Here is a 55,091-nt window from a genome sequence, read left to right as displayed (position 1 = left end):
CCTGCCGATCTGCAGGAGAGTTTTCTTGCCGCCCTGAAAGCCATGGGCGGGACGATCCTGACGCCCGATGCGACCGATCCCATGGCGCCTGTGCGCAAGATGATGGTCCATCCCGGACCGGTCCTGTCCTGCGTTCCGGATATCGACGGTGATTTCGTCCTTACGCCAGACACGAAGCCTGCCGATCTCGGAGACGTCCAGTACGGCATCGTGCGCGCCGCCTTCGCGGTGGCTGAAACCGGCTCGCTCTGCTTTACCGAAGCCGAACTGCGCATCAATACCAGCGGGTTCCTGCCCCAGCACCTCGTCGTCCTGCTGGATCCGGCCGACATCGTCTACAATCTGCACAATGCGTATCGCCGGGCGGAATGGCGCAATGCGCGCTATGCGGTGTTCCAGAGCGGCCCGTCGGCCACGGCCGATATCGAGGGCGTCCTGGTTCATGGCGCACAAGGCGTCCGCTCTCTCAACATGCTGATGCACAAGAAATAAGACGACGCAAAGTCTCCTTTTCTTCCATATCCGGATGATATGGAAGGCACCCAAAACATATATTGGACGCAAGACCCGACCCGGTCCACGGTGCCTGCCATCGGGAACGAGAAAAGGACCGGGTACATGGCAACGACGGTAGGCGGTTATCTGGCGGCACGGCTGACCCAGATCGGGCTGAAACATCATTTCGCGGTCGCGGGAGACTACAATCTCGTTCTGCTCGATCAGCTTCTGGAGCAGGACGGGCTCGAGCAGATCTACTGCTGCAACGAGCTGAACTGCGGTTTTTCCGCCGAAGGTTATGCCCGGGCAAACGGCGCGGCCGCGGCCGTCGTGACGTTCAGCGTCGGCGCGTTGTCCGCGCTGAACGCGATCGGCGGTGCCTATGCCGAGAACCTGCCCGTCATCCTGGTGTCGGGTGCGCCGAACACCAACGATCATGGCACGGGCCATGTGCTGCATCACACGATCGGCACGTCGGATTACGGCTATCAGTGCGAAATGGCGCGCCATGTGACGGTCGCTGCCGAGCGCATCCTGTCGGCCGAGGAAGCACCCGAGAAGATCGACCGCGTGATTGCCGCAGCCCTTGCGGCCAGCAAGCCGGTTTATCTCGAAATTCCTTGCAATGTCGCAAGCCTGCCCTGCCCGCGCCCCGGCCCGGTCGAAGCGCTGCGCGCACCGCATCCGGGGGCTCCGGAAACACTGAACGCTGCCATGACGGCAACGCTCGACTTCCTGAAGTCGCGTGAGCGCGTCGTGCTTCTGGTCGGCAGCAAGCTGCGTGCATCCGATGCGCTGTCGCAGACGGTGGCGCTCGCCGACCGGATGGGCTGCGCCGTGACGGTCATGGCGGCGGCGAAGGGCTTCTTCCCCGAAGATCATCCCGGCTTCCGCGGCATCTACTGGGGCAATGTCAGCTCGCCGGGCGCGGAAGCGCTCGTCAATCAGGCAGACGGCGTGATCTGCCTCGGACCGGTCTTCAACGATTATTCGACCGTCGGCTGGAGCGCATGGCCCAAGGGCGAAAACGTCGTTCTCGCCGAGGCCGAGCGCGTGACGGTCGCAGGGCAGGCCTTCGGCGGCGTGCGCCTGGGCGACTACATCTCAGCCCTCGCCGAGCGCGCCCCGCGCAGGGAGGCGAGTGCCGCGGCGCCGCGCCCACCTGCGCTGGCGATCGAGGCGGCGAAGCCGGATGCGAATCTGACGAACGACGAGATGACGCGCCAGATCAACGCGCTGCTCACCTCCGACACGACACTGACCGCGGAAACGGGCGATAGCTGGTTCAATGCCGCACGGATGACGCTGCCCGGCCAGGCGCGGGTCGAACTCGAGATGCAGTGGGGTCATATCGGCTGGTCCGTGCCCTCGGCATTCGGCAACGCGCTGGGTTCGCCGGAGCGGCGCCATGTGCTGATGGTGGGCGACGGGTCGTTCCAGCTCACGGCGCAGGAAGTGGCGCAGATGATCCGCTATGAGCTGCCGGTCATCATCTTCCTCGTGAACAACCGCGGCTATGTCATCGAGATCAAGATTCACGACGGTCCGTACAACTACATCAAGAACTGGGATTACGCGGGTCTGATCGAGGTGTTCAACGCAGGCGAAGGCCACGGTCTGGGGCTCAAGGCCACCACGGGCGCCGAACTGCGTGAGGCGATCGAAAAGGCGAAAGCCAACACACGTGGCCCGACCCTGATCGAATGTGCCCTTGACCAGCAGGACTGCACCGAGGATCTGGTGCGGTGGGGTGCGGCCGTTGCCAAGACCAACGCGCGGCCGCCCCGGGTGGACTGAGGGTTCATCGGCGGACACGCGAAAGGGACGACGCATCATGACACCACGTCAGCACAGCGCGCAGGATGACAGTTTTGTCAGGAACCTGCGGTCCATCGCAGGCAAGCGCCATGTGCTGACGGCGCCAAGCGCCACCTATCGCTTCCGCAAGGGATACCGGTTCGGGCTGGGCGACGTGCTGGCCGTCGTCCAGCCCGGCACCCTGATCGAACTGTGGCGTACCGTGAAAGCCTGCGTCGAGTCCGGCAGGATCATCATCGTCCAGGCATCGAACACAGGACTGACGGGCGGTTCGACGCCGGACGGTAATGATTATGATCGCGATATCGTCATCATTTCGACCTCGCGCCTGAAAGGCATCCATCTGATCGGCGACGGCCGTCAGGTCGTCTGCCTTCCGGGTGCCACGCTCAACCGGCTTGAAGAGGTTCTGGCAGAGAAAGGCCGTGAGCCGCATTCGGTCATTGGTTCATCGTGCATCGGTGCCTCCGTGCTGGGCGGTGTCAGCAACAATTCCGGCGGGGCGCTGATGCGACGCGGGCCGGCATTTACCGAAATGGCCCTGTTCGGCCAGGTGGGCGCGGACGGCACGCTCCGCCTCGTCAACCATCTCGGCATCGCGCTCGGCGACGATCCGGAGACGATTCTCCACAGGGTGGAAGCAGGCCATTTTCCGGAAGCAGGCATCGACTGGAATGCCGGTCGCGGACACGATTCCGACTATGCGCACCACGTGCGCGACATCGATGCCGAGACACCCGCCCGCTACAACGCGGATCCGCGACACTGGCATGAGGCGGCAGGCTGCGCCGGGAAGCTCGTCGTGTTCGCGGTCCGGCTCGATACGTTTCCGGCCGAGCGCGATACGGCCGTGTTCTACATCGGATCCGATGCGCCCGATGCGATCGAAGGCATCAGACGCGGCATCCTCGGCACGTTCGAGAAACTCCCCATTGCAGGCGAATATATCCATCGCGAGGCCTTCGATATTGCCGAGACCTACGGCAAGGATACCTTCGCGGTCATCCGGTATTTCGGCACGAAGCATCTGCCCGCGCTTTTCGCGGCCAAATCGCGTTTCGACATTCTCACGGCGCGCTTTCCGTTCCTGCCATCGGGGTTGAGCGACCGCCTCCTGCAGGCCGCCAGCCGGGTCCTGCCGAAGCAGATTCCCGCGCGCATGAGCGCCTTTCGCGACCGGTTCGAGCATCATCTGATCCTCAAGGTCTCGCACGACATGCGCGATCAGACGGAAGCTTTTCTGAAAGACCATTTCTCGCGGGCCGACGGCGACTATTTCGCCTGCACCCCGGATGAGGGGACACGGGCTTTCCTGCACCGTTTCGCCGTCGCGGGCGCGGCCGTCCGGTATCGCGCGGTTCATCCCCGGACGGCGGAGGATATCGTGGCCCTCGACGTAGCGCTGCGCCGCAACGATCGTGACTGGGTCGAGACGCTGCCGCCGGAGATCGGAGGGAAGCTGAGCGCGCGGCTCTACTACGGGCACTTCTTCTGCCACGTCATGCATCAGGACTATGTCGTCCGCAAAGGCTTCGATGCGATGGAAATCGAGCATGCGATGCTGCGCCTGCTGGATCGGCGCGGCGCCCGTTACCCCGCCGAGCACAATGTCGGCCATCTCTATCACGCGCCGGATGAGATGAAGGCACATTATCGCGCACTCGACCCGTGCAACTGCCTCAATCCCGGCATCGGCAGAAGCACGAAACGCGCGCAATGGCGCGCGGAAAGCGTCGAGGCTGCGTAACCCGCCTCTGCCCGGTTGCGAACAAGCGCGCAGAGGCTAACGATCCGACGTGAATGAGACGTCCTGGAGACCACTTCAATGCCCGAAAACACCAACCACAAGCTGACGATCCGCAAGCGCGGCCACGCCCTGCTGTCCGACCCGATCCTCAACAAGGGCCTGGCCTTTTCGGCTGAGGAACGCGCAGCCTTCGGCCTGACGGGCCTGTTGCCGGAAGCCGTGCAGACGCTCGATCAGCAGGTCACGGCAGCAACCGCGTTTCTCGAGGCGCTGCCGACGCCGCTTGCAAAGCACATTCGCCTGCGGGAGCTGCAGGACAGCAACGAAACGCTGTTCTATGCGGTTCTGGAACATGACCTGAAAGCATCGCTGCCGCTTGTCTACACGCCGACCGTCGGCGAGGCGTGTCAGAAGTTCTCGGAGATCTGGGAGCGTCCGCGTGGACTGTTCCTCTCGTATCCGGATCGCGACAGGATTGCCGAACGTCTCGCCGATCCGGCTCTCGATGATGTGCGCGTGATCGTCGTGACCGACGGCGAGCGTATTCTGGGCCTGGGCGATCAGGGCGCGGGCGGCATGGGTATTCCGATCGGCAAGCTGTCGCTCTATACGGCCTGCGCCGGCATCGCGCCCGAGCATACGCTCCCGATCATGCTCGACTGCGGCACGAACAATGAAGATCGACGGAACAATCCGAATTACCTGGGCTGGCGGCACGAGCGTGTGCGGGGCGCAGATTATGATGCCTTCATCGATGCGTTCGTCTCCGCCGTGAAGGCTCGCTGGCCGGATGTCCTCCTGCAGTGGGAAGATTTCGCAGGCGTCAACGCAGCCCCCATCCTCGAGAAATACCGCGACGCGCTATGCACCTTCAACGACGACATCCAGGGCACTGCTGCCGTCGCGGCCGGCGCGATCCTGGCCGCGAACGATGCCCGCGGCAGCCGCTTGCGCGATCAGACCATCGTCATGGTCGGCGCCGGTTCGGCTGGTGTCGGTATCGCGCGCCTCTTGCTGCAGGTCATGCGCGACGAGGGCGCCTCGGAAGATGAAGCCCGCGCCCAGTTCTTCATGACCGACAAGGACGGTCTCCTGACCGACGATCGCAAGGACCTCGATGCAGGTCAGACGCTGTTCGCGCGCGCCCGGGCGGCACTGGAAGGGTGGCCGGATGGCGCAATCGGATTGCAGGATACGATCGAACGCGCACAGGCCACGATCCTGATCGGCGTTTCGGGACAAGGCGGCCTGTTCACGGAGCAGGCGATCCGAGCGGTTGCGAAAACCTGCGATCGACCTATCATCTTTCCCCTCTCCAACCCCACGAGCCATGCCGAGGCGACGCCTGAGCAGATCATGGACTGGACCGACGGGCGCGCACTCGTCAGCACCGGCAGTCCGTTCCCGCCGCTGAAGCGTGACGGATCTGAAAAACGCGTCGACCAGACCAACAACGCCTACATCTTCCCCGGCATGGGTCTCGGAATCCTCGCCTGCGGCGCGACTCGCGTGACCGAGACGATGTTCATGGCGGCCGCACGTGGCCTTGCTACCCTGTCCCCCCTGAAGGCGGACAAGGACGGCAATCTTCTGCCGCCCATCGAGGACCTTCGGAAGGTCGCACGAGCCGTTGCCGAAGCCACAGTGCGCCAGGCGCGCATCGACAAGGTATGCCCGGTGTTCGAAGACCATCAGATCGGCGAGAAGATCGATGCAATGATGTGGACGCCCGCCTATCGACCTTATCGGGCCGCATAATCTTCCTTGCGGACAGGCCCCGGGGGGCGCGGTCTTTGGCCCCGACGCTGTGCCCTTGCCGGGGGACGGCCTGTCACCCCCCTCCTGTCGGAGCGCCGAACAGGGCGGACGGGGATGGGCCGACCGCCACCGGTTTCTTCGGCCGGGCCGCACCTGGCGCACCACGAACGGACATCACGATGCTGTTTCGCCCGTCATATCATGCGTTGTCGTTTAATCCTCGCACGCGGACGTTTAATCGCGCGCCCCTGTGCCCATGAACATGGCGCTGGTGTTTGCCGGAATTGCCCCGGTCATGCTGATTCTGGCCCTGGGCGCGATCGCCGGGCGCCGGGGTCAGTTCGATCGTATGCAGGCGCGGGCGCTGAGCAGGTTCGCGCTTCACTTTGCGCTTCCAGCGGCTCTTTTCCTTGCCATGGCGCAGACAAACCGCGCTCAGCTTGTGCAGCAGATCCCGGCGATGCTGATCATGCTCGCGGGTTACACAGGTTTTTTCTTCGTCGCTTACGCCGTGCTGCGCCGCTTTTCAGTCGATCGGCTGCGCGCGACCCTTCTGGCCTATACCGTCAGTTCGACGGCCGCCCCCATTTACGGCCTGACCGTGCTTGTTCCCTTGTTCGGGCAGAGTGTCGGATCGGGCGTCGTCGGTCTCGCCGCCCTTGTGACCAATCTGGCGCAGGTCTCGGTCGTCATCTTCATGCTTCAGTCCGCATCCGCCGCCGCATCTGCGACCGGCGATGCACGCCCCTCCCTCGGCCGCACGATCACCGGCGCACTTCTCAATCCGCTGGTCTGGTGCCCGGTCCTCGGCGCGCTGCTTGCCGCACTCAATGTTCATCTTCCATCGATGGCACTCTCGGCCTTGCGCCCGCTGGGCGTCTGCGCGGCCGGCACGGCGATTTTCGCCTGCGGACTGGTTCTGGCGAGCTACCGGATCAATCTTGCGTCCCGGTCAGTGGTCCTGGGCTCCGCTACCTGCATGATCGTTCACCCGCTGGTGTTCTTTCTGCTGGTGCATTTTGGCGGTAACGGAAGCCTGCTCGACCGTGCGGTCTTCGTGGCGGCAGTCATGCCGACCGCCACACCCACCGTTTTGTTCGCGCAGGCCTACGGCAAAGGCGAGGCGGAAATCGCCAGCATCATGCTGATCACGACGCTCGCCATGGTCGTCACGCTCCCTGCATCGCTTGCCATCAGTGCATTTCTGTAAGAGGGCAGAGGCATTCAAGGGACGCCGCGTTGTTACGCACGAGGGCGTCGCCGGAATGTAAGAGCGGCTACCAAGCTGACCTGAGGCCGGCATGTCCGGCCTGAGGGCATCCACATTCTGGACGCGAGACGGACTCTGCCTGTTGTGAGAAGATGACGACAACAATTCGCCTCAAGGACAGCACGGAAGTTTTTTCTCGATGACGCAGCCCGGTTCCGATCTCCGCGATGCAACTCTGAAAGCTCAATACGAAGCTTATCCCTACCCCGAGCGTGATCCGAAGGATGAAAAATCCCGCCTTCTGATCGGCAGCCCCAGCCATCTGCGCGAGATCGACTACTGGGTGTTCGGCGGCACGCGTCCGTCCTCGCTCCCCTTGCGCGCGCTGGTGGCCGGCTGCGGAACCGGCGACGGCGCCATCATGCTGGCGACACACATGGCGCGCGCCGGCCGCCCAGGTGAAGTCGTCTGTATCGACCGATCCGACGCCGCGCTCGGGACTGCCAAAGCGAGAGCGGAGGCCCGCGCTCTGGACAACATCCGGTTCATCAAGGGCTCGATCACGGAACTGGACGCGCTCGGCCTCGGCACGTTCGATTACATCGACTGCTGCGGTGTCCTGCATCACCTTCCCGATCCGCGAGTGGCCCTCAACGGGCTTGAGCAGTTGCTGGCGCCCGGCGGCGGCATGGGACTTATGGCATATGCCCCGTATGGTCGAACAGGCGTCTACATGCTGCAGGACGCGCTCGAAATTCTCGCGCCCGTGGAAGAACCGCCCAAAACCCGTCTCGATACGGCAAAGCGGGTGATGCAGGCCCTGCCCGCCACCGCCTGGCTGCGCGCAAACGGAAATTTCGGCGATCATCTGACCGGTGGTGACGCGGGCCTTTATGATCTCCTGCTGAACCCGCGCGATCGCGCCTACACGATTACCGATTTCCTCCAGCTTCTCGACGATACGGGCCTCGAGACGGCCTGCCTGATGGAACCTGCCCGCTACGATCCGTCGCTTCTCGTCTGGCAGCCGCAACTGAAGGCGCGGATCGAAAAACTTTCCTGGCCGGAAAAAGCAGCCCTGGCCGAAGCGCTGACGGGAAACATGGCGACCCATGTGGCCTATGTCGTGCGCAAGGGACGCGCGCCGGCACGTCCGGATTGTTGCGATCCGGACGTCATTCCCCTGATGCGTGAAATCCCGGGCGCCGAACTCGCAAAACAGATCCGTCTCGACGGCACGCTGCTTTTTGCCTTTGGGACGCTGGAAGTCTCCATTCCGCTCCCGCGAGAAGCCAGAACACTGTTACCGCTGATCGACGGCACGCGCACCGTGGGCGACCTCGCGGCGGCCATGGCCGCCCAGGGCATGTCGAGAGGGAAGTTCTTACGCATCTGGCGTGAAGTGTTCCAGATCATGGAGAGCCTCAACCGCGTGTTGCTGAGGCGCGACCCGACGTAAGAAGGTCGGCCAGCGGGCGAGCGCGGATGGCGATCCGTGCCATTGGCTCGCGTTTCCATGCAGGTCGCAGGCACCTCGCTCAGCCGGCAAGGAAAGCGTTCCATATCGCGACATACTGCAAATCGCTGGGCGACATGAATCCATCGGCGGTCGGATGCCGACAATAGGAGTCCCAGACAGGGTCTGCCGTGCCCCCCTTGGATCGGCCTGCGATGAAAAGAGGCACACGATCGGCGCAACCACAGCGACGCCCCGATTGTTCCTTGCCGTGGAAGCGAGGAAAAACACATGAGTAGAATTGAAGTGGCCGCCCCCCGTCGCATGCCTTCAGTCCAGGCTCCGGGCATCATTCTCGGCATAGGTCTCGGCGGCTTCTTCGATGGGATTTTCCTCCATCAGGTCTTTCAGTGGCATCACATGTTCAGCAGCGTCATCACTGCTGACACCGTATCCGGTCTCCGCATGAATACGCTCGGCGACGGCATTTTCCACACCGTCACATGGCTGTCGGTATTGCTGGGCCTCTGGCTTCTGTATTCCCGTATCACCGAGGCGCGCAGGGCGGTCTGGGGATCAACGGTGCTCTGGGGCTGGATCCTCAGCGGATGGGGCTGGTTCAATCTTGTCGAGGGCTTGCTCGACCATGAAATTCTGGGGCTTCATCATGTTCGAAGTGGCCCCCATCAAGTTGCCTGGGATATGGGATTTCTGGCCATTGGCGTCATCTTCATTCTCGGGGGCACGACGATCGCACGCAGGGCGACGCCCATCCGTGATGAGACGGCGCATCTGCAGGCGATGGAATGAGCGATCATCCATACGCAACCGATAGCTCGCTCGTCTTTCTCGCATTCCTAACGGCTCTCTATCTTGGCGCTGCTTTTTATCAGCAAGCAAACCTGCAGAGGGGCTGGAATCTCTGGCGCATCGTAGCCTGGCTGGCCGGCAGTGCCACGCTTGCCCTGGCCTTGCTGCCCCATGATCTGCCGTTCCCAGGCGGGGATTTCCGCAAGCACATGCTTCAGCATCTCCTGCTCGGGATGCTCGCGCCGCTGGGACTGGTGATGGCAGCACCAGTGACGCTCGCCCTGCGCACGGTTCCGACCGGATGGGGTCGCCTGATCACACGTGTATTGCGCAGCAAGGCATTTCGGATCTGGGCAAACCCGATAACCGCTCTCGTCCTCGATATGGGTGGAATGGCCGCTCTCTACTTCACGCCACTATACATGGCGATTATGATGCACCCGGGCCTTCTTTATTTCGTTCACTTCCATTTCGTGGCGGCTGGTTGCCTCTATACCTGGGTGATCGCTGGACCCGATCCGGCACCGCACAGGGCTTCGGTTCCCCAGCGTCTGATTATCCTGGGTGTCGCCGTGGTGCTTCACTCGATCCTGGCACAGATGCTCTATGCAGGCATCCATGTCACTGTTCCCGCCCCGGCTGATCAAATCCGGCGCGCGGCGGAACTGATGTATTACGGCGGGGACATCACCGAAATGCTGCTTGCCTTCACCTTAGTCAGCACCTGGCGCCCGGTGAGGAGCAATCGAGCCGGAATATTGGATAAAGCTCTGGAACAGGAAGCATTCCGCCATGCCAAGAAAATAAACTGCCGACATGGCATGCCGTCATTCCCAACTCTACAAGATTTGAACATCTTCTCGACTGACCGCTGACACAGTCATCTTTGACCCGCAGCGCACAGTAGAACAGGTTATCGAAAACATGCGTCGTGAGAAGATCAGGAAGAACGGTTCGACGTCAGCTACATCGTAGACCCGAACTCTCGGATCACGTCGACTGCTGCGCTTCTGTTCGGCCACAAGGGTCAGTAAATGAGCTTCCGGCAGGAAAGATGATTGGTACACAGCTCGGCAGATAGATTGAGCTGACTGCGGCTGGAACAGCCAAATGTCGAGCATGGAAGACAGCCCCTGCCAGCGAGAAGAATCACAGTAGCTCGCGGCTGGCCAAGTCATTCCGACATAGTTACACTGTCGACTGCTCTCGATAGCTGAGAGCAGTCGTTCGTTTAGCAAGGTGTGGTCATCCGGCCTCCGCCATCCACTGGACCGCATCTTCACCGGCAGCGATTTTGAGCGGTGCACTCGGATCGGTGGCTGCCCGCCAGATCGCCGCCGCCACATCGGAAGCATGGGTAACCGGGCCGCTCTCGTCGCGAAAGTTCGCGATCATGCCTTCGATCATCGGCTTGTAGTCAGTGTTGTCCAGTCCACGCAAATGCGGCATGGCATTGCTGCCGAAGCTTGTCTCGGGCGAGCGTCCAGGCAGGACGATATGTACACGCACGCCGAACGGCTTCATTTCGACTGCGAGGCTCTCGGTGAGTGCGTTCACGGCCGCCTTGCTCGCCCTGTAGACGCCGATGAGCGGCAGCGGCTTAAGCGTCGCACTCGACGCGACGTTGATAATGGTGCCGCCGCGGCGCTCACGGAATCTGGGCAGGATCGCCTGTATCGTCGCCAGCGTGCCGAGCGTGTTGGTCTCAAACAACAGGCGCGCCGTATCCGGTTCGATCAGTTCGATCGGCACGGCGGCGCCAATTCCCGCATTGTTGACCATCACGTCGAGATCGCCGACGTGCTCGACCACTTTCCTGATGCTGTCCGGATCGGTGACATCGAGCGGCAGGACGGTGAGGTTGTCTGAAACAGGCAGAAGATCGGCCTTCGGCTGGCGCATCGTGGCGATGACGTTCCAGCCTTTCTCGAGGAACAGCTTTGCGGTCTCGAGACCGAAGCCCGAGGAACAGCCGGTGACAAGAACGGTGGGCATGAGCGCACTCCGATTTCGTATGTGGTTGTCCAGATATGGTCGTGAATCGCGAGACCATCTATGGTCGATTGTCTCGAATCCATTGGCGATAGTCCTGTCATGACCGTTGATCCGCTTACCGAGATCGTGACTTTGCTCCGGCCCTCGGCCAGTTACTCCAAGCTCGTCGAATATGCCGGACGATGGCGCATCCGCCGCAACATCGAGGGCAAGCCCGTCTTTTTCGCGGTCCTGGAGGGCGAATGCCGGGTCGTGTCGTCCGGTCGACCGCCGCTCATCGTGCGAAAGGGGGATTTCGTGTTGTCTCCTTCGACCAACGATCATGTCGTTGAAAGCATCGACGCACCCCCTCATGGGATTGCAATGATGCCGATAGAAATTGGCGAGGGGCGTTTTCGGGTGGGACAGCCCGACGAGCCGGTCAATCTCAGGATGCAGGTCGGACTCTGCAGCTTCGTCTCTCCCGACGCTGCGTTGCTCGTTTCCCTGTTGCCCGCGATGATCGTCGCCAGCGGCGAGCCGCGGCTGGCACTTCTGCTGAAGCTGGTGGCCGATGAGACGCGCCATTCCCGACCAGGGCGGGAGGTGATCCTGGAGCGTCTGCTCGAGGTGCTGCTCATCGAGGCGCTTCGATGCGGGGCCGACGTGACGTCAATGCCGAGCCTCTCTCGTGGGCTGGCGGACGGCCGACTGGCCTCGGCCTTAAGGTCCATGCACGCGCGGCCAGCGCATCCCTGGACCGTTGTCGATCTTGCCGCCGAGGCCGGAATGTCGCGCTCGGCATTCTTCGCGCGTTTCAGTCGCATCGTCGGGCATCCGCCGATGGAATATCTGCTGGCATGGCGCATGGCGCTTGCCAGGCGCCTTCTGCGCACGCGGGAGTTGGCAATCGAGCATATCGCAGCCCAGGTCGGCTATGGCTCGGGAAGCACGTTCAGCACAGCTTTCGCCCGTCACGTCGGAATGTCGCCGATGCGCTACGCCAAAGCCATGAGCAGCAGATAGCAGCGAGCAAATATCGAGATGCGTTGCCGTCGTCTGGACTTGAGAAAATTCAGCATCCTGCCGCGCGCTTAAAGCGCAGAACACCGGCCTGCCGCGCCGGGTGGCCAGTGTCGTTCGGATGATTGACCCCGTCCATCACCGGAACATCTGGAAAATCGAACGGGCTGATCCCGTCCAGACAGGCCACGTTCACGGCATGCAGGTTCGGGTCGGAACGTCGCTGGTGGTGTGTGTGAATGCCACACCGGGAACAGAAGAAATGCTGTGCCGTTCCCGTGTTGAAGCGGTAACACGTCAGCGTGTCCTCACCCTGCAGGATCCTGATCCCGCCCATTGCCGCCATGGCGGCGACCGCACCACGCATCCGGCAGTATGAGCAGGTGCAACGCCGGATTGATGTGAAGCCGTCGCTGAGCGTCACCGCGAAACGCACCGCGCCACAATGGCAGCCACCTGTCCTGTTGTTCGTATCGTCCACCATAATATGTGTCTCCCGATTGCAATGCTGCGCGCCGTAATTGCCGGGTGTTGCCGCTTCCCGCCGGATCACGCTTTTTTCAGCGAGGACTCCAGCCGAAGCACCATGGGCACAATCAGCAGCGCCGTCGCGGCCGCCGCCAGATTGCCCGTGGTCCGGCTGGTATGATCGGCAATGGCACCGTAGGCGATGGGCGCCAGCCCGCCCGCACCGATCACCCCGGTGTAGAACACCGCGAAAGCCCGGCTAGTGTCGCCACCCGGCGCGAGGTCTGGCACCGTTCCATAGAGGACGGATGACGTGCCGTTCAGGACGATCCCCAGCAGGGGAAGAAGCAGCAGCGTTCCCGTCAGCGGGGTGAACAGCGTGACAACGATCAGGAGCGACGTCAGCGTCTCCGTTGCCACGACGTTCCCGACGACACTGAGATGATCGGCCAGCCACCCGCACGTCGCCTTTCCCAGCGCGCCTCCGGCAAAAAGCAGCGCCAGGGCGATCCCGACCGTCGCCGAAGAGCCGCCGCGACCATGGGCAAGAAACGGGAGGAACAGCAGATAGCCCATCCGTGTCGCGGTATCGAAAGCGCCGATTGCCAGCAGCCAGGCGAAGCCCGACCCGCCGCTCCGGGACTGCTGCTGTCGCGGCGCCAGGGGGCTGCCTGCCACCTCCCGGGTCATGACCCCCGTCAGCACAAGGGCCAGCAACAGACCCAGCAGCGCCAGAAGACCCGCAACCGGCCGCCAGGCGGAGACCGGCAGCAGAAGGGCGATGAGGGCTGGCAGGATCGCCTTGCCCAGATCGCCCGAGAAATTATAGAGCCCCAGAGGGCGTCGTGCCGCCGTGCCATAGCTTTCGGTGACCAGCAGTGACGCCCGGGGATGCTGGATACTTGACCCGACGCCTGCGAGCACGAGGCCACAGCACAAACCGGCAAACCCCATCGGAACCGCCATGACCGCGAAACCGCTTGCGGCGATCAGCGTGGACAGGACCAGTGCGACGCGGGGTGATCTGCCGTTCAGCAGGCGGTCGGCAGGCATCTGCAGTCCGCCCATCGTACCGAAATAAAGCGCACGCACGATCGCGAGTCCGGCGTAGGAAAGGCCAAATTGCGATTGCCAGACCGGCAGGAAGGCATAGAGCCCGTCCGTATAGCCATCGTGCAGTGCGTGAGCGAGGTACGCAGCCAACAGCCCCCGGCGCTGTTCCTGAGGACGCGCGGTCTGGCGCTCGGATGTCATGACAATGCTTGTCTGCATGGTGCGTCCGCTCCTCCTGCGGACAACCTTAAAGACGTGACTTTTCAGAAAAAAGCGGGAATAAAATCACCATAATCGTCAGCTTTTTTCACGGGTTTTATGCGTCGCTTGCCTCCCCTCAATGCTCTGCGTGTTTTCGAAGTGGCGGCACGGACGGGCAGTTATGCCGAGGCCGCGTCGGAACTCGGTCTGACGCATGGCGCGGTCAGCCGTCAGATCGCCTTGCTGGAGAATTGGATGGGCCAGCGGCTGTTCAGCCGATCCGGGCGACGCATGGTCGCGACGCCGACGGCGCGCATTTTTGCGGCCGAGGTCAGCGGTGCTTTCGAGCGGGTAACGGCGGCTGCCGAAGCATGTGGACGGCCCGATGCGCGACGGATCCTGCGCGTCAATGCGCCTGCCAGCTTCGCCATGCGCTGGCTGATTCCAAGGCTGGCGCTTTTCCACGGCGCATATCCATCGGTGGAAGTGGTCGTGACGACTGTCTCAACAGTGCACGAGGAACTTCGCGGCGGCTTTGACGTCGCCATCCGACGCGGCGTGGCGAGTGCCGGTGCATGGCCGCATCATCGCGCCATGCCTGTGCTGGACGATGTCGATACGCTGATCATGAGCCCGGCGCTGTTCGCAGAGCGGCCGATCCTGAGCCCTGCAGATCTTGAAGGCCACACGCTCCTGGCCAGTGAGACGCGGCCGGGGGACTGGACCGACTGGCTGCAAGCCGCGGGCCTGCCGCATCTGATCAGCCGTTCCCGCACCGTGTTCGACCATTTCTTCATGACCCGGCAGGCCGTGCTGGATGGGTTGGGTGTGGGCATCGGTCCACTCCCGATGCTCGATATCGACATCGCGGCAGGTCGCCTTGTGACACCCCTACCGCAGATCGAGGTGTCCCGCACCGGTTACGTGGCCCTGATTCCCACCGGCATCGACAGCGACACGCCCGCTGGCCGGTTCGTTGCATGGCTGGCTGCAGAAGGGATGACTGAACGATGATGGCAACAGACGGGTAGTGGTCACTTCACCCAGGACATCAGCAGCAAAGAATATCGCGGTGGATTGGCTATACGACGGCTATCAGCACAGCCATCAAAACAACAGTGGAGGCAAGCAAGCTTACACATTTCTGCACTGGAATGCCGAATGGTGTCGGGTTTATCGCCACGAACTCAGAGTCGCTCCAGGCGGTGCCTGAGAAGCGGGTGCCATCAACATGCAGAGGAAGTAGGCGGCCGCGAGCAAGTAGCTGCCAAGGCTCAAGGGTAAAGCGAACAGCAATGCAATGATAATGGCAGCGCTGCAAAATCCCAAAAGGATCGTCTGCCCGTTATGGAACTTGGCATGGGGCGGCCACTTCGGATTTCGTATATGCTGGCGCGCGGTCGCAGGTATCACCGCGTCAAAGATCAAGCCGCCCAGGCCACCATAAATTGCGACAAAAGCGATCATCTCTCTAGCAATAAACATAGGACACACCTTTTCTGTTCACAGAAAAGGACGTGCCGGTGGCTTCTTCCCGATCAGGCGGAAAAACTTGCACGAGCGTAAAGGCCCCCCGGACTACCGACCGGGCTGTGACTTTTACACGTCGATCATCACAGTATCTGACCTGTCGTGGAGTTTTGACCTCACCTCTTGATATCACACTCGGACCCCATTTTACCTGTGTGGGTTGTCCGCCTTCTGTTTAGTTAAGATATTATGAATAGTTGTTGAGTCATCTGCTCGCTCAGATATCTGAATGCAACGCTCGCAGCCGTTCGGCGGATCGCCAAATGGTCATTGAGAGAGTCAGTTCAGAAGGCGAAGGGCAGAGGACCGGATGGTCGATGTGCTTGACCATATCCATTCGTATCGTGACACTGCTGGTCCAGATTATGGTTCATCAGCGATCTGTATAGGCCGCGAGGAAGCCAGTAACTGGCGTGACAGCGATGCCAAGAGTCGACGCGGTACCGGCGCCGATTTCGACGATCGTGGCGATAAGCGCGCACACTGCAGGAAACGGTGCGGCCGCCTGGGCCATGTAGGCGATCGTACCGGTAAAATCCGCTGCCTTGCCCCATCCCGCCGTCAGGAACAGGAGCGACAGACCGAAACGGGCAACGAACAGAGCGGCGGCGCCGATGCAGTCAGCCGCTGAGAGGAACAGCACGGTTGCGTATAGACTTTAAAAACAGAAAAGAAGGAAATACATACTTTCCGTAAATGCGGTCATGAGGCCGGTTTCGCGTCAAAGCCTCTTACTGAGGCCGGGTGATCCGGAATACGGCGCCGGGATCGACCTCAATATAATCCGCCGGGCCGCCGGCGCGAAGGATGACGCCGGGAGCGTAGGCGTTGTAGTGACCGTCGCGTACCAGATCGGCGCGGATGTGGACACGTACCACCTCGCCGAAGGCCATTTCGGCGGGAGTCGACCCGCCATCGGCACCTAGAAGACGCAGGAACTGCGTGACGCGACACTCGAACTGCACAGGGCTGTCGGCTACGCATGGCGCGGCGATAACGTCCGACGGGATCATGGCAAGGCCAGCACGGGCCGCCTCGTCTTCACCGCGCGGCAGCGGGGCGGAGGTCTCGTTCATGGCGGCAGCGAGGGCGCGCGTAGCGAGGTTCCAGGTGAAGACCCGTGTCTCGCGCAGATTGGCAAGCGTGTCCTTCTCGCCGATGCTCGCAAAGCCGATGATCGGCGGATGGTAATTGAAGGCATTGAAAAAGCTGTAGGGCGCGAGATTGACGCGGCCTGCCTGATCGACGCTGCCGATCCATCCGATCGGGCGCGGGCCGACGATCGCGTTGAACGGGTCATGGGCAAGGCGATGCCCGTCAGCGGGCGTGTAGCTGTGACAGGCAGTTGGACGGTTGATCATGGCATGGGCTTCTCGTTCGTGAGACCGGAAATCAGCATTCGCTTCGCATGAAGACGCTCGGCGAGGATAACCGTGACTGACGACGCTGTATGCTCTCATTGAAAGTCACCGGGACCCTCAGTATGCCGCCATCACCTGCATACCGCCATCTGCGCCCGCCACCTTTTGACGGCAGGTCGAGGTCAGACTGTGAGACCTGCGACACAGCGCGGCGATGCGCGATTATGGAAGGTTGGTCTCGTGCGGTGGTCGTGACGCACACCATCCATTCCCCTCTCGCCATATGACGCACCCTCCTCCGTATGACGGGAAAACCGTGATACGGGAAACTGCATGACGAAGGCTCATGCATGATGATTGATATCCAGGTTCTAACCATTCTGCGCGAGGTCGACCGGACCGGCAGCCTGACTCAGGCGGCCGACCAGCTCGGCCTGACGCAATCCGCGCTCAGCCACGCGGTGCGCCGTTTCGAAGAGCGCTATGTCGTCAAGCTCTGGGAGCGCGAGGGGCGCAAGCTGCGGCTGACGCTTGCAGGGGATTATCTTCTGGGACTGGCAATACGGGTGCTGCCGCAACTCGAATATGGCACCGCGGTGCTGGAAGACTTCGCTCGCGGACGGCGTGGTGCGATCCGGGTGGGAATGGAATGTCATCCCTGTCAGGACTGGTTGATGCGCGTGGTAGACCCGTTCCTGTCGGAATGGCCCGACGTCGATCTGGACGTGACAACGGCTTTCCAGTTCGGCGGGCTGGACGCGCTTCTGAGCCATGAGATCGACCTGCTCGTCACGCCCGACCCGATCGAGCATCCGGAGCTCGAATACAAGGGCGTGTTCGACTACGAGCTGGTCCTGGCCGTTGCCGAGACGCACCCTTTGGCGCGAAAACCTCGCGTCGAGCCTCAGGATATGACCAGCGAGACTCTCATCACCTATCCCGTCGCCCGGGAGAGACTGGATATCTACACCCGCTTCCTTGCACCAGCCCATGCTGTGCCGCGCCGTCACCGCACGGTGGAAACGACCGATCTGATGTTGCGGCTGGTGGCCTCGGGTCGGGCCGTCAGTTCCATTCCGGACTGGCTCCTGCGGGGCGTTCCGGGAGTGAAGGCAGTGCGGCTCGGTGAAGGGATCGCAAAGTCGATCCATCTCGGCCATCGCAAGGGCACGGCGTCCGCCTATCTCGACGGGTTCATGCATCTGGCCGCGACCATCCGGATCTGAACCGCCGTCGGACTGGACGTCGACCTGCTGCCGCTTCGTCCGAGGCAAGCGGGACGACAGGCACCGTCGCGCCCGACACCCTGGGTGGAGCGGTTGATCGATGACACCATGTCACGTAGCGATGAGATAAAGTCATTTTTAATCATGGTTCGACTCAAGCATATGTCGGGCGAACGCTCGGCACATGACGTCATGAGGACCATCCTCGGTGGTGCCGGCAGGAGTAAGGCCTTGGGTAAAACTGTCCAGGGCACGCAGATCAGTCTTCACTTCAAGCAATCGGGGACGCAAAGGCACGATGAGCACAGACTTCGCATTCTCGGTGAAGAGCGTTCGTTTCGACGAGGATTATCAGCCCGGCGAGAACACGCGCGCGACGACTAATTTCGCGAATCTGGCCCGGGGCGAAAGCCGCAGGGAAAACCTGCGCAACGCATTGCAGATGATCGATAATCGCTGCAATGCGCTGGCATCCTGGGACAATCCTGACAGCGATCGGTATGCAATAGAGCTTGAAATCATCTCGGTCGAAATGGAGCACGAAGGCACCGGTGATGCCTTCCCCGTGATCGAAATGCTAAAGACGTCTATCATCGACAAAAAGCGCAACAAGCGGATCGAAGGGATCGTCGGGAATAATTTCTCATCCTATGTCCGCGACTACGATTTCAGCATCGTTCTGCCCGCGCACAACAAGGGGCGCTCCGAATACAGCATTCCAGGCGATTTCGGCGACCTGCATGGCAAGATATTCAAACGCTTCATCAACTCGAAGGCGTATGCAGAGCATTCCGCGAAGCCCCCCGTGATCTGCCTGAGCGTCTCGCACGACAAGACCTATCGGCGAACGGAAAACCGCCATCCGGTCCTGGGCGTGGAATACCGAACGGAGGACACGTCCTTGACCGAGGCGTATTTCCGAAAGATGGGTATGCAGGCTCGTTATTTCATGCCCGATAACAGCGCCGCGCCTCTGGCGTTCTATTTCTTCGGCGACCTTCTGAACGACTACACTACTCTCGAACTCGTCGGCACGATCAGCACGATGGAGACGTTCCAGAAGATTTACCGCCCCGAAATCTACAACGCCAATTCCCCGGCAGGCCTGCACTTCCAGCCCAGCCTCGAGCATCAGGATCACTCCCTTACCCGGATCGTCTATGACCGCGAGGAGCGCCGTCATCTCGCTGTCGCACAAGGACGATATGCCGAGAAGAACTTCATCGCGCCCTATCGGACGCTGCTCACGCACTGGTCCGTCCGACAGGACTGATACGCGAACCCGAACCCTAGAGAAATAGGCCTCATGAACACCCTACTTCCGACATCCACCGCCGGCAGTTTGCCAAAGCCTTCCTGGCTCGCGCAGCCCGAAAAACTCTGGTCGCCCTGGAAACTGCACGGCCAGGAACTGATCGACGGCAAGCGGGACGCGCTCCGCGTGGCCCTGATGGAGCAACAGCTCGCGGGCATCGATATCGTCAGCGACGGCGAACAGACGCGTCAGCACTTCGTGACGACGTTCATCGAACATCTCGGCGGTGTCGATTTCGAGAAGCGAGAGACCGTCAGGATACGGGATCGCTACGATGCGAGCGTTCCGACGGTCGTCGGTCCGGTCACCCGCGAGAAGCCCGTCTTCGTCGAGGATGCCGCCTTCCTCCGCCGACAGACCAAGGCTCCGATCAAATGGGCTCTCCCCGGTCCCATGACGATGATCGATACGCTCTACGACGCTCACTACAAGAGCCGTGAGAAACTCGCCTGGGAGTTCGCGACGATCCTCAATCAGGAAGCGCGGGAGCTCGAAGCGGCCGGCATCGACATCATCCAGTTCGACGAGCCCGCCTTCAACGTGTTCTTCGACGAGGTGAACGATTGGGGGATCGCCGCCCTGGAGAGGGCGATCGAAGGGCTCAGCTGCGATACCGCCGTCCATATCTGTTACGGTTACGGCATCAAGGCCAACACGGACTGGAAGAAGACCCTCGGCTCCGAGTGGCGTCAGTACGAAGCCATCTTCCCCAGACTCCGGGAATCGGGCATCGGCATGATCTCCCTCGAATGCCAAAACTCTCGTGTTCCGATGGATCTGATCGAGCTCGTGCGAGGCAAGAAGGTAATGGTGGGCGCCATCGACGTCGCCAGCGAGATCATCGAGTCCCCGGCGGAGGTGGCCAAGACCCTGCGCAACGCACTCCGGTTCGTGGACGCCGACAAGCTTTTCCCCTGCACCAATTGCGGCATGGCACCGCTGCCGCGCCATGTCGCACGCGGTAAGCTCGAAGCCCTGACCGCGGGCGCGGAAATCGTCCGCCGGGAGCTCGCGGCATAACGATACATCGGCGTCCGTGAAGTGAACGATCCGTCCTCAGCGTCGCCGCTCAGCCGCCACGAGCGGGATGCCCGGAGGACAGGATCGGATCACGTCTCAACTGGCGGGAGACAGCCATCTGCAACAGTTAATTTTCTTCAAAGCTGATCCTTTATTTTCCACCCTCGATTACGACTGCAGGCTTCGTGCCGACAGCGGCTCGACTGCTTCTACCCGCAACTTGGTCGTTCAATCGGGGTCCATTGCTTTCGGAAGCGCTGGGCATAATAATCGGCAGCGTAATCGGGCGGCACGCCGGCGGCGTCGAAACAGCTGCGGGTCATCAGGGCCATGACGATATGGTTCTTCAGCCGCAAGCCGCCTACGATGACGGAATGCAGCACAGGGCTGTTGCTATGGTCGGACAAGAGTTTCCTTCCGGGAAAGGTAAAGCGCGGAATGCAAGCAAACCGCCGGGCCACGGCGGTTCGCAGTGACTTCGATCAGCCGACGGTTTTTGCCCATACGATTTGGGCACTGGTGAATTCGCGCAGGCCGAAATGTGACAGTTCACGCCCGTAGCCGCTCTTTTTCACGACGCCGCGACCGGAATTCCCTCAATCAAAGCCTTTCACGTCCAGATCCTGCCACCAGTCGCTAAACTCCGGGCTCAGCTCGGAAAGCTCCTCGACCAGACTGTCGAATGGACGCTTGTCCGCCGCCTGAACGCGGGCGGCGCGAAATGTCGAGATCATGCAGCACGACATCTGCTCCCAGTCTCGAATCAGGGTCCGATAGGGTCGATAGACGAACAGCAGGCGCAACGTGTTGCGTTCATGCGGTTGCAGAGATCCGTAGTCGACGAACAGGTCCGCGATCGCGTCATTCCAGGTCAGGATGTCGAGCCGCGTGTTGCGAACATAGGCCGGAATGGGATCGATGGCGCGAACGAGCATACTCAGGCCGTCGCTGCGCTTCCCACCTGTTTCGGCTGGAAGAGCCTCACGCGCGGGCAGGGCGAAAAGATGGGCGGATTCGACCCGATCGAGTTTGAGAACCCCGGCGATCCGCCGCAGCGCGTCGGTTGAAGGCTGGATATCGCGACCCTGCTCCAGCCAAATTTACCGACTGACGCTCACGCCCGCGAGCACCGCCACCTCCTCGCGACGCAGTCCCGGCGTTCAACACGGGCTCGCCGGAAACCCCAACTCGCCGGCTACAGACCCGCTCGCCGACTGGAGAGAAACGAGCCCAGTTCACGACGCTGATCGGGTGACGGTTTCTTCAGCATTGGCGGATCATAACGGGTCTCTGCACGCCGCGCGATCCGCAGGGCGCTGTGGGATTCGCCAACGTCCGGCAAGGCCCTGTCCGTCCACATGCGCTGCCCGAGAATTTGGCTGAAGACCCGACATTGCGTTGTCCCTGCCTGCGGAGACCGTTGCGTCGCTACCGTAACAAACATCGCAGGTTACGCTCGGCACGAAGCGGATGTCGCATCGATCGAGCGGGGAATCGGGACCGTGACCGCCGATTCCCGCGATCCGCTCCCATTGCGGCATTGTCCCACGCTGCCGTTCTGGTCCATGACGGGCGGCTGCCCTCACACGCCCGGGACCCGGACCGCATGCTTCAGATCGACGCCCTGACTTTCAACGCCTGGGGACGCAAGTTCTTCGACCGGGCCAGCGTCACGCTGCCGAACCCGTCCAAGGTGGCGCTGGTCGGGCGCAACGGCGTCGGCAAGTCGACGCTGTTCAAGCTGATCAAGGGCGAGTTGCAGCCGGACGGCGGCGATATCAGCATTCCGAAGGCCGCCCGCGTGGCCGCGGTCGATCAGGAGCATCCCGCGACACCCGTCAGCCTGATCGAGACCATTCTTGAGGCGGATACCGAGCGCGCGACCCTGATGGCGGAGCTGGAGACCGCCGATCCGGAGCGCATGGGCGATATCTGGATGCGCCTGATCGAGATCGACGCCGATGCAGCTCCGGCGCGGGCGGCCGAGATTCTGAACGGGCTCGGCTTCTCGACCGAGGATCTCGACCGGCCGATGGCGGAGTTCTCGGGCGGCTGGCGGATGCGCGTGGCGCTCGCGGCCGCCCTGTTCGCCGCCCCCGATCTGCTGCTTCTAGACGAGCCGACGAACTATCTCGATCTTGAAGGCGCACTGTGGCTGGAGGCGCGGCTTGCGCGATATCCGCACTCCGCGCTGATCATCAGCCATGACCGCGAGTTGCTGAACAACTCCGTCGATTTCACCCTGCATGTCGCGGAAGGCAAGCTGGAACTCTACACCGGCGGTTACGACAGCTTCGAGCAGCAGCGCGCCGAAAAGATCCGCCTGCAGAGCGCGACACGCGCCAAGCAGGAGGCCGAGCGCGCGCATCTGCAGTCCTTCGTCGATCGCTTCAAGGCTTCGGCCGCCAAGGCCGCGCAGGCGCAGAGCCGCGTCAAGCGGCTGGCCAAGCTCGCCCCGGTCGAAACGACGATCGAGGCGGGCGTCTCGCCTTTCATCCTCCCCTCGCCGCCCCGGCCGCTGGCGCCGCCGCTGCTGCGCCTCGAGCATGTCGAGGTCGGCTATGGCGATGATCCGGCAATCCTGCGCGATCTCGATCTGCGGCTGGACGTGGACGACCGCATCGGCCTGCTGGGCGTCAACGGTGCTGGCAAGTCAACCTTCGCCAAGCTGGTGGCAGGTGCGTTGCAGGCCCGCTCCGGCCTGATGAGCCGGTCGTCGCGGATGGAGGTGGGCTGGTTCCACCAGCACCAGATCGAGGCGCTCGATCCCAGCATGACGGCGCTCGACATCATGCGCGAGGCCCGGCCGCTCGACAGTGACCAGTCGCATCGCTCGAGGCTTGCACAGTTCGGCATCCATTTCGAGAAGCAGTCCACGGTGGCCGAGGCCCTGTCCGGCGGCGAGCGCGCCCGGTTGCTGCTCAATATCGTTGCGATGAACGCGCCGCATCTCCTGATCCTCGACGAACCGACGAACCATCTCGATATCGACAGCCGCCGGGCGCTGCTGGATGCGCTCAACGATTACCAGGGCGCGGTCATTCTCATCACCCATGACCGCTCGCTGATGGAACTGGTGGCCGACCGGCTCTGGCTGGCGGCGGACAACAAGATCGTCCCGTTCGATGGAGACATGGACGACTACGCGCGCTTTGTGCTGGATCGCGCGCGCGGTGGCACCAGCGCGCCGTCGCAGGCTGCCGCGAAAGAGAAGCGACGCAAGCGCGGCTGAGGGGCCAGGCTTGCCATTCACCATCGGGTTGGCGCTGTCATCCGCAGGCCCTGTGGCGTCCTTCCAGCCATGGGACGCGGCGGTACCGGGCGGCACAGTCTGAATCCGGTTTCCCTCGAAGTCGGGAAACCCAGGGTTGCGGTCCCATATGCCTAGAAAAACCCGAACCGGCGGATATCGGGTGATATCAGTGCGCGGGGCGCGTGCTGGATCGCGCAGGCGGAATTTATTCGAGGCACGGGTGGCACCTCTTTCTGAATGCGCTCGAAGGGATCAGTTCAAAATTTTCGATCGATGATCCGCCTACCGAGAGAGGGTAACACCGGGCTCGAACGTCCGGCGGGATAATGGTCTGGAACGTCCGCGATCGCGCTGTTTCATCCGCATTCGAACACGAAAAAGTCCGGACCCGTTCTAGCCGCCGTGGGCGTCTGCCCATGGCATCGGCAGGAAGCCCTCGATCGCTTCTACGCGCGCAATCCACGCCTGCACATTTGCATAGGGTGCAAGCGAAACTTGGCCTTCCGGGGCGCGGGCGACATAGGCGTAGCAGGCCAGATCGGCGATCGTCGGATGATCTGCGGCAAGGAACGGCGTGGACAGCAGGAACGCATCCATGAATGCCAGGATCGCGGCCGCTTTCTCGATCGCATCAGCCGGTTCGCCGGGCTTGTCGAACAGTGCGACCATGCGCGCGGCGGCGGGCCCCTGCCGGATCTCGCCGGCGGCGATGGAGAGCCAGCGCTGGACATGGGCGGCCCCGACCGGATCTTCCGGCAGCCACTGCGTGCCGGCGCCGTAGGCCTTGGCGAGATAGACGAGGATGGCGCTGCTGTCGCACAGCACAAGGTCGCCGTCCTTCAGCACCGGCACCTGACACAGCGGGTTCAGGGCGCGGAGCCCGGGTGCATCCACGCTGGTCGTCTCGACCGCATGATCCAGTCCGAGGATGGACAGGAATGCCGCGACCCGATGCGTATGCCCCGAAAGCGGCAATCCATAGAGCGTGATCATGTCCTGCCCATCCTGTCCTGTGATTACGGTGCCGAGAGATCCACCGTGCCGATGACGCCGTCTTCCGTGCCGAACACCAATGCCCCGCCCTGTGGCGTGAAGCACAGCGCGCTGACCTTGCCGCGCCCGGGACCGCACAACGGCAGAACGCGCTCGGATGCGATTTCGGCGATCAGCACGATTCCGTTTTCGAACCCGGCCGCAATCACGTCCTCGACCGGATGAGGCGCCACCCGGCTGCAGAACACACCGGGCAGGCGCGCAAGCTCGGTCGGCGCCTTGCCCATCGGGCCGCCGCCGAAGAACGGCCACAGCACGATCGCGTCCGCGCCCGACGTTGCAAGCCAGCGTCCATTGCGGCTGAAGCCGATGGACGCCACCTGGCGCGGATAGCCGCTCATGCGCATGTTGTGCCCGTCCGACAGGCGCCAACCATGCAGGTCGTTCTCCTGCATGGACGTCACCAGCGCGTCGCCGCCCGGATGGATCGCAACACCGATATGGCTGCCCTTCCAGGCGAGACCGCGCACGGTGTCCACCTTGGCCTGCACGAACCACATCGATGCGCCGTTGTAGTGGGATGCCGCGATGCGTTTGCCCTTCGCATCGAAAACCAGCCCCGTCACGGTGGACGGATGTTCCAGCACCTTCAGCGTCGTCTTGCCCGCAGCATCGCGCAGTTCGGCCTGCTTGCCTGTCGAGAATGCGACGACGCTGTCTTTTGCGCTCTTGCCCGCGAAGCTTGCGACGCGATCCACCCAGCGACGTCCTCGGTGCAGTTCCGTGACCGTCCCGTCCGATGCCGTGCGCAGCAGGCGGCTGTCTTCGCCGCCGCTGAGGAACCCGTCCGGTCCCGTATCGGCACAGAGATCCAGCACGGCTCCGTCATGCGCCTCGATCCGCTGCCATTGCGTCGGGTCGCGCAGGCCGTCGCGCGGAATCAGATACAGGTCGCCCTCGGCGGTCGCGACCGCAACAGTCAGGCCATCGCGCGAGGCCACGGCATGGGTGACGAAACCATCCACGCGCGTCTCGGCGCCGCGTGTACCCAGAAGCTCGGGACCGAGGCCCGAAATCGTGCCTGCCTCGCTCATGCCGCGATGCAGCTCTCGAAGCCGCGGCGCAGGCGGGGACGGTTGAGATTGCGACCGATCAACACGAGGCGCGACGTGCGCGGCTCATCCGCGCCCCATGGGGCCACGAAATCGCCATCGGCCATCATGTGGACCGCCTGAAAGGCGAAGCGGCGGTTTTCACCCGCATAGGACAGGATGCCCTTGGCGCGAAGGATATCCGGCCCCTGCTCCTGCAGGAGCGCGCCGATCCAGGCCTGGAACCGCCCGGCGTCGAGCGGCTGATCGACCGAGAACGACAGGCTCGTGACGTTCTCTTCGTGGCTGTGTTCGGTATTTTCCAGAAAATCCGGCATCGTGGCCAGTGCACGCTGCAGATCGAAGCCGCCGCGATCGAGGATCTCGTCCATCGGCACCTGTCCGCGCTGGGCCGGGACGATCTTCACCGCTGCGTTGATACGACGGATGCGCGCGATGATCGCCTCACGCGCGGCATCGTCCACGAGATCGGTCTTGTTCAGGACGATGACGTCAGCAAATGCGATCTGGTGAACGGCCTCAGGGCTTTCCTCCAGCGTCTGAATGATGTTGTAGGCATCCACCACGGTCACGACGGCATCGAGCTTCGCGCGCTCGCGCAGGTTTTCGTCCACGAAGAACGTCTGGGCGACGGGCGCCGGATCGGCGAGTCCCGTCGTCTCCAGGATGATGCCGTCGAACTTCGTGCGACGGCGCAGGAGACTGCCGAGAATGCGGATCAGATCGCCGCGCACGGTGCAGCAGATGCAGCCGTTGTTCATCTCGAACACTTCCTCGTCGGCATCCACCACGAGGTCGTTGTCCACGCCGAGTTCGCCGAACTCGTTGATCACGACAGCATATTTGCGGCCATGTTCGGCAGTCAGGATATGGTTCAGGAGCGTCGTCTTGCCGGCGCCGAGAAAGCCGGTCAGCACGGTGACGGGGGCCCTCGTGTCGGCCTTCGCCGGGAGGGTTTCGGTGGCGTCGGACATCGCTTCGTCATCCAATCCAGAAAAACGGGTCGGGCTCCATATAGAGCGCTTCCGGGGATGATCCTAGACGGGCGGGAGGATCAGGCAGGAATCGGGCCATGCCGTCCCCGCGGACTGCATCGGGCCTGCGGTCCTTGCGAACTCTCGAAAGGCGTTACCCCATCAGGTGCCAAGGGGTGCGCATGCGAACGACGCTCCCGCATCAGGTGGCCGGGTTGCGTCGCAGATCCCATGCCAATGCCACGAGAAGCAGCACCGGCCAGAGAAAGGGAAGCAGCGCACTTCTGGCGCCGACGACAGCTCCCGCGGCGCCGGCGACGTACGTGAGCCACGCCATGCCGGGCAGGACCGTGGCTGCCACCTCCGGACGGTCCGATGCGACGCGGCGTGCGAGCCGTCCCACCGCGTAGGCCAGCCAGTCCGCGATGCCGGATGCGCATTTGAGCATGTTGTTGGTCATGACAACCGTCTGGATCGAAATGCCGTCAAACCGCGAGAGCGTTTCACCCTGAATGGCCATGGCGACTGCCAGCAATCCAACTTCATATGGAACGCGATGGGGTGCATCAAGGCCAAGCGATAGCGCCTGCACGATCGCGAGGATCGCGCCCATGATCAGCCATCCGTCTCCGAGTGACCGCAGGCGCCGCTTCATCAGACTGGCGGCGATCCCACCGGCAAAGAATATGGCAAGGACGAAGGCGAGTAATCCGGTTCGATGCCCGGCCCCCATGACCAGCGACGTGCCGAACTGCGTCGAATTGCCGGTCATGGCGCCGGTGTAGACGCCCTTGAGTTCCAGATAGCCGAGCGCGTCGACATAACCCGAGACCAGCCCCAGCGCGCAGAGCCGCAAGGCGGCGACGCGCAAGGGCGGCTTCGTTTCAGACAATGAGCGGTTCGTCCTGGCGGAACGCGTCGACAGTTGCGTCGTCGACATTCAGATGCGCCTTGACCAGCGCCTTCGGTGAAAGGCCGAGCCACTGGTTGAGCGAGAAGTCGACGAATGTCGGGCTCTTGAACAGTTCGAGGAAAATCATCGGTTCATCGCCGATGTTTTCCAGGTAATGCCCCATGCCGAGCGGCACGTAGCCGACGTCACCGGCGCAGTAGTCGAAGGTCCGGGCCTTGCCGCCGGATGCAAAGACCGTCATCCGGGCCCGGCCGCGCACGAAATACTGCCACTCGTCGTTGTTGGAGTGCCAGTGCATCTCGCGGATGCAGCCCGGCTCGATGACATTAATCGCGGCCGCGATCGTGGAAGCTGCCGGAAAATTGTGGGAATCCACGACGCGAACGGTGCCCCCGGCCGCTTTGGCCGGGTCCTGCTTCAGGAAACGGTGCGTGTATTGAATGGCGGAAGGTCCCTGCGGGCACACGACGGCGTGTTCCTTCGAGACCGTCGGCGCGTCCGCCGCGAAAATCCAGCGTGTCTTTTCGACATCGGTCGGAAGATTGGCAAACGCGGATTCCGGCACACCGAAATTCTTCGCCAGCACATGGCGCGGCGTATGCGCGAACCAGTCGCTTACGAGGAACGTCTCGTTTTCCGAAAAATTCGCATCATCAAAGACAAGGAGAAATTCGCAGCCCTCTTCGCCCAGTCCCTGGATCGAATGAGGAATGCCGGCCGGGAAATTCCAGATATCGCCGGCCTCCACATCGTCCACGAACGGATGGCCGCTCGGATCGAGTGCCGTGACCCGTGCCTGACCGGCAATCATGAAGCCCCATTCGGCTTCCTTGTGATAATGCAGTTCCCGCACGCCGCCCGGCTTCAGGCGCATGTTCACCCCGGCCAGGGTCGTGGCCACCGGCAATTCCCGGATGGTGATCTCGCGCGCCCATCCGCCCGTGCCAAGGCGGTTGCGCGCATCGGCGTATGAGAATTTCAGGTTCGGGATCGTGCCAGCGTCGGTGTCGGGCGATGCCAGCAAATCGGGTTGCAACTGCTCACGCGTCGGATTGCGCGGGCCCAGAATGGATGCGCCCCGATCACCACGAATGGGTTTGGGATCAATATCGGGGCTTTCGTTCCAGGGAAGATCGCTCAAGATCGGCTCCATCATCATGTTGCCACGGGTCTCGAAAGGCCGTCCGGTCCGAGACGCGGCGTCTGTCCTGATGACCGAATGACAGGCAAACACCCCGGCCTCCTTGATCCACGTCAATCATCACGCGGGCGTGAACCATGAACACGGATCGGACGCGCTCGCGGGCAGGCGCAGGCGGGGCCTGTCATATCGAGCCGGCTTGTGGGAAAATGGCAGCTTATGACCTTGCTGCAATCCTTTCTGCCACCGCAATCCGGACCTGCTTCCCTCGCCTCCTGCGTGGAGCCAAGGCCGCTACCACCCGTGTTGCGGCGAACGCGTCCAGGGATCGTCCGACACCACGACGACAACGGGCACCAATCATGACCGGTCGGGGACTGCTGACAACGCTTGGTGTGCCGTTCGGGCTGGCGCTCGTCCCGACAGCAGGTCTTGCTCTCACAGGCGCGGACCTGGCGGGATGGCCCGCGAGCGTCATCTGGCTTTTCGCCTGTATTCCTCTCACGTCCGCATGGCTGGCCTGGATATCGCGATTCATCCGATGATCATATCGTTCGTTCTCGTGTTCGTGCTTGCCGTCGCACTGACGCTCCACGCGCGCAAAGGCCATGACATGGCCGATCCACGCGCCTTCTTTGCCGCCCGGGGACAGCTCGGCACATTGCTGTATTTCATGCTGGCCGTAGGCGAGACGTACAGCATCGGGACCGTACTTGGTTTCCCGGCCGGCATTGCTGCGCACGGGACGATGGTCGCGCTGTGGTTCGTAGGCTACATCCTGCTCGCATTCCCCGTCGGCTACGTTCTTTACCCAAGATTGTGGGAAGCAGGGCGAAGAACGGGTGCAATCACTTTGCCCGATCTTTTCCGCAGCCATTTCGGCAGCCGGGCGCTTGAACGTCTCGTCACCTGCATCCTGCTGGTGCTGATGCTCCCCTTGGGCGCGATGCAGTTCATCGGGCTTTCGGACGTCATGGCCCATCTGGCACCTGCGGTGCCGACGATGGCCGCAACGGGCGCTGCGGGGGCCGTCACGTTCGGATTTGTTCTCGTTGCCGGGCTGCGTGCACCTGCGACCGTCGCAATTCTCAAAGATGCCCTCATGCTGTGCACGATCGCAGCGGTCGCCGCATCTGCCGGCCTGCATTGGACCCATGCCACGTCCGGAAGCATGCAGGCGGCTTTCGGACAAAACCACCCCATCTCGGCGCGGGACCTCTGTTTCGTCATCAGCACGATCATGGTGCAGTCGGTTGCATTCTGTATCGCACCGCAATCGGCTGCCGCCGTATTCAGTGCGCGTGATCCTGCCTCAATCCGGCGCGCCCAGATCGCGATGCCGCTCTACATGGTGCTGTTTCCGTTATTGTTCCTGATTGCGGGTTTTGCTGTAACGCATGGCATCGGCCCCGCGAACAACGCATTCCTCGGCAGCGCCAACCTGCTCCTGCCCGACTGGGCGTTCGGCATCGTGCTTGCTGCCACAGCGCTGACAGCTATCGTCTGGCTGGGTGCTGTCTGCCTCTCGATCGCAGCACTTGTCGCACGCAACCTTTTTCCGGGCCTCGATCGCGACGTACAGAAGCGCGTCGGCCTTACAACGATCGCCGGGTATCTGGTACTGTCGATTCTCGGGGCTGCGTTCCGCAATTCCCTTCTGACCGACCTGAATACATTATTCTATCTCGCACTTGTGCAGCTTGTACCAAGCGTTTTGGCGCTTGTGCGCAACCAGCGCCCGTCTGTTCCGAGTGTCATGCTCGGTCTGGCCGGCGGTTTGTCTGTGGCTATGCTCTTGCGCAGTGCGTCCTGGACGACGTATGGCGTGAATCCTGGGCTGATCGGTGTGCTGGTCAATGCCGCGATACTTCGCGTAACCGGGCGCGTTGCGACAAGCAACTGAAGATTTCGGCATGGTGACGATCGATTTCGCCGAAGTTTTTCGGTATTCGCGCGCCATGCCACGAAAATTCTCTCTCGCTGTGCAGCATCTCTTGCACGAGGATGTGAGAAGTCAGCCAAATGTATTTTGACGGTTTTTACGCTCGATTTCGCATGTCCAGCGTGCTCGGTTACATTTGGAACGCCGCCATTCGTTAAAGCATAATATTCCCGATTCTTTCAGAAGAAAGCGTCATATTTTAATGGAACTCTTCGAGGTTCAACCAGAGCAATCCTCGTCTGTTCGATATTTGACGTTAATTTAATGAATCTCGTCAGCTTGATCAGCAAATCGGAAATGACAATTTTATTTTTGGAATAACGCTATATTAATTTGCATGGTAACCCGTGTATGCGTTGTAAAGGCAACACGTTTGTGAAGCTTATCTTGTTCCTCGCGCTATCGATATCATGAGCGCGGCATTAAACCGACCGCCAGGCGGCGTCGTCATTTGTTCCATACTTATGGTTGTTCCGTTAATCGGAATGATTAAGCGCGAAAAGATGTCATGAGGCGTTCAAAATGACCGCGATACCCTTTATTTCCGCACGGATACCGAGCATCGCCACTCTTGGCGAGGAAATCGCGCAAATAGAAGGGTCCGGCATCTTCAGCAATTACGGACCGGTGAATACGCGGTTCGAAACCGCACTGCGCAAGCAGCTGTTTGCGGGCACCGGTGCCTGCATGGGCGTTTGTAACGCGACCATCGGCCTCATGATTGCAATGAAGCAGGCCGCACGTCGTCGCCCGTCCGGCGACAGCGCACCGCGCTATGCACTCATGCCCGCCTTCACGTTTGCGGCTGCAGCCCAGGCCGCGATCTGGTGCGGCTATGTTCCGCTCTTCTGCGACATCGATGCGACAACGTGGTCGGCCTGCCCGGTATCGGAGCGCCGCCTCATTGCAGAATACGGCGAAGCGATCGATCTGATCGTCCCCTATGCGACGTTCGGAAACTGCATCGACCTGGCACATTACGAAACGCTGCATCAGGAAACCGGTGCCGGCATCGTCATTGACGCCGCCGCGTCTCTCGGATCGCTCGATGAAAATGGCGCAGGTTTTGGCGCCGGCTTCTCCCAGACCATCGTCTATTCCATGCACGCAACGAAGACGTTCGGGATCGGCGAAGGCGGTGTCATCTACAGCGGCCGCCAGGACGCGATCGACGAACTCCGGCAGATGGGAAATTTCGGTTTCGGCGCGCCACGTTCGGCAACAATGCCCGGCCTGAACGCGAAGCTTCCGGAAATGACGGCATTGCTTGCCCTGCATCGGCTGGACGATATCGAAGCGATCTCCGAACGTCGTCATGCGCTGGCCCGCATTTATCGCGCGAGGCTGGACGGCCTGCAGATGCAGCAGCCGAGGGGTCTCCGCCCGGCTTATCAGTTCTTTCCATTCCTGGTCCCTGACAGCAGCCCCGTCGATCGGACGGCCGTTCGCGCGGAACTCAAGGCCCGCGGCGTTGAAACGGGCGCGTATTTCTCGCCCCATCTCATGGAGCAGCCTTTCCTCGCGGAGCGTTCCCGGGCTGACGATCTGCACACCACCGATTCGATTGCATCCCGGATTGTTTCGCTTCCCCTCTGGAACGGCATGACCGACGACATGGTCCATGAAGTGTGCGATGCCGTTCTCGAAATCTGTGCACCTGCCGTACAGACTCCGATCTGGTCCGCCATGGACATGCAGAGCGATCAGCCGATTGTCACGTCCCGTGCACACTCGATGGCCTCGACGGCCCGAAAGGAAGTTGCATAATGCGTGTCGCGTCCGCCGCGGCCGGGACATCCGTGCCGCATTATCCGCTGACCGTCGTGGGCCTTGGTCCTGCGGGTCTGGCGCCCCTCCTCGCTGCCGCGAAATCCGGGCAGCTCGAGGAGATATTGTCGCGCGGAATCATCCTGATCGATCGTGCGGACGAGGCCGGTCCTGGCCGGATCGGAAACTACGCGATCACGTCGGACAGTTCGGCCGCGACGTTCCTGTCCTGCCTCGTGGACTGCCCCGTGCCGTCGCTTGCGGCACTGGTCGATCATCCCGTCGCACGGACGATCGCCGATCTCGGCGTCGGCTGTGTGCCGCTGGCTTTGGCTGGCGAACTGATGCGTCTGGTCGGCCGTGCCATCGTGGATCTCGTCGAAGCGGCTCCGGCCTGCCGGGTCATGCTGGGAACCGAGCTGCTTACGCTTCGTCAGATGCCGAGCCGGAACTGGGTTGCGACCGTTCGGCATGCCGGCCGCGTCGAAACCTTCACGACCCGGTCCGTGCTCGCGGCCACAGGCGCTGATCAGCGCCGCGCTCGTCTTGCGAGCGAGGCCATTGGCGGCGTTCCCCTGCTGCCACGGTTCGATCACAAGGTGATCCAGTCCGAGCAGATGCTGGCGCATGGCGGCGTAGTGCATGTGGCTCATCGTCTTGCAGGGATATCGTCGCCCAGGATCGCGATTATCGGCGGATCCACCAGTGCGATGGCCAGTGCAAACCTGCTGTTGCGATCCGGAATTCCTTTCAACGACGGCGGCGTGCGGCTCCTTCACCGCACGCCGATCACGGTGTTCTATCCCAGCGTCCAGGCAGCACTCGAGGATGGATACACCGACTTCGATGCCCAACGCGATGTCTGCCCGGTCAGTGGTTTCCTGTTCCGCTTCGGTGGCTTCCGCTTCGATTCACGCGAACTCGTTCGACGGGCCCTGAAGATCGGTGGCGGCCAGGGGGAGACGCGTCTGGCGTTCCAGCAGATCGCGACCGATCAGGCTGTCGATACGGCGGTCCAGTCGACGCTCGAGGAGGCCGACCTGATTATCTCGTGCCTGGGTTATACGCCGCGCGGACTGCCGGTACTCGGGCAGGACGGCGCGCCCATCGCACTTGGCGGCGTGTCCGGCGGCACCGCCATGGTCGATCCGGAGTGCAGCATCATCGACAGCCAGGGGCGCAGCATTCCTGGTCTCTTCGGCGTCGGGCTTGCCGCGGGCTACCGGCCGCCCGCGCATATGGGCGGCGAGGCCAGTTTCACCGGGCAGGTGAACGGCCTGTGGCTCTGGCAGAACGATGTCGGCAGACTGATCGCGGCACGGATGCTCGCGCATGCGGCCGATACGGCCGACATGATTGCGGCGTGAGCCCGGTCGGGCGATTTGGGTCAGCGCTTGAGGCGATAGCCGGTCTTGAAGATCCACGAGATCACACCAAGACAGATCGCCATGAAGACCAGTGTCAGGGCAAGGCTGGTGCCCACGGCGATATCAGCCGCGTCATAGAAGCTCCAGCGAAAGCCATTGATCAGGTAGACGATCGGGTTGAACAGTGTGATCTTCCGCCACAGCGGCGGCAGCAGGTTGATCGAATAGAAGCTGCCGCCGAGAAATGTCAGCGGGGTGACGATCAGTGACGGGACGATCGACAGTTTTTCGAAGCTGTCGGCCCAGATCCCGATGATGAACCCGAACAGGCTGAATGTCAGCGTGGTGAGCATGAGAAACGCGATCATCCAGACTGGATGAAGGATCTCGAACGGCACGAACAGCCGGGCCGTGCCGAGAATGATGATCCCGAGGATCATGGCCTTACTGGCCGCAGCGCCGACATACCCGCAGACGATCTCGAACGGTGAGACCGGCGCCGACAGAACTTCGTAGATCGTTCCCATGAATTTTGGCATGTAGATGCCAAGAGACGCATTCGAGATGCTCTGCGTCAGCAGGGACATCATGACGAGACCCGGCACGATGAAAGCGCCGTAGCTGACGCCGCCGGTGCGCCCCATGTGCGATCCCATCGCCGTGCCAAAGACCACGAAATAGAGGGCCGTGGAAATCACGGGAGAGACGATGCTCTGCAGGATCGTGCGGGCGGTGCGGCTCATCTCGAAGCGGTAGATGGCGCGGACGGCTTGGGTATTCATGATGCGCTCCGGACGAGGCTGACGAAGATGTCTTCAAGCGAGCTCTGCCTTGTCTGCAGCCCGCGGATGGCGAAGCCGGCCGCGCCGATTGCGCGGATCAGGTCCGCGATACCCGTATCGGCCCCCTGTGCGTCATAGGTGTAGGTCAGGGTAGTGCCGTCTTCGCTGCGCTCCAGTGCCCATGTATCGAGCGCGGATGGCAGTTCGGTGCAGGGTGGCGCGACGTCGAGCACCAGCTGCGTCTTCCCGAGCTTGCGCATCAATGCGGTCTTTTCCTCGACCAGCACGATCTGGCCGCGATTGATGACGCCGATCCGGTCCGCCATCTCCTCCGCTTCCTCGATATAATGCGTGGTCAGCAGGATGGTGACACCACGCTCGCGCAAGCGGCGCACCATCTCCCACATCTCGCGCCGCAACTCGACGTCGACGCCTGCGGTCGGCTCGTCGAGAAAGAGGATGCTCGGCTGATGAGACAGGGCCTTTGCGATCATGACCCGGCGCTTCATGCCGCCTGACAGTGTCACGATCTTGCTGTCGCGCTTGTCCCAGAGCGAGAGATCGCGCAGCAACTGCTCGATATAGGCGGCATCCGGCGTGCGTCCGAACAGGCCGCGGCTGAATGTCACGGTATTCCAGACGGTCTCGAACGCGCCGACCGTCAGTTCCTGCGGGACCAGCCCGATCTGTCGGCGCGCCGCCCGGTATTGTGCGGCGATGTCGAAGCCGTTGGCGGTCACGCGGCCTGTGCTGGCCGTGACGATGCCGCAGATGATGGAGATCAGCGTCGTCTTGCCCGCGCCATTCGGCCCGAGCAAGGCAAAGATCTCCCCGGGGCGGATCGAAAGGTCGATCCCGGACAGCGCGCTGAAGCCGGACGCATAGGTTTTGGTCAGCCCCTCGACCAGAATGGCCGGAGGCAATGGAACATCGATATCGGTTTCTGTCATGGGGACATCTTCCCACGACTCCCCGCCATCTGGCGAGCGCCGAAACGCGGGCCCTGCACGCGGCGAAAGTTTGACCGCGTGGGGTCATGGTGCACGTATCGAAAGCGCTTCATGGGCCGGCCGCAAGGATCGACATGGTGTGACGCAAGGCTGCTGAGAACGGCCGCCTTACGTCACACGTAATCGGCTGATGACAGATCGCGCTGGCCAACATCACCTTGTGTCGAGGCGACATGACCTGCGTCGACGCGATCTTCGCAATACCGGCGTTCGCCTGTCGTGCTTCTTCGTTCTCAGATCATGAAGGCTGTCTGCGTCCGTCACTAGGAGACGACAAAATCGTCATCCTGACCCGCTGCCAGACGCAATCCATTGCCTCGCGCTTTTCGCCAGATGCGGCGGCCTGTTTCATACCGGCAGATGCGCCTTGAGCCCATGATTACTCTGTCCATACGGCGGTTCGCAGTGGAACCGCATGCACGAGGATGCAGGCAGGCCCCTGCCCCCCAGCAGATCCGGAGCCTCCGCGAAGGATCATACCTGCGAAGCCGGATCCTGGCGAGCGTTTTTCCGAAATTGCGCTGCGACGTGGACATGGAGATGCCCAAGATCGGGCATGACGACGTTATGCAACGCCCGGACACGGTCGTGCGCCGCATAGAACCGACGTCTCCCATGGGGCCCCAGCAGGATGGCCGCGCCGAGGAATATGCCGTCGATTTCGATGATGGTGGAACTCAACATGTCAGATGTCCGCGACAGAAAGCAGCATCGCCCCGATCAGACGATGGGCCGCCGGACACTTGGGGACGCGGCGGCTAAAGATGCGCCGAGAAAATCTGCGACGCACGAGAGCACAAGCGGCAACCCGGCCGCCTACTACACATTCGCTGCATGTTGCTCGTGATGACCATGGACGGGTTCATACGTTCGAAATGCGGGTTTGTCAATATACAACCGTTTTTTTCGTTGTATGAAAGAAATCTGCCGTTTTCACTATTCTCTTGCGTTGTTATATCCGAAACTCGGATAACGCCCATCCGCTGTACCTCGACAGCCTCATATGATGAAATGGTGCGCGCGTTTCAAAGACGCTGCGCGGCCGCACGGATATGTGTCGCGTCTGTGCATGTTTTCCCGCGCATGGCACACCGGTATCGGGCCGAACACGTGGGAACGCCTGCTGATTCTGGGGCCCATGCCGCACGCGACCCGGCATGAGATTGTTCTAGGATCACGCCGTTCAGCATCGACTGATGCCGAAAAGGCTGGAGCACGCTGAATGCACCGTCACAAATCCATGCAATGGCATACACTCCGGACCGGCCAGAACGGACAATGGCTGCTGCTCATGCGCTACTGGCTTGAAAGGCCGCTAATCGGAATATTTTCCAAAGTGCTACGGCCGCCGACTTATCGCGCTACGGATTAACCGCTGCAAAGGCGACAGCCCGAGTAGTCAAATCCGGCCCGCTCCCCTGCGGAAGCCGCTGCCGAACCCTTCCGAGCGTGAACAACCGTGTGTCGATCAGAAGCCCGGCTTTTCGCACGCTGCGCACTCAACAGACACGGGGCCGCTTGGCGCACAAAGTGATGTCAGGCGGCGTCGGCACGATATTGCGGCACGGATGTTCCGAAGAGCTTCTCGCGCAACGTTCCCTGTCGATATTGCGTCTTGTAACGTCCGCGCCGCTGCAGTTCCGGCACGACGTAGGTGACGAAATCCTCGAAACTACCCGGGGTCACTGCATAGGCCAGATTGAATCCGTCCACGCCGGTTCGATCGATCCAGTCCTCGAGCAGGTCGGCGATACGGCCCGGGCCGCCGACGAAGGCCACACCCAGGCCCCCGATGGCAGAATGTTCGGCCAACTCTCGGACCGTCCAGACGCGGTTGGGATCAACGACCGTCAAGGCATCCACGGCCGAATGAATGGCGTCGTTGCGGACATGCCGAACCGGCTCATCGAGATCGTATTGGGAGAAATCGATGCCGGTCCAGCCGGACATGAGCGTCAGCGCGCCCTCATGGCTGACGTAACGGCGATAATCGGCCCATTTGGCCTCCGCTGCCGCATCGTCAGGCCCGGTAACGACCGTCACAAGGGAAAAGATCTTCAGCGAGGAACGCGCGCGGCCCACGCGTTGAAGTTCGGAAACCAGTCCCTCGACCCCGTGTCGGGCAATGGCTGCAGACGGTCCGGCAAGAAAGACGCATTCGGCGAAATCTCCTGCGAAGGCGCGCCCTTTCGGCGATGTTCCTGCCTGGTACAGCACGGGCGTGCGCTGCGGCGATGGCTCGCACAGATGAACAGCATCGATTTCGTAATAGGGGCCGTCGTGCCTGATGCGATGGACGCGAGCCGGGTCCGTGAAGACGCCCGCTTCCGCATCGCGCACCACGGCGCCATCTTCCCAGCTGTCGCGCCACAACTTCATGACGACCTGCATGTAGTCACGCGCGATGTCATAGCGTTCGTCATGGCTGGTCTGGCGGGTCTGCCCCATGCCTTTCGCGGCGCTGTTGAGATAGCCCGTGACGATGTTCCAGCCGATCCGCCCCTGCGTCAGATGATCGAGCGTGGAGATGCGCCGGGCGAAGGGATAGGGATGTTCAAAAGACAAGGTCGCCGTGAGCCCGAACCCGAGATGTCGGGTCACGGCCGCCATGGCGGAAATCGTCATGGCCGGATCGTTGACCGGCACCTGCGCGGCATTGCGCAGGGCCGCGTCTGGCCCGCCGCCATATACATCGTATGTGCCCAGCACATCGGCAATGAACAGCCCGTCGAACAGACCGCGTTCGAGAAGTTTCGCCAGATCCGTCCAGTATCCGATCGTGCGATAACGCCACGCCTGATCCTCGGGGTGACGCCACAGGCCGCTGGCCTGATGTGAGACGCAGGTCATGTCGAAGGCATTGATCGGGATTTCGGTCATCAGAGTGTCTCCCGCTCTCGTGTTTTCGACGCGCTGACATCCGCGGCGAGCGTCGCTGCAACGGACTGGGCGTTGGCCGTGACCTCGGGCAGTCCCATCAACTCACCGAACGTTCCGCGTGAGAGTGGCCCCGCAATGAACAGCCCCGGCACCGGGTGGTCCGCGACAATGGCGCGATGGTGTTCGTCGGTGTGCAGGCCCAGACCCAGCGGATCGCGCTCGATCAGGCCATCCCGCGCCAGGCCGGCGAGAAAGGGCTGCTGCGCCAGAATTCCGGCATGATCCGGCCCTGTCGTGTTGATGACGAGGTCGCAGTCAACGTGCCGAACCGCACCGCCGCGCGCGCGCAGGTTCAGGCTGATCGCGGATGCAGTGGCGCTGGCCGACTCCACTCTGGCAGCCTGGATACGCAGCGTGCCGCTGGCGATGCGCTGCGAAAGCGTCGTTTCGACCTGCGGTGCGATGCGGAACCGATGCACGTCCCAGAACGGACGAAGATGCCGCACGAGCCGCTTGCGTTCGACAGGTGGCAGCGCGGACCAGATCGCCCGTCCCTGCCGGCGCAATGCATCGAATGTAGCCTGCCACGGCCGGGCAGGGTCGTCCGCCAGCACGCAACGCACATTACGAAGCAGTGCGCGGGCGGACCGGGCCGGTGTTGTCGAGAAATCGCCATGAGCCTCGACTTCGGCTTTCGCATGAGACTGCGACCGCAGCCCGCGCCGCGATATCGCGATAATGAGCCCCCGATGACCGCGCGCGGTCAGGCTGGCAACGACATCGGCCATCGTAAGTCCGGAACCGATGATCGCAATCCGCGCATCCGGCGCCACACTGTCGAGCCAGGTATGAGACCATGGATCGATGACTATGCGCGGGTCGTGTGACACAGGACGCAGCGGCGTCGGCAATGACGGCACCGGGTGCGTCGTGGCGATCACGACACGGGCGGCCTGGAAAAAAATGCCGTCATCCGTGCCGATCCGCCATAAGTCCCCATCTTTCTGGATCGACACGACGCGGGCACGCACGTGCAGCGCCGCTTCCGACCGCAGCCAGGGCTCGATACGGTCTGCGAGATAGCGACCGAATACGCGCCGTGCGGGAAAGAGGCCGCCGGACGGAGCGAGCGCATCCGGATCCTGGGCGAGCAGCCGATCGCAGTCGATCCACTCCTGAAAGTCGAGTGGCCGCCCGGTATCGATGCTCATTTTCGCGGCCGGTACGTTGATCCGATGCTGTGGATCATGACTGCCATATGCAAGCCCGGCCCCGATGCGCGCGCGCGCCTCGAAGATGAGAACCGGGCCTGAAACGGCCGTACGCCGGTTCAGAAAATGATAGGCGATGGCAGCACCCGTTGCCCCGCCACCGATGATCGCCACGGGAGAAGAGGGACTCTTTCGATCGATCATGACGCTCAACGCGTGGCCGGGCGATAGGAACCGGCGATCGTCTCGCCGAACGGCCCCATGTTGCTCGCCCCTCCGACAGCGCGGGTCGGATGGGCTGTCGGCAGCAAGGGAAGAACCAGTTCGCCGAAGCTGTAGGCTTCCTCCAGGTGCGGATAGCCCGACAGGATGAAGCTGTCGCAGCCGATCCTGCGATACTCGTCGATACGCTCGGCAATTATCGCAGGGTCGCCGACCAGAGCCGTGCCGGCGCCACCACGGACCAGACCAACGCCCGCCCAGAGATTGGGGCTGATTTCCAGCTTGTCGCGCCGCCCGCCATGCAGTGCGCTCATGCGGGCCTGCCCCACGGAGTCAAGGCGCGAGAACACGGACTGCGCCTGCGCGATCGTCGCATCATCCAGGCGCGAAATCAGGCGATCCGCTGCCTGCCACGCTTCCGCCGTCGTCTCGCGCGCGATCACATGCAGCCGGATGCCGAAGCTGACCTCTCGCCCTTCCCGGGCCGCCGCTTCGCGCACAGTCTCGATCTTCTGGCGCACCTGCTCGGGCGGCTCGCCCCAGGTGAGATATTTGTCGATGCGCTTGGCCGCCACCTTGATCCCCACGTCGGACGATCCGCCGAAATACAGGGGCGGTCCCCCTTCCTGATGCGGCGGGAACAGCAGCCGGCCGTCCTCGATGCGAAAGTGAGGTCCCTCGTGCTCGACCGTTTCGCCACGCAGCAGGCGCGAATAGATATCAAGGAATTCGTCCGTGACCGCATAGCGATCGGCATGGCTGAGAAAAAGTCCGTCTCCGCCATTCTCCTTCGGATCGCCGCCGGTCACGACATTGATCAGAAGGCGGCCGTTCGAAAGGCGATCGAGCGTTGCCGTCATGCGGGCAGCGAGCGTCGGAGACTGAAGCCCCGGACGTACGGCCACAAGAAATTTCAGCCGCTCCGTGGATGTTATGAGAGAAGACGCCACGACCCAGCTGTCTTCGCAGCTTCGGCCTGTCGGCAGCAGCACACCATAATAGCCGAGATTGTCCGCGGCGCGTGCGACCTGCTGGAGATAAGGCAGATCGACGCCGCGGCCGCCTTCCTGTGTCCCGAGATAGCGTGAGTCTCCGTGCGTCGGGAGAAACCAGAGGACATTGATTTTTTCAGGCGCACTCATGACGCGTTTGCAACCTCTTTGACTTGCAGCGCTGCGGGATCGCGATAGCGCGCTGCCGGATGTGTGGCGGGCAATCTGTCGTGACCGAACAGGCGGCCACGCAGGGTCTCGCCGCGCTTCTGTTCAGGCATGCGGCCCCGGCGGCGCAGCTCCGGTGCGATCAGGGTCGCGAAATCCTGCGCCGTTTCGAAGGAATGGTATTGACGCAGGTTGATCCCGTCGATGCCGTCCTCGTCCAGCCAGGACTCGATCTCGTCCGCGATCTGCGTCGGCGTTCCACAGGCGAAAAACCGGCCTTCGTCGAATGTGCCGACCTGCTTGAGCGCCGCGCCGATCGTCTGCTCCGGGCCGAAACGACGTCCCATGTTGCCGATACTGCGCCCTTGTTGTGCCAGCGCTTCGCCGATGGTCAGAGCGGGATCGACCGCACGCAGGTCGATCTCGGCCTGCGCATGAACCAGGGCGCCCTCGACACTGTAGAATTCGCGGTAGCGCGCGGCTTTTTCCTGCGCTTCGGCCTCGGTCCTTCCGGGAACGAGCCCCGCCATGACGTAGAACTTGAGATCGGCCGGATCCCGGCCGAGGGCCGCCGCGCGCGCCCGGGTCTGGGCGATGTTGCGTCTGACGTCGTCGCGCGTGCGTCCGCCGATGAAGATGGCCTCGGCATGACCGGCGGCGAGTTCCAGCCCGCGCGGCGAGCCGGTCGCCTGAAAGATCAGCGGTGTGCGCTGCGGTGTGGCCTGCACAAGATTCGGCCCCTCGACCCGGTAATGGGGGCCGGCATGGTTGATGTATCGCGCGCTGCCGGGGCGCGAGAATACATCGCCTTGGACGTCCGCAACGATGGCGTCGTCATCCCAGCTTCCCTCCCAGAGCTTGTAGAGCACGTCGAGATATTCCCCGGCACGATCATAGCGCTCATCGTGGGGGACTTCGTCATCGAGGCCGAAATTCCGTGCGGCATTCGGCAGATAGGATGTCACGACGTTCCAGCCCACGCGGCCGCCCGTCAGGAGATCCAGCGTGCTCATGCGGCGCGCAAAGGCGAAGGGCGGCTCGTAGGTGGTCGAGAACGTCACACCGAACCCCAGATGACTGGTGACGGCGGCCATCGCCGGCACGAGCATCAGCGGATCCAGGTTCGGCACCTGCATGCCCTGCCGAAGGGCGGCCTCGAGGCCGCCGAAGCGGTCATAGACACCGACCACGTCTGCCAGAAAGATCGCGTCGAATCCCGCGTCTTCCGCAAGGCGTGCGAGATCCAGCCAGAAGCTCATCTCGCCGAAACGGTGACGGGCATTGCCCGGCGCGCGCCACATCCCGTGCACGATATGGCTGACGCAGGCCATTTCGAACAGGTTGGCGCGCAGGGGCTTCAGTGATGCACCAGCCGTCATCATGCAAGCCCGACTTGCACTTCGGCATGGGTCGGCGCCTGGGCTTGAGCCTGTCGCAGAAGCCCCTCGCGATACGGCGTCCAGAGCGGCGTGCCGTTGAGGGCGAGATCGCCCAATTCCCTCAGGCGCTGGGCTGCCGGATTATGGGAGGCCAGAACGCGGGCGTTGCGCCAATGCCGATCGAGACGGCGCTTCTCGCTCGTCGCGGATGCGCCGCCGACCTCGAACAGAAGCGTCGCCGCTTCCAGGGCCTGCTCGATGACAATCTGCTGCGCCTGAAACGCGATTTCCTGCGCCGCCTCGATCCTGGCACTGCCGCGATCGCCGGCCACCCAGTCCGGCTCCGCCTCCGTCAGCGCGTCGGAGACACGGTCAACCAGCGCTGCCGTAGAGAACGCCAACGCCGACATCCGGCCGACGACACCCTGAACGACCGGATCCTCGCGCTGGGCGACCTTGCCCGGCACACCGAAGACGCGCGTGCGTGGGCGCACGAATTCAAGCGCGTCGCGCAGCACCGCCTGCGTGATGCCCGCAAGCGTTGCCAGATGGAATTGCTGGTAATAGGCGCCGAGAAAGGACTGCGCCGGCAGGTCCGTCAGGGCCTTGCTGGAGATGATCTGGTCTTCCGGAATGGCCACATTGTCGAACACGGTCGTCCCGCTGCCGGTCAGGCGCTGTCCGAACCCGTCCCAGTCGTCGACGCGGCTCACGCCCGGCGCATCGGAGCGGACCACGACATGCGCCCGTTGATCCGCGCTGGCTGCCCAGACGATGATCCAATCGGCATAGAGCGTGCCGGTCGAGTAATACTTGGTGCCGTTCAGGCGCCAGCCGTCGGGCTGCCTGAGCAACGTTGTCGACACGTTCGTCTCGTCGGAGCGCTCCGCCATCGCGGCGCCGAACAGTGCGCCGTCATTAATAATCCCGAACCACCGCTCGGACGCCTGCCCCTGCTGCCGACGTCCCTCGACGAAGGCGAAATGGGCGCGGACGATCTGCGGAATATTGGAGTCCGCAGCCGCAAGCGTGCGCAGAAGCGTAAAACTTTCCTTGAGCGAAGCGCCCAGACCGCCCGCCTCTCGCGGCACCCGCAGCCTTCCGAAGCCCGCGCCCAGCAGGCCGCGGACCGCATCGCGCGCAAGCTCGCGTTTCTGCTCACGCGCAACGGCGCCTGCCGCGATCTTCTCGAAGACCGGTGCGAAATGCGCGTCCAGCGTATCGGCACTGCCAGAAGCGGCCGGGAAATGTTCCGTACCCATGATTACCCCGATCCGAGACGTTGTTTCAGGAGCAAGCCTATGGGCATAAATGCACGCCTGTCCAGTGCTTCGAATGATAATGACGGTTCGGGTCGTTGTTTACACAAACAACCGTACGTGAGATGGTTTTTGGCAGCCCGGCCTTCATCGTCATCGCAAATCGGATGCCATGTCTCCTTCCACGCCTCTTTTCGCGCAGTCACGCCCCCGTCATGTCCGCGGGACGATCTCATGCGTCGTGGCGTGTGCGGCGGCCGTGCTGCTGACGGGGTGCCGTCGCGAAGCGCACCACGTGGCCCCGCAGACACCGGTTTCGGGCGGGACAATTGTCTATGCGACAGACCGTGAGCCGGTCTGCCTTGACCCGCATGTTGCGGGCGACATGCCCCAGGTCTTCGTGGCCCAGCAGTATCTCGACTCGCTCGTGGCCATGGACGACAGGGGCCGGATCCTTCCGTGGCTCGCCACCGACTGGCAGATTTCCGACGATGGGCTGAGTTACACGTTTCATCTGCGCCGGGACGTGACATTTACGGACGGCACCCGCTTCGATGCGCAGGCCGTTCGCGCCAATCTCGATCATATGGTCGATCCGCATACGCAGTCTGGAACGGCCGGCGGCTACATCCGCCAGTATCTGCGCACCGACACGCCGGACGACTACACGGCGGTCGTCCATCTCAAATCGCCTTATGCCGCATTCCTTGAAGTGCTGTCGCAGGGTTTTCTGGGACTGGAGTCACCCCGCGCACTGGCGCGCCCGCGGGATGTGAACTGCCAGTCGCCTGTGGGATCGGGGCCGTTCATGGTGCAGCGCTGGGACCACCAGAACGACATCGTGTTCGTCCGAAACCCGGCCTACAACTGGGGCCCGCCTACGGCACTCCATCATGGCCCGGCCCGGCTCGACCGGATCGAGTGGCGTTTCGTGGCCGAGCCGTCGGTCCGGTTCGCCGCACTGCAGGCGGGCGAGGCCGACGTGATCGACAGTCTGCCACCCGAGGCCGAAACACCGGCGCAGCGCAATCGCGACCTGTGGCTCTTGATGGCCGATCGACCCGGCAATCCGACCAACGGGACGCTGAACGTGCGCCGCGCCCCTTTTAACGATGTGCGCGTGCGCGAGGCGTTCGTGCGCTCGGCGGACATACCGGGTGCGCTCGGCAGCGTGTTCTTCCATCATTATCGCCATGCCGGCGGGCCGTTGAGCCCATCGACGCCGTTCTACGACCCTGCGTTCGAACATGTCGGCGATTATGACCCGGCCCGTGCAAACGCCCTGCTGGATGCGGCCGGGTGGACCGGGCGCACGGCGGATGGCATCCGCACGCGCAACGGCGTTCCGCTGATCGTTCACATTCCGGTGCGCTCGAGCTGGCCGACCGCCGACCGCACATTATGGGAACAGGTGCAGGCAACCGCACGGGCGACCGGGTTTCAGGTGCTGCTGGAAAATTCCGACGACACGAGTGTCCTCACGCGGGAGCAGGCGTGGGATTACGACGTGCGTCTGGGATACTGGAACACCGATACGGCGGATGTCCTGCGGATCATTTTCTCATCCGCCTTCCTCGGTCCGCCGACAGGTCATGCCAATCATCAGAATGCCGCCGGTTTTTCCGACCCGCGCTTCGACAGGATCGTCAACGACGCCCTGACGACGACGGATCAGGACCGGCGGCGCGAGCTCTACCGGCAGGCACAGGCGGCCGCCGCGGCACAGTTCCTCCAGATCACGACCTATCCGCAGACGACGCGCTTGGCCCTGTCACGCTCTGTGCATGACGTGCGGCTTGAACCGTCGCTCCACGTCACAACCCTCTATGACGCGTGGGTGTCCCGATGACTGCGCTTTCCCGACGCACATGGCCGTTCGGGCTGATCGCCCGAAAAATCGCACGCCGGCTTGCCAACGCCGTGCTCGTCCTGCTGGCTGCGGCCAGTCTGGCTTTTGCAGCCCTGCATCTGACGCCGGGCGATCCGGTCACGGCCATCCTGGGCGGCGGCACACAGACGCCATCGCCTGAAACCATCGCGGCGGCGCGGCACGAATATGGGCTCGACCGACCGATCAGCGTGCAGTTCGGGCTGTACATCGCCCGTCTGGCATCGGGCAATCTCGGCCAGTCGTTCTCGCAACACATGCCCGTGGCCGACGTCCTGCGCGCCCAGGGCCCAGCGACACTCGCCCTCATGGCATCCGCTCTTCTCACGGCGTGGTTGCTGGCGGTCCTGTCGATCGTGTTCGCGGTAGGTCGTCGGACGACTGCATTCGCGCGCACGACGGAGACGTTCTTCGCGGGCCTGCCCCAATTCTGGCTGGCGATCCTGCTGTTGTGGGCTCTGGGATTCGAATTGCAGATCTTTCCGCCAGCGGGAAACCGGGGACTGCGTTCGCTTGTCCTGCCAACGCTGTCGCTGGCCATTCCACTCGGGGGATTTCTCGCACGCGTCATGCGGGATTCCTTCGACCTTGCGCTGCATGAGCCATTCATCCTGACGGCGCGCGCCCGTGGCACGCCGGAATGGCTGATCCGTCTGCGTCATGCGCTGCGTCATGCGCTCCTGCCCGGCATCAGTCTGTCGGCCTGGGCTGTGGGCGCACTGGTCGGCAATGGCGTGGTCATCGAAATGATCTTCTCGCGGCGCGGCATCGGCCGGGAATTGTTTCTCGCCGTCATGACGCACGACATGCCGCTCGTCTCGGGCATCATCCTGTTCATTGCCCTGGTTTATATCCTGGCCGGGATCGCGACGGATGCGCTGTACGTCGTCGTCGATCCCCGCCTGAAAGCGACACGCTCATGACCCGGCTGAAACGCGCAATTGCGCTTCGCGAGACAGGGCCGGCGCTGGCGGCATTCTATCTTGCGATCCTGCTCGTCGCCGTGATTGCACCGCAGGTGCTGACGCAGACCGATCCGATGGCCATTGCCCCGAGGGCCGCATTCGCCCCTCCTTCGTTGCATCACCTGTTCGGCACCGATGAATCCGGTCGCGATATTCTTACGCGCCTGATCTATGGCGCCCGCCAGTCGCTCCTGCTTGGCGTGAGCGCCATCGCCCTGGCCCTGCTGATTGCAACGACGCTTGCTCTGATCGGGGGCCTGGGCGGCCGTATGGCGGAGCGCGGCATACGGTGGCTGATCGACGTGATGTTCGCATTTCCCGTCCTGGTTCTTGCACTTTTATGCAGCGCCACACTCGGGAGCGGCATCGTACCGCTGGTGATTGCCGTCGGAATCGGGTCTGCCGCGGGCTATACGCGCCTCGTGTTCGGGCAGGTGCTCGCGGTGCGCGATGCGCCTTATGTCGAGGCAGCCCGCGCACTGGGCCATAGTCCGTTCAAGATCATCCGCCGACATATCCTGCCCAATGCGGTTCGTCCGCTTGTCGTGCTCGCAACCATGGGTGTGGGCCAGATGGTGGTCTGGTCGGCGTCCCTTTCCTTTCTGGGTCTGGGTGCCCCACCGCCCGCGGCCGAATGGGGGACGATGCTCTCCATGGGGCGCGATTACATTGCCGAGGCCTGGTGGATGACACTGTTCCCGGGTCTTGCCATCGTATTGACGATGCTGGCGACCACCGTCGTCGGCCGGGCCATCCAGCTTCGCATGGACGCAGGTGCATCATGAACGCCATTTCAGACATCGGCCGCCAGGATGCGGTTCTTCACGTCGACGGTCTTTCGGTTGCGTTTCCGACGCCGCAAGGCCTCCATACCGTCGCCCGGGACATTTCCTTCACGCTGCGTCCCGGGCAGGTCGTGGCGCTGGTCGGCGAGTCCGGATCCGGAAAAAGCGTGACAGCCCGCAGTCTGATCGGACTAGCCGGTGCGAATGCCGGGATCTCGGCCCGCCGGCTTACGCTCGGCACGCGGAACCTGCTGAATCTGGCGCCATCGGACTGGCGTTCGCTGCGCGGCCGGGAAATCGGCATGGTGCTGCAGGATGCGCTGGTGGCACTCGACCCGTTGCGCACCATCGGTCAGGAGATCGCCGAGGCCCTGTCCGCGCACCGCTGGGGAAATCGCCGGAGCCGCATACAACGGGTCCATGACCTGCTTAAAGAGGCCGGCATGCCCGATCCCGCGCTGCGTGCGCGCCAACGGCCGCATGAGCTTTCCGGCGGCCAGCGCCAGCGTGCACTGATCGCCAATGCGCTCGCCCTGTCGCCGCCGCTTCTCATCGCGGACGAACCCACGACAGCTCTTGATCCGACCGTGCAGACGCAAGTCCTCGACCGCCTGCTGACATTGCGCAGAAACGGGATCGGCATTCTTCTCATCAGCCACGATCTCGGCTTTGTCGCACGCCTCGCCGATCATATTCTCGTGCTGCAACATGGCAACGTCGTCGAACAGGGCAACGCCGCACGACTGCTCAACGCCCCTTCACACCCTTACACCCGCGCATTGCTGGAGGCCGACCCGCTGCGCCGTCCGGCGCGGGCGATCCAGCCCGCCCGGACTGCATCGCCACTTCTCTCCGCGCGCAACCTCTCGGTCCGCCGTCCCGGCCCCGATGGCATGCTGCGTGATCTGGTATCGTCGGTCAGCCTCGATCTGCATCCGGGCCGGACTCTGGGCCTGATCGGAGAATCCGGCTCGGGCAAGACGACGACGTCACGGATCATCACTGGCCTCATGCGGCCTGATCAAGGGTCGGTCATATTCAAGGGGCAGGCCTGGAACGGCCCCGAACGCAGCATCACCGAGCGGTCACGTCGCCCCCTGCGCCGTCATATGGCAATGATCTATCAGGACCCGCTGGGCTCGTTCGATCCGCGCTGGACAGTTCACGACATCCTTGCCGATGCAGTGGAGGCAGCCGGCAGACCGGTCACAGGCGAGACAGTTACCGCTCTGCTCGACCACGTGCGCCTGTCGGCGGCAATCGCCGGCCGGCGGCCGCGCACATTGTCCGGCGGCCAGCGTCAGCGCGTCGCCATCGCACGCGCGATCGCCTCCGACCCTTCGGTGATCGTATGCGACGAACCGGTCTCGGCGCTGGATCTGTCGGTGCAGGCGCAGATCCTGGACCTTCTGGATGCGCTGCAACGTGAACTCGGCATTGCCTATCTTTTGATTTCGCACGACATGGGCGTCATTCGAAGGATGTGCGACGACGTTGCCGTCATGCAGGCAGGCCGCATCGTCGAGCAGGGACCGGCTGAAATCGTGCTCCGAACGCCAAGTCATCCGTTCACCCGCGCCCTGTTGGAAGCAGCGCATGCCTTGTCGGCACCGGCTGACAGCCACCACATTGTGGAAACTCGCGCGATCTGACTGAGAATGCCCGAAGCGCACTGAACCTTCTTCCCTTTGGGAGAGATGATGTGCAGGCCTGAGCATGATGACCCGACAGAAGCGCCTGAAGGCTGCCTTTGTTCGGTCAGTCCCCGCATCTCTTATGTAAAACCGGATGGTCCCAACAGGGAACTGCGCCATTCGGAATGGCTTGAATAGATCTGTCAGGAAACGCTCTTCGCCACCGAAAGGTCAAGCCCTGCCTGCCAGTCGATGCAGCAACTTTATCCGGCGTCTGTCTTCGGAACCTGCTGTTTGAAATCCATCATGTGTCCCGCGCCGGGCCGGATTCGTGCGAACAGGGCACATCGCATCTGTCGTGAAGACATCAGGGTTTTCATGATCGTGGCGGACGCAAAAAAAAGGGTCACGCTGCGACGTGTGACCCTTTGTTCCGGTGCGTCTGATCGGCGCTTACAGTCCGATCGACAGTCCCGCAAAGACGCCGAAGCCGTCTCCAGGCTGCATGACTGCCAGTTGCTGTCCGGCCGCCTTGTAGCCGGGTACCACGATCGACGCATAATGCTTGTTGGCCAAATTGTTGAACGAGATGAACACCTGACGATGTTTCTTCGGCCACTGATAACCCATGTTGGCGTTGAAGATGTGATAGGACGGCGCGTAATACGTATTGTCGTAGGCGCCTGAAACCTTGGATGACACCTGTGCATTGAAAGCGGCATAGAAACCGTTTTTCAGGTCCAGATGAATCTCGCCCTGATAGAAATGCGCGGGAATGCCAGGCAGCTTGTTGTTGCCGAAGACCGCGTCGTGATTGAAGCGGAAATCCTGATACGTATACGCCTGCCGAAGACCCAAGGCTCCGCCGGTCCACTTGACCAGATCCGTATCCAGGGAGGCTTCCACGCCCTGATGGGTCGTGGGCGACGCGTTCGAATAGGTCGCGTTTCCATAGAGCTGGGAGAGCGGCGTCATGACGGACAGAAGCTCGTTATGAACGGCGGAATGGTAGTAGCTCAGGCTCCAGTGATTGCGCAGCAGGTCCCCGCGCGTGCCGACCTCGAACGTGGTCGCCGTCTGGTTCTTGAGGTCCACGCCGCTTGAATTCAGCCCGCTCGCCAGGCCGCTCGTATAGACATTGCCGGACAGCAGCTGCCAGTCGTTCGGCGGCTGGATGCTGCGGCTGACATTGCCGTAGAGGGTGACGTGTGGCGTCACGACATACCGGAATCCGGCGCGCGGCGTGAAATTGACCGACGATGTGCCGGTCCCGCTCTGTGTCGGATACCAGACATTGGTCGATCGCTGGATGAAGTCGAGCGCCCCCGCGGCCGTGATCCAGAACCCGTGGAACGCCTCGAAATTATTGCTGATGTGGAAGTAGTTGTCCGTGCCGCCATAGCTCGTGTGCCGCACGATGGTGCCGGTCGGCACTCCGGCGAACGAACCTGTGCCGACGCGCGTACGGTTCGTCGTCCACGCCTCCAGGTCGGTATAGGTATCGAGGCCGAACGTCGTCTGACTTGCATGGCCCCAAAGGGTATCGTCGCGCTTGTAGCGCAGAACACCCGCGACGGTCTTGTAGCCCCAGGCTGCGGATGTGGTTCCTGTCTCGATATCGATCGGCGCGTCCTGATAATCGAAACCGACCTCGACCTTCGAGCGATCGTCGATGCGGATCGTCGTCATGTCACCATACCATTTGGTGCCGGGCTGGATGCGCTTCGATTGCAACGTAACGTAGGTGGACTGCGCCTGTTTCGGATTGGACAGGATCTGGTCCCGCGTCAGATAGCCGGGATAGCCATTTTCTGTCTGACGATAGCGGAAATAGATCCGCGTCGAGATGTTGTCCGTGAAGCGATAGCCGTAATTCGCCTCGACACCGAAACTGCTGGCCGCCGTCTGCTGCTGATAGCCGCCGCGATAGGATTTCGTGATGCTGACATAATAGTCGGACTTGCCGAGCACCTGCCCGGAGCTGACCTGCTGCTTGTTGTAGCCAAAGCTGCCAGCCTCCGCACGGACCTCGAACGGGCTCGCGTCATAACCCGTCTGCGAGACATAATTGATCGCGCCTCCAAGTTGCAGGCCGCCATAATCAAACGAATTCGCTCCCCGCAACACTTCCGTGTAACGCAGTCCCAGCGGCTCGAAGAGTTCGTAAGGCGTGCCGGCCGGCGTCGTGACCGGCAGACCATCGAACATCATCAGGATGCCGGACCGGAAATAATTCGTCCCTGTCTGGATACCCGATCCACGGATGGACAACCGAAGCCCATCCCCGCCGCCCGAACTCTGGGCAAACACGCCGGGCTGGAACGCCAGCGCATCGGCATTGGTGAAATTACGACCCTTCAGAACCTGCTTCGCGTCGATGACACTCACGCCGCCCGGCACGCTATCAAGCGCGTGTCGGGCGACATCGGCGGCCGAGCGCCTGCGTGCGGATACACTGATGACTTCGGGACGCGACACCGGATGCGGCTTCGATCCAGGGCTTGCAGCGGATGCGACGGGATGATGGCGAACAGGCGCCTTGCCCTGGCCCGAAACCGATTGGGCACAAGCCTGATCGACGCAGAAACCCAGCATCGCCAGCCGCCATGCGCGGGCTGCCTTTTTCGTTCGGCGCTCCACTGCCGAGACATTATTACCGTGCTGTCGTCCGATCGGTGTCACTCAGAAAATCCTCAACTGGCCTCACGCCCCGAAGCCCGGTTCCGGCCAGAGCCAGGGCACGGGTTTCACTCTTTCGGGGCGTCATAAAAATCATCATACGCATCATATAACACTTATTCATAGTGTGATTCTTGATATGCACTTATGTTCGCAAGGAATTGTGCATAGCTCCTCATATATTACGATATGTTATGTTGTTTTTTGGCCACAGGCTGATGCTTACGAGGCCGCCATTCGATGGTGTGGCGAGTGGCCCGTCAGCAGATCGCGGGCGGTGACTGGACGGCCCTGCCCTTCCCTTCTCGAACGGAATTCAGCCCTCTATGGTGGCGAAAAGCAAAGCTGGGCGGGAGACAGGCAGAGTCCTGGCCTTCATGAAGCCCACGATATTTTGCTTGCGCTGAATGACGAAAACCAAGTCGCCCTCTGTTTTTATCGTGTCGTTGGATTTTCGGTCAGGGCGATCAGCTTTTCCTACGTCAGCGTTACGGCGCAGAGTGCAGTTGGCGTCACATCGGCACGTCGCTTGTCGGCAGGGCGCCCCATCATGCAGAGCCAGGGACGGCAAGCCTGCTGGCCAATTCGTTTCCCCGTTATATCACTTTATGTATTGGTGGTTTATTGGGTCGGCATATATTGCACCAATTCCGTGCCTTACGTTTTCGATCGACTCTCGATCGCTGCTTTGAAAAAATTGCAAAATGCGTTTGCCGCATCGGCAAGGATGCATTTTCGGCAGGAGCGAGACCACCATTCCGGCGCGTCAACACGCTCACCGGCAGCGTGTCCGGCCTTAGTGGCAGACAGCACTCTGTCCGGCATGAAGCACCAGGTGATTTTCAATGGCTGCCGACGAGCCACGTCCGGAGCAGCGAGACGTATGACTGGGCCGCATTAATCAGCGTCCTCATTTGCCAGAAGGGCCCCTAAGTCCATCTGGCTGCACTTCAATACGCTTTTGAACCGTCTGCCAGCTTTTCCTCACATCCAGATCGCTGGTGCCCTGACCCGTTACAGGGCGGGTGGGTTCCTTGCCGTGCATGAGGGTTACTGCCAATGGCGCCCTGTCGGGAAGGGGCATGACGGGAGCACGGCTCAGCGTAAGCTCGTTCCGGAAGAAGATTATCATTCCAGTCCAAAAGCATCCACCGCGACAGATTCGCGTCACATATCGTTTCAATCCGGTGCCCACCTCAAATTACCCTGCACCGGTCAGGTCTGCTTAAATGGACCTCCTGAAGGTAAGTTGATCGGAGTATGAGGCCGGATGCTGGAAGACCGCGCATGGCATGAAGCATGGGATGCCCTCCTGCCCGTGCTCCGCTCATCAGATCGCATCCTGTTGCCGGCGGGCTCCTGGCCGGAAGCGCCCGTAAGCACGGTGCGCCAATATGCAGACCGGATCGACATTGCAGACGCGAACATCCTTCTGCTTCACAAGGCGCGTCTTGGCACGCTGCCGCGGCAGGATCTGGCACGCGTCTGCGCGGAATGGACACTCATCTATGCGAACGACGTCTTTGTCTGTCTCGCGCGCGATCTTCCGTCTCCGTCCTTCCTACGACGGCGGACATATCTCAAGCACTTCAGACCGGTCCGATATTATCTGGAACCGAGGTCGTTTCGTCGGACGAAACGGACGATCTATTTCGTCCACATTCCCAAAACGGCAGGAACGACTGCGTGGGATGCCATTACACGCCCGGTGAAAGCGAAGATATACTACGACAGCAATGAGGCATTCCGCGCCAACCCGCCTGCCCCCCACGAATACGACATCGTCGGCGGCCACGTCTTTCGAAGCACGTTCGAACAGGCGTCCGACCGGAAATCCACGATTGCCTGCATCCTGCGCGACCCTGTCGCCCGGGTTCGTTCCGCGTTCCTGCATGCACGGCGCCGGGCAGAAGATCCATCCACCTTTTCTCCGACCATGAGGCTGATGCGGGACCTTCCACTTGCGGAATTTCTCGAGCACCCGGATGCGAAGGTGGAGGCCAACATGCAACTTCTGATGCTGGGCGCACCGTCCCGGCGCATCGATATGGACGTCGACAGCCCTGAATTTCAGATACGCGCACGCGCCGCCATAGACTGTCCCCGCAATATCATCATGACCACGCCTCAACTCGAGACTTTTATCCGTCATATGCGCAAGATGCTGGGCGTGAGACCGCTCAAAGGTCCATTGCCGCGTCTCAACAGCTTCAATCCGGAAGAACAGAGGCGCGATCTTGCGGAGTTCGAGAGCCTTTCGGATCGTGTCCGCACGCTGGCGGCTCCGGAATACGATCTTTATCGCCGCCTTGAGCGCTCTGCGGACGCTGAGAAGCGGTTAGCGACAGATTTGCCTGCTGGACAGTTCACTCCCAGCTCCTGACCGTCCATTGACGCGGACCAAATGTCGAGCGCCAGGCAACTACGAGCTTACTTCGGATACATCAGCAGAAGCACCAACGCATCACTCTCAGAGATGGAATTGGTGAGGCAGGCACTTTGCACTGATTTCTCGAAATCAGACCGTTTATTTTTTGCATTCTCCTCGAATCGACGGACTTCAACTGCACTATCCACGATTCTCGGCACATCACTCGCGGTTGTCATGTCACTCATAGGTGGCCTCACGCTTGTCTATACCTATGTTGTCGACCTTAATGACCAGAATCAAGCAATTTTTAACGTTATATTACCATTAAGTTCGGCGTGGACGGACATATTACCCGATTTGTTCGTCAACATCCGCATCCGGCCAGCCGCCTATAACCACCTCCCAGCCGCCCCTCCCCGGGCGGCGTTTTTATTGGAGGCCGCCATGGGCGACCCGATGCGGTGCCCGGCATGATCCGGCGCGCCCGCAATTTCCTCCGTACGCTGATCCGGCGCGAGCACTGGTGGGCCGAGGCCTGGTCCGGGCTGATGCTGGCCTCATTCGGGGCCGTGTCCCTGATGGCCCGGCCAGAGCACCTGCACGCGCTGCCGTCCACGCGCTGGTGACGCTGGTGACGCCGCTGATGCCAAACGGGATCTGGCAGGCCATCATGGCCGCAAGCGACGCTTTCCAGATAGTTACGCTGCTGGCGGACTCGCGCTGGCGACACTGCGCGGCGGCCCTTCTGGCGGCCTTCTTCTACGCGTGGATCACCGAGAACCAGATCCTGTTTTCATACGGCCTGCACCTGGTGATCCTGCTCTCCGCAGGCTGGATCGGCGTCAACATGTTCGCCGTCAACCGCGCCATCGGAGGGCTCCGATGACATGCCGATCAACCAGATCTGGCCGGTGCTCCTGCCGTTCCTGACCCAGC

46 protein-coding genes are annotated in these 55,091 nt (G+C 62.1%); 24 read left to right on the top strand and 22 right to left on the bottom strand.

Annotated elements, in window-relative coordinates; all coding sequences use genetic code 11:
* The 8 genes from B8446_RS10475 to B8446_RS10440 form a co-directional block, all read left to right on the top strand.
* Positions 1-492, top strand: a 492-nt coding sequence (locus B8446_RS10475) for a LutC/YkgG family protein (protein WP_048849357.1), incomplete at its 5' end; no start/stop codon positions are given.
* Positions 493-618: 126 nt separating this feature from the next.
* Complete coding sequence (locus tag B8446_RS10470; protein WP_048849356.1) at positions 619-2,295, top strand: alpha-keto acid decarboxylase family protein; 1,677 nt, start codon at positions 619-621, stop codon at positions 2,293-2,295.
* Between the two features lie 37 nt (positions 2,296-2,332).
* A complete protein-coding gene (dld, locus tag B8446_RS10465) occupies positions 2,333-4,063 on the top strand; it encodes a D-lactate dehydrogenase (RefSeq protein ID WP_048849354.1) in 1,731 nt (576 codons plus the stop codon).
* 78 nt (positions 4,064-4,141) lie between these two features.
* Entirely contained in the window at positions 4,142-5,821 is a 1,680-nt protein-coding gene (locus tag B8446_RS10460) for an NAD-dependent malic enzyme (protein ID WP_048849351.1), read from the top strand.
* 256 nt (positions 5,822-6,077) lie between these two features.
* Positions 6,078-7,031, top strand: coding sequence for an AEC family transporter (locus B8446_RS10455; RefSeq protein WP_048849349.1), 954 nt, complete (start codon positions 6,078-6,080; stop codon positions 7,029-7,031).
* 199 nt (positions 7,032-7,230) lie between these two features.
* On the top strand, positions 7,231-8,490 hold the full coding sequence (locus B8446_RS10450; protein WP_048849347.1) for a class I SAM-dependent methyltransferase: 1,260 nt from the start codon (positions 7,231-7,233) through the stop codon (positions 8,488-8,490).
* A gap of 288 nt (positions 8,491-8,778) precedes the next feature.
* On the top strand, positions 8,779-9,297 hold the full coding sequence (locus tag B8446_RS10445) for a DUF2243 domain-containing protein (RefSeq protein ID WP_048849345.1): 519 nt from the start codon (positions 8,779-8,781) through the stop codon (positions 9,295-9,297).
* A complete protein-coding gene (locus B8446_RS10440) occupies positions 9,294-10,172 on the top strand; it encodes a cytochrome c oxidase assembly protein (RefSeq protein ID WP_084712260.1) in 879 nt (292 codons plus the stop codon). The genes B8446_RS10445 and B8446_RS10440 overlap by 4 nt, the downstream gene beginning before the upstream one ends.
* Positions 10,173-10,542: 370 nt before the next feature.
* Here the strand turns inward: B8446_RS10440 and B8446_RS10435 are convergent, their stop codons facing one another.
* Positions 10,543-11,292 (bottom strand): SDR family oxidoreductase, encoded by a 750-nt coding sequence (locus B8446_RS10435; RefSeq protein ID WP_048849343.1) that lies wholly within the window; start codon positions 11,290-11,292, stop codon positions 10,543-10,545.
* A 99-nt stretch (positions 11,293-11,391) separates the two neighbouring features.
* On the opposite strand from B8446_RS10435, the gene B8446_RS10430 reads away from it, so the two are divergent.
* Positions 11,392-12,297, top strand: a complete 906-nt coding sequence (locus B8446_RS10430; RefSeq protein WP_048849382.1) for an AraC family transcriptional regulator — start codon at positions 11,392-11,394, stop codon at positions 12,295-12,297.
* 49 nt (positions 12,298-12,346) lie between these two features.
* On the opposite strand, the gene B8446_RS10425 is transcribed toward B8446_RS10430, so the two are convergent.
* Positions 12,347-12,778, bottom strand: coding sequence for a GFA family protein (locus B8446_RS10425; protein WP_048849381.1), 432 nt, complete (start codon positions 12,776-12,778; stop codon positions 12,347-12,349).
* 65 nt (positions 12,779-12,843) lie between these two features.
* A complete protein-coding gene (locus B8446_RS10420; RefSeq protein ID WP_048849342.1) occupies positions 12,844-14,034 on the bottom strand; it encodes an MFS transporter in 1,191 nt (396 codons plus the stop codon).
* A gap of 99 nt (positions 14,035-14,133) precedes the next feature.
* On the opposite strand from B8446_RS10420, the gene B8446_RS10415 reads away from it, so the two are divergent.
* Positions 14,134-15,030, top strand: coding sequence for a LysR substrate-binding domain-containing protein (locus tag B8446_RS10415; RefSeq protein WP_048849340.1), 897 nt, complete (start codon positions 14,134-14,136; stop codon positions 15,028-15,030).
* A 159-nt stretch (positions 15,031-15,189) separates the two neighbouring features.
* On the opposite strand, the gene B8446_RS16770 is transcribed toward B8446_RS10415, so the two are convergent.
* The 3 genes from B8446_RS16770 to B8446_RS10400 all read right to left on the bottom strand — a co-directional run bounded on the left by B8446_RS16770 (position 15,190) and on the right by B8446_RS10400 (position 16,907).
* Entirely contained in the window at positions 15,190-15,483 is a 294-nt protein-coding gene (locus B8446_RS16770; protein ID WP_373277146.1) for a DUF6640 family protein, read from the bottom strand.
* A 436-nt stretch (positions 15,484-15,919) separates the two neighbouring features.
* Positions 15,920-16,189, bottom strand: coding sequence for a DoxX family protein (locus B8446_RS10405; protein ID WP_053053808.1), 270 nt, complete (start codon positions 16,187-16,189; stop codon positions 15,920-15,922).
* 88 nt (positions 16,190-16,277) lie between these two features.
* A complete protein-coding gene (locus B8446_RS10400) occupies positions 16,278-16,907 on the bottom strand; it encodes a flavin reductase family protein (protein ID WP_048849338.1) in 630 nt (209 codons plus the stop codon).
* A gap of 350 nt (positions 16,908-17,257) precedes the next feature.
* Between B8446_RS10400 and B8446_RS10395 the strand changes: the two genes are divergently transcribed.
* From B8446_RS10395 to B8446_RS10385, 3 genes are all read left to right on the top strand, one after another.
* Positions 17,258-18,133, top strand: coding sequence for a LysR family transcriptional regulator (locus B8446_RS10395; protein WP_199484098.1), 876 nt, complete (start codon positions 17,258-17,260; stop codon positions 18,131-18,133).
* 298 nt (positions 18,134-18,431) lie between these two features.
* Positions 18,432-19,406, top strand: a complete 975-nt coding sequence (locus tag B8446_RS10390) for a DUF1852 domain-containing protein (protein ID WP_048849336.1) — start codon at positions 18,432-18,434, stop codon at positions 19,404-19,406.
* Between the two features lie 33 nt (positions 19,407-19,439).
* Positions 19,440-20,468, top strand: coding sequence for a methionine synthase (locus B8446_RS10385; protein WP_048849333.1), 1,029 nt, complete (start codon positions 19,440-19,442; stop codon positions 20,466-20,468).
* 209 nt (positions 20,469-20,677) lie between these two features.
* On the opposite strand, the gene B8446_RS10380 is transcribed toward B8446_RS10385, so the two are convergent.
* Together B8446_RS10380 and B8446_RS16420 are read right to left on the bottom strand one after the other, a co-directional pair.
* A complete protein-coding gene (locus tag B8446_RS10380) occupies positions 20,678-20,875 on the bottom strand; it encodes a hypothetical protein (protein ID WP_084712259.1) in 198 nt (65 codons plus the stop codon).
* A 189-nt stretch (positions 20,876-21,064) separates the two neighbouring features.
* The gene (locus tag B8446_RS16420) at positions 21,065-21,403 is read right to left on the bottom strand and encodes an MmyB family transcriptional regulator (RefSeq protein ID WP_199484097.1); all 339 of its coding nucleotides are present in this window, start codon (positions 21,401-21,403) and stop codon (positions 21,065-21,067) included.
* A 671-nt stretch (positions 21,404-22,074) separates the two neighbouring features.
* On the opposite strand from B8446_RS16420, the gene B8446_RS10370 reads away from it, so the two are divergent.
* Positions 22,075-23,700 (top strand): ABC-F family ATP-binding cassette domain-containing protein, encoded by a 1,626-nt coding sequence (locus B8446_RS10370; RefSeq protein WP_048849331.1) that lies wholly within the window; start codon positions 22,075-22,077, stop codon positions 23,698-23,700.
* A 414-nt stretch (positions 23,701-24,114) separates the two neighbouring features.
* Here B8446_RS10370 and B8446_RS10365 read toward each other — a convergent pair whose 3' ends face one another.
* The 5 genes from B8446_RS10365 to B8446_RS10345 all read right to left on the bottom strand — a co-directional run bounded on the left by B8446_RS10365 (position 24,115) and on the right by B8446_RS10345 (position 28,854).
* A complete protein-coding gene (locus tag B8446_RS10365; RefSeq protein WP_048849329.1) occupies positions 24,115-24,714 on the bottom strand; it encodes a glutathione S-transferase family protein in 600 nt (199 codons plus the stop codon).
* Between the two features lie 23 nt (positions 24,715-24,737).
* Positions 24,738-25,808: a WD40 repeat domain-containing protein gene (locus B8446_RS10360; protein WP_048849328.1), complete on the bottom strand. Its 1,071-nt coding sequence runs from the start codon at positions 25,806-25,808 to the stop codon at positions 24,738-24,740.
* The gene (locus B8446_RS10355; RefSeq protein ID WP_048849373.1) at positions 25,805-26,800 is read right to left on the bottom strand and encodes a CobW family GTP-binding protein; all 996 of its coding nucleotides are present in this window, start codon (positions 26,798-26,800) and stop codon (positions 25,805-25,807) included. The genes B8446_RS10360 and B8446_RS10355 overlap by 4 nt, the downstream gene beginning before the upstream one ends.
* A 202-nt stretch (positions 26,801-27,002) precedes the next feature.
* Positions 27,003-27,692: a YoaK family protein gene (locus tag B8446_RS10350; RefSeq protein WP_158507564.1), complete on the bottom strand. Its 690-nt coding sequence runs from the start codon at positions 27,690-27,692 to the stop codon at positions 27,003-27,005.
* Positions 27,685-28,854, bottom strand: a complete 1,170-nt coding sequence (locus tag B8446_RS10345) for a cupin domain-containing protein (protein WP_241767742.1) — start codon at positions 28,852-28,854, stop codon at positions 27,685-27,687. Before B8446_RS10345 ends, B8446_RS10350 begins: the two co-directional genes overlap by 8 nt.
* A 460-nt stretch (positions 28,855-29,314) precedes the next feature.
* Here B8446_RS10345 and B8446_RS10340 point away from each other — a divergent pair, with 460 nt between their 5' ends.
* From B8446_RS10340 to B8446_RS10330, 3 genes are all read left to right on the top strand, one after another.
* On the top strand, positions 29,315-30,757 hold the full coding sequence (locus B8446_RS10340) for a sodium:solute symporter family protein (RefSeq protein ID WP_048849326.1): 1,443 nt from the start codon (positions 29,315-29,317) through the stop codon (positions 30,755-30,757).
* 561 nt (positions 30,758-31,318) lie between these two features.
* Complete coding sequence (locus B8446_RS10335; RefSeq protein WP_084712257.1) at positions 31,319-32,563, top strand: DegT/DnrJ/EryC1/StrS family aminotransferase; 1,245 nt, start codon at positions 31,319-31,321, stop codon at positions 32,561-32,563.
* Positions 32,563-33,930 (top strand): hypothetical protein, encoded by a 1,368-nt coding sequence (locus B8446_RS10330; protein ID WP_048849325.1) that lies wholly within the window; start codon positions 32,563-32,565, stop codon positions 33,928-33,930. Before B8446_RS10335 ends, B8446_RS10330 begins: the two co-directional genes overlap by 1 nt.
* Before the next feature lie 20 nt (positions 33,931-33,950).
* On the opposite strand, the gene B8446_RS10325 is transcribed toward B8446_RS10330, so the two are convergent.
* From B8446_RS10325 to B8446_RS10285, 8 genes are all read right to left on the bottom strand, one after another.
* Positions 33,951-34,712: an ABC transporter permease gene (locus tag B8446_RS10325; RefSeq protein ID WP_048849324.1), complete on the bottom strand. Its 762-nt coding sequence runs from the start codon at positions 34,710-34,712 to the stop codon at positions 33,951-33,953.
* Complete coding sequence (locus B8446_RS10320; RefSeq protein ID WP_084712256.1) at positions 34,709-35,662, bottom strand: ABC transporter ATP-binding protein; 954 nt, start codon at positions 35,660-35,662, stop codon at positions 34,709-34,711. Before B8446_RS10320 ends, B8446_RS10325 begins: the two co-directional genes overlap by 4 nt.
* A gap of 534 nt (positions 35,663-36,196) precedes the next feature.
* Positions 36,197-36,406, bottom strand: coding sequence for a hypothetical protein (locus tag B8446_RS16615; RefSeq protein WP_048849322.1), 210 nt, complete (start codon positions 36,404-36,406; stop codon positions 36,197-36,199).
* 852 nt (positions 36,407-37,258) lie between these two features.
* Positions 37,259-38,602: an LLM class flavin-dependent oxidoreductase gene (locus tag B8446_RS10305; RefSeq protein WP_199484096.1), complete on the bottom strand. Its 1,344-nt coding sequence runs from the start codon at positions 38,600-38,602 to the stop codon at positions 37,259-37,261.
* On the bottom strand, positions 38,602-40,017 hold the full coding sequence (locus tag B8446_RS10300) for an FAD/NAD(P)-binding protein (RefSeq protein ID WP_048849364.1): 1,416 nt from the start codon (positions 40,015-40,017) through the stop codon (positions 38,602-38,604). The genes B8446_RS10305 and B8446_RS10300 overlap by 1 nt, the downstream gene beginning before the upstream one ends.
* 5 nt (positions 40,018-40,022) lie before the next feature.
* Entirely contained in the window at positions 40,023-41,177 is a 1,155-nt protein-coding gene (gene ssuD / locus B8446_RS10295) for an FMNH2-dependent alkanesulfonate monooxygenase (protein ID WP_048849318.1), read from the bottom strand.
* Positions 41,174-42,577, bottom strand: coding sequence for an NtaA/DmoA family FMN-dependent monooxygenase (locus B8446_RS10290; RefSeq protein WP_373277145.1), 1,404 nt, complete (start codon positions 42,575-42,577; stop codon positions 41,174-41,176). Before B8446_RS10290 ends, ssuD begins: the two co-directional genes overlap by 4 nt.
* The gene (locus B8446_RS10285) at positions 42,574-43,836 is read right to left on the bottom strand and encodes an acyl-CoA dehydrogenase family protein (protein WP_048849316.1); all 1,263 of its coding nucleotides are present in this window, start codon (positions 43,834-43,836) and stop codon (positions 42,574-42,576) included. Before B8446_RS10285 ends, B8446_RS10290 begins: the two co-directional genes overlap by 4 nt.
* Before the next feature lie 169 nt (positions 43,837-44,005).
* On the opposite strand from B8446_RS10285, the gene B8446_RS10280 reads away from it, so the two are divergent.
* From B8446_RS10280 to B8446_RS10265, 4 genes are read left to right on the top strand one after another with little or no spacing between them, the layout of a single operon-like run.
* Positions 44,006-45,682 (top strand): ABC transporter substrate-binding protein, encoded by a 1,677-nt coding sequence (locus B8446_RS10280; RefSeq protein WP_084712255.1) that lies wholly within the window; start codon positions 44,006-44,008, stop codon positions 45,680-45,682.
* Positions 45,679-46,644 (top strand): ABC transporter permease, encoded by a 966-nt coding sequence (locus B8446_RS10275; RefSeq protein WP_048849314.1) that lies wholly within the window; start codon positions 45,679-45,681, stop codon positions 46,642-46,644. Before B8446_RS10280 ends, B8446_RS10275 begins: the two co-directional genes overlap by 4 nt.
* Positions 46,641-47,471 (top strand): ABC transporter permease, encoded by an 831-nt coding sequence (locus tag B8446_RS10270; RefSeq protein WP_048849312.1) that lies wholly within the window; start codon positions 46,641-46,643, stop codon positions 47,469-47,471. The genes B8446_RS10275 and B8446_RS10270 overlap by 4 nt, the downstream gene beginning before the upstream one ends.
* Positions 47,468-49,123, top strand: coding sequence for a dipeptide ABC transporter ATP-binding protein (locus tag B8446_RS10265; protein ID WP_048849310.1), 1,656 nt, complete (start codon positions 47,468-47,470; stop codon positions 49,121-49,123). Before B8446_RS10270 ends, B8446_RS10265 begins: the two co-directional genes overlap by 4 nt.
* Before the next feature lie 435 nt (positions 49,124-49,558).
* Here B8446_RS10265 and B8446_RS10260 read toward each other — a convergent pair whose 3' ends face one another.
* Complete coding sequence (locus B8446_RS10260) at positions 49,559-51,700, bottom strand: TonB-dependent receptor family protein (protein WP_084712254.1); 2,142 nt, start codon at positions 51,698-51,700, stop codon at positions 49,559-49,561.
* Positions 51,701-53,054: 1,354 nt separating this feature from the next.
* Between B8446_RS10260 and B8446_RS10255 the strand changes: the two genes are divergently transcribed.
* The 3 genes from B8446_RS10255 to B8446_RS10250 all read left to right on the top strand — a co-directional run bounded on the left by B8446_RS10255 (position 53,055) and on the right by B8446_RS10250 (position 55,041).
* Positions 53,055-54,167 carry a sulfotransferase family 2 domain-containing protein gene (locus tag B8446_RS10255; RefSeq protein WP_048849308.1) on the top strand — a complete coding sequence of 371 codons (1,113 nt, stop codon included), beginning with the start codon at positions 53,055-53,057 and terminating at the stop codon, positions 54,165-54,167.
* Positions 54,168-54,625: 458 nt separating this feature from the next.
* A complete protein-coding gene (locus B8446_RS16250; RefSeq protein WP_158507562.1) occupies positions 54,626-54,781 on the top strand; it encodes a hypothetical protein in 156 nt (51 codons plus the stop codon).
* A gap of 5 nt (positions 54,782-54,786) precedes the next feature.
* Positions 54,787-55,041, top strand: coding sequence for a hypothetical protein (locus tag B8446_RS10250; protein WP_148505947.1), 255 nt, complete (start codon positions 54,787-54,789; stop codon positions 55,039-55,041).
* Positions 55,042-55,091 lie beyond the last annotated feature (50 nt).

The organism is Tanticharoenia sakaeratensis NBRC 103193 (assembly GCF_000963885.1).
In the GTDB taxonomy this organism is placed as follows: Bacteria; Pseudomonadota; Alphaproteobacteria; order Acetobacterales; family Acetobacteraceae; genus Tanticharoenia; species Tanticharoenia sakaeratensis.
The sequence above is the reverse complement of the archived record's forward strand: the minus strand, read 5'-3'. Positions and strand labels throughout refer to the sequence as shown.

Excerpts from the sequence above, each read along its gene's own strand:
- B8446_RS10470 (WP_048849356.1), top strand. The coding sequence starts at position 619 with ATGGCAACGACGGTAGGCGGTTATCTGGCGGCACGGCTGACCCAGATC.
- B8446_RS10415 (WP_048849340.1), top strand. The coding sequence starts at position 14,134 with ATGCGTCGCTTGCCTCCCCTCAATGCTCTGCGTGTTTTCGAAGTGGCG.
- B8446_RS10400 (WP_048849338.1), bottom strand. The coding sequence starts at position 16,907 with ATGATCAACCGTCCAACTGCCTGTCACAGCTACACGCCCGCTGACGGG.
- B8446_RS10390 (WP_048849336.1), top strand. The coding sequence starts at position 18,432 with ATGAGCACAGACTTCGCATTCTCGGTGAAGAGCGTTCGTTTCGACGAG.
- B8446_RS10360 (WP_048849328.1), bottom strand. The coding sequence starts at position 25,808 with ATGAGCGAGGCAGGCACGATTTCGGGCCTCGGTCCCGAGCTTCTGGGT.
- B8446_RS10420 (WP_048849342.1), bottom strand. The coding sequence starts at position 14,034 with ATGCAGACAAGCATTGTCATGACATCCGAGCGCCAGACCGCGCGTCCT.
- ssuD (WP_048849318.1), bottom strand. The coding sequence starts at position 41,177 with ATGAGTGCGCCTGAAAAAATCAATGTCCTCTGGTTTCTCCCGACGCAC.
- B8446_RS10395 (WP_199484098.1), top strand. The coding sequence starts at position 17,258 with ATGATGATTGATATCCAGGTTCTAACCATTCTGCGCGAGGTCGACCGG.
- B8446_RS10425 (WP_048849381.1), bottom strand. The coding sequence starts at position 12,778 with ATGGTGGACGATACGAACAACAGGACAGGTGGCTGCCATTGTGGCGCG.
- B8446_RS10355 (WP_048849373.1), bottom strand. The coding sequence starts at position 26,800 with ATGTCCGACGCCACCGAAACCCTCCCGGCGAAGGCCGACACGAGGGCC.
- B8446_RS10430 (WP_048849382.1), top strand. The coding sequence starts at position 11,392 with ATGACCGTTGATCCGCTTACCGAGATCGTGACTTTGCTCCGGCCCTCG.
- B8446_RS10455 (WP_048849349.1), top strand. The coding sequence starts at position 6,078 with ATGAACATGGCGCTGGTGTTTGCCGGAATTGCCCCGGTCATGCTGATT.
- B8446_RS16770 (WP_373277146.1), bottom strand. The coding sequence starts at position 15,483 with ATGATCGCTTTTGTCGCAATTTATGGTGGCCTGGGCGGCTTGATCTTT.
- B8446_RS10435 (WP_048849343.1), bottom strand. The coding sequence starts at position 11,292 with ATGCCCACCGTTCTTGTCACCGGCTGTTCCTCGGGCTTCGGTCTCGAG.
- B8446_RS10340 (WP_048849326.1), top strand. The coding sequence starts at position 29,315 with ATGGCCCGCGAGCGTCATCTGGCTTTTCGCCTGTATTCCTCTCACGTC.
- dld (WP_048849354.1), top strand. The coding sequence starts at position 2,333 with ATGACACCACGTCAGCACAGCGCGCAGGATGACAGTTTTGTCAGGAAC.
- B8446_RS10265 (WP_048849310.1), top strand. The coding sequence starts at position 47,468 with ATGAACGCCATTTCAGACATCGGCCGCCAGGATGCGGTTCTTCACGTC.
- B8446_RS10275 (WP_048849314.1), top strand. The coding sequence starts at position 45,679 with ATGACTGCGCTTTCCCGACGCACATGGCCGTTCGGGCTGATCGCCCGA.
- B8446_RS10280 (WP_084712255.1), top strand. The coding sequence starts at position 44,006 with ATGTCTCCTTCCACGCCTCTTTTCGCGCAGTCACGCCCCCGTCATGTC.
- B8446_RS10285 (WP_048849316.1), bottom strand. The coding sequence starts at position 43,836 with ATGGGTACGGAACATTTCCCGGCCGCTTCTGGCAGTGCCGATACGCTG.
- B8446_RS16420 (WP_199484097.1), bottom strand. The coding sequence starts at position 21,403 with ATGCTCGTTCGCGCCATCGATCCCATTCCGGCCTATGTTCGCAACACG.
- B8446_RS16250 (WP_158507562.1), top strand. The coding sequence starts at position 54,626 with ATGATCCGGCGCGCCCGCAATTTCCTCCGTACGCTGATCCGGCGCGAG.
- B8446_RS10385 (WP_048849333.1), top strand. The coding sequence starts at position 19,440 with ATGAACACCCTACTTCCGACATCCACCGCCGGCAGTTTGCCAAAGCCT.
- B8446_RS10260 (WP_084712254.1), bottom strand. The coding sequence starts at position 51,700 with ATGCTGGGTTTCTGCGTCGATCAGGCTTGTGCCCAATCGGTTTCGGGC.
- B8446_RS10270 (WP_048849312.1), top strand. The coding sequence starts at position 46,641 with ATGACCCGGCTGAAACGCGCAATTGCGCTTCGCGAGACAGGGCCGGCG.
- B8446_RS10445 (WP_048849345.1), top strand. The coding sequence starts at position 8,779 with ATGAGTAGAATTGAAGTGGCCGCCCCCCGTCGCATGCCTTCAGTCCAG.
- B8446_RS10290 (WP_373277145.1), bottom strand. The coding sequence starts at position 42,577 with ATGATGACGGCTGGTGCATCACTGAAGCCCCTGCGCGCCAACCTGTTC.
- B8446_RS10450 (WP_048849347.1), top strand. The coding sequence starts at position 7,231 with ATGACGCAGCCCGGTTCCGATCTCCGCGATGCAACTCTGAAAGCTCAA.
- B8446_RS10325 (WP_048849324.1), bottom strand. The coding sequence starts at position 34,712 with ATGAATACCCAAGCCGTCCGCGCCATCTACCGCTTCGAGATGAGCCGC.
- B8446_RS10335 (WP_084712257.1), top strand. The coding sequence starts at position 31,319 with ATGACCGCGATACCCTTTATTTCCGCACGGATACCGAGCATCGCCACT.
- B8446_RS10300 (WP_048849364.1), bottom strand. The coding sequence starts at position 40,017 with ATGATCGATCGAAAGAGTCCCTCTTCTCCCGTGGCGATCATCGGTGGC.
- B8446_RS10320 (WP_084712256.1), bottom strand. The coding sequence starts at position 35,662 with ATGACAGAAACCGATATCGATGTTCCATTGCCTCCGGCCATTCTGGTC.
- B8446_RS10370 (WP_048849331.1), top strand. The coding sequence starts at position 22,075 with ATGCTTCAGATCGACGCCCTGACTTTCAACGCCTGGGGACGCAAGTTC.
- B8446_RS10255 (WP_048849308.1), top strand. The coding sequence starts at position 53,055 with ATGCTGGAAGACCGCGCATGGCATGAAGCATGGGATGCCCTCCTGCCC.
- B8446_RS10330 (WP_048849325.1), top strand. The coding sequence starts at position 32,563 with ATGCGTGTCGCGTCCGCCGCGGCCGGGACATCCGTGCCGCATTATCCG.
- B8446_RS10305 (WP_199484096.1), bottom strand. The coding sequence starts at position 38,602 with ATGACCGAAATCCCGATCAATGCCTTCGACATGACCTGCGTCTCACAT.
- B8446_RS10440 (WP_084712260.1), top strand. The coding sequence starts at position 9,294 with ATGAGCGATCATCCATACGCAACCGATAGCTCGCTCGTCTTTCTCGCA.
- B8446_RS10460 (WP_048849351.1), top strand. The coding sequence starts at position 4,142 with ATGCCCGAAAACACCAACCACAAGCTGACGATCCGCAAGCGCGGCCAC.
- B8446_RS10365 (WP_048849329.1), bottom strand. The coding sequence starts at position 24,714 with ATGATCACGCTCTATGGATTGCCGCTTTCGGGGCATACGCATCGGGTC.
- B8446_RS16615 (WP_048849322.1), bottom strand. The coding sequence starts at position 36,406 with ATGTTGAGTTCCACCATCATCGAAATCGACGGCATATTCCTCGGCGCG.